This window comes from Corynebacterium sp., from assembly GCF_052107835.1.
In the GTDB taxonomy this organism is placed as follows: domain Bacteria; phylum Actinomycetota; class Actinomycetes; order Mycobacteriales; family Mycobacteriaceae; genus Corynebacterium.
Genome location: NZ_JBQEDF010000026.1, coordinates 1 through 40,843 on the forward strand (window position 1 = coordinate 1; position 40,843 = coordinate 40,843).

Sequence of the window (40,843 nt, forward strand, 5' to 3'; positions counted from 1 at the left end):
CGCCGCCGGGCCGGTATCACCGGCGACACTGGGACACCCCAGCTAACCGGCACCGACCCCGCACCGACCCCGCACCGGCCCGCACCACGCGGCACGGGCCTACAAGCACGCGCTATGCAGCACACGGCACGTTTTTCCTACGCCGGGGACCCAGCCTTCTCGCCGTCTCCCCCGCCAGCGGAGCTGTCGGCACCGCTCTCGTCATCCTCATCATCGTCGTCACTGCCCCAGATGCGCTCGACGTGGTGCGGCGTGGTGGTGCGCAGCGGCTTGAAGCGGTCGATGATCATCACGAGCACGAGCGAGACCACGCCCCAGATCGCGAAGGTCCGCAGACACTGGCCGACAATGTCGGAGTCGAAGTACAGGATCGACCGGGCGGACTCGACCGACGCCGCCATCGGCAGTACCCCATGGAGGTGGGTGAACAGCGCCGGCTCCATGTAGATCGACAACGCACCGCCCGACGCCGGAATACCGAGGAACATCACCACCCCGACAATGGGTATCACCCCCAGCAACCCGAAAAGTCTCTCGAGGACCGCGGCGAACATCGCCACCGAGAAGATCGCGACGATACCGACACCCCACAGCGGCAGGAAGTGGCCGGGGCCGACCGCGCCGACGATCGGGCTGGCAATGAGCCAGACGACGAAGGACATGAACACCGCGTACCCCGCCACGATCGGGATGAGCCTACGCAACGGCCGCGACGCGGGCTGGGCGTTGGAGCCGACCAGGATGACCATGAATCCGGCCATCATCCAGCCAATGGCAAGGTAGAGGCTCACCGTACCCAAGCTGTCGCGGTCGGGCAGCGGGGTGATGTCGTCCGTCTCGACCGGCATGTCCTGCGCCTGGGCGATCTGGGTGAATGCCTGCTCGATGGCCTGGGCGGTACTGCTCCCGCCGGCCTGGTTGGTGACCACCGTCGCCGAGGGATTGTCCGCGGACGGCAGGATGAAGCCGCCCGCCACGTCCCGGTCCTCGACCTGGGTGCGCACCTCGTCCGCCGAGTCCACGACCGTGAACTCGAAGCTTCCCGGCATGGCGTCGGACAGACCGTCGACGGTCTGCTCCGCCTGCTCGGACGTCTCAGCGGCCACGGCCACCGGCATATCGCGAGGGGCCGGGTTGTGCATCGCACCGAGCATCCCCACGACCATCATGAGCACCATCGCCAGCGGGAAGAACGCCAGCGCGGCGTACTGCCAGAACCGGCTCTTCGGCCGCTCACCTCCGTGCAGGGACGGCAGGTTCACGACCATCGTCTTCGGGCGCTTGCCCTTGCGGGACTTGTTGGCGTCGATGAGCGAGGTGAGCAGAATACCTGCGGCCGCCCCGATGATCAGCACCCACAGGTGCGACCACGCACCCTCACCATCGAAGTAGAGCACCGACCGCAGTGCCTCGCCTATCGCGGGGGCGGGCAGGAACGAGTGCAGGACGTGGTAGAGCCCCGGGGTACTGAAGATGGGGATCGACACATTCGAGGCAGGTATGCCGAGCACCATGAGCAGGAACATCCCGACGATGACCGACATCGGACCGAATATCCGGGTGAGGAACATCTGCACCGATCCGACGGCGAAGACCGCCAGCCAGGCGATCCCCAGGACCTGCCAGGCGTCGCTGGAATCGACGACATGCAGGCACGGACCGGCGACGAACCAGACGATCGTGGCGATGACCGCCGCCCACCCTGCGATGAGCGGAATGGCCCGCCGCTTGAGCAGGAGCAGCTGCGGCGAATTCGTCAGGGTGATCGTCAGGGGCAGGAACCCCGCCAGGAGCAGGGCGGTCGTCATGAACATCGCACCCAGGCCGGCAGGGTCACTGTCCGGAAGCGGAACGAGGTCCTCGTTGTCCATCTGGAGGTCCGTCGCCGCGGCGACCGGTCCAACGACCTGCTGGACGGTGCTGGCCTGCTGCGCACCCGCACCACCGGCGGTGTACAGGGTCGCGCCGTCGTCACCGACGACGACCGCGGCGGCGACATCCCGGTCGATGACCTGCTGGCGCGCCTCGTCCGCGCTGCCGGCGGACTGCACGTCCACGGTGTCGTCCCCGGCGGCGTCGAGCCCCTGGGAAAGTGCCTCGGCGGACGCCTCGGCCGTCTGCGAGGTGGTCTCGGTGGCGACCGTGACCGGCATATCGTGGGGTGTCGGCGAGTGCATCGCGTACAGGTAGCCCCAGACCATCATGCCGACCATAATCAGCGGCATGGCGAACATCGCCACGTAGCAGCCGATCTTCTCCGCGCGTTCCCGCTTGGCGGCCTTCGCGGCGGCGTCCGGGTCGTCCTTCCCGACCCGGTCCTCGCCCGAGGGCTTCTGGCTCGTCTCGCTCAAAGCCTGCTCCTACTCCAGTGGTTGGATCGTGTGTGCACTGCAGATTTTCGCCCCGAAAGGACCTTCCACAGCAACCGACGCGGCAACTGTACGCCACATGACTTAATTTCTGCATTTCCCCGCGGTACACTCCCCGTATGGCAACCCACGGCGATCAGGCACGCGAAACACTCCTGGATTCTGCGGAGGAACTTTTCGCACGTCACGGTATCGACGCCGTGTCGAACCGCACCATCGCCGACCACGCCGGCACCGCGAACCATTCGGCTGTCGGCTACCACTTCGGGGGACGTACCGAGTTACTGCGCGCACTGGCCACCCGGAACCATGCGGACATGCTGGACAGGCGGCGCGAACTCCTCGCCGGCCTCAGCGTCGACTGCCCCCTGCGCGACATAGTTGCAGCAAACATCATCCCCTGGGTCGACGTGCTGGATTCCCTGCCCGCCCCGAGTTGGCGTGCCCGATTCATGCGGCAGGTCGTCTCCACCCCGTCGGTGATGGACTCGTTGCGCGCGGAACCGACGCCCCCGGAGGATTCCATGCGACTCGACGCAATGCTGCCCGATTCCCTCCCCGAGTTGCAGGACGTCCCCCGCAACGTCCTGCGCAACCGCTCCCGTCTGGTCGAGGGACTGGCCCTTGACGCCTGCGCCGGCTACGAGGCACGGCTCGCCGACGGCAGCGTCGCCAGCAACTGGCTCAATGTCGGCTACTTCCTGATCGACGCGGCCAGCGGAATGCTGGCCGCGCCGGTCACCCGCCCCTCGGACTTCCTCACACCGGCCTCCCCCTCGGTGCTGTCACTGTAGGGGAACCTAGACGATCTCCCGGTCGGCGGTGCCCTGTGCCTCACCGGCATCCACCGACTCACCGTCGGTGAACCGGTCGTAGGCGGTGCCGTCGTGCAGGGCGGCGTCGATGCCGACGCCCTCCTCCGTCTCCGAGATGCGGATCGGACGGATCTTGTCCATGACCCAGGCGATCGCGTAGGTCATGCAGAAGGAGAAGCCGACGGTCACGACGATCGCCACGATCTCCCGCCAGATCAGGTCCGGGGAGCCACCGAAGAAGACGCCGGCACGCTCCGCCGGGGCGGCGGCGGTCCCGAAGAACACCACGAACATCGCACCGGCCATGCCGCCGACACCGTGCACGGCGAAGACATCCGCCGAGTCATCAATCCCGAAGCGGCGGGCAAGCTTGATGGCACCGAAGGCCGCGGCGGAGGCGAGCAGGCCGACGAAGATCGCACCGACCGGGTGGACGGCGTCCGCCACCGGGGTGATGCCGACGAGACCGGCGATCATGCCGGTACCCAGGCCGAGCAGGGTGTAGTGGCCGTTGAAGATGCGCTGCATGATGATGAAGCCGAGCATGCCGCCGGCCAGGGACAGCAGCGAGGTCAGGATCACGTACTGCGCCAGGAAGTCCGCGGCACCGGCGGTACCGCCGTTGAAGCCCATCCAGCCCATGGCGATCATGCCGGCACCGATGAGCATCAGCGGCAGGTTGTGCGGCTTGTCGTCCTTCTTCGCGCGGCGTCCAAGGAAGATCGCCAGTGCCAGGCCGGCCGCGCCGGCGTTCATGTGGACGGCGGTGCCGCCGGCGTAGTCGTGCAGGTCGAGGACGTTGATCATCCAGCCGCCCGTGGTTCCGGCCTCGTCGTCGTCCCCGGCGAAGACCCAATGGGCCATGGGGGCGTAGACCAGCAGGACCCAGATCGCGGAGAAGATCATCCAGGCGTCGAACTTCATTCGTCCCGCCGCGCCGGAGGCGACCAGCGCCACGCTGATCGCGGCGAAGAGGGTGAAGAAGGCGGCGTCCAGGGTGGTGCCCGCCCCGTCATCGGTCATCAGGCCGTCGAAGAAGGCGAACTCGAAGGGGTCGCCGATCAGCCGCAGTCCGGCGACGGTGTCACCGACGACCAGGCCATGGCCGACCAGGACGTAGACCACGGTGGTGACCGCCAACGACGACATCACCATCATCATCATGTTGAGGACGCTCCGGCCGTTCAGCATGCCGCCGTACAGCATCGCCAGGCCGGGGAACATCAGCAGAACCAGGGAGAACGCGGCGAGGATCCACGCTACATCTGCAGCAGGCATTGTCATTCCTTTACGTCAGTCGGGGTATCTAAATGTCGGACATGAATCTATGTGGAACGCGTTGCGGCGGTGTCCCGCCGACGTTTCCTGTTGATGAACGATGCTCACCTAGGCGAGTTCGGGCTTGTCCCACAGGTTCAGCACGGTGCCGATGTCCTTCTCCTCGGCGGTGGCGAAGAGGTCGGTGGCCCAGGCGACGTCCTCGACGGGCATGCCGCCCACGGAGTACAGGGTGACCTTCTCCGGATCCCACCCCGGGGCCTTCCCCTCGGCGACGTCGGCGACGACCTCGATCTTCTCCTTCTCCAGCTGCCCCTCCCGCACCAGGTCGTACCAGCGGGTGCCGGGAATGCCGAGCATCACGAAGGCCTCGGTGCCGTACTCCTCCTCCCACGCCTCGTAGAGGCCGTACGCGTCGAGCACCAGGCGGGCGTTGCCGGCCAGGAACTCGTCGTCGAAGCGGGCGGCGGCGGGCGCGGCGACCAGGCAGCCGGGCTTGAGCCACTCCTCCTTGAAGTAGGGGAAGGCGGACGGGCCGGCGGCGTCGGTGGTCGTCGCGGCCATCACGATGTCGGCGTCGGCCACCGCGTCCTCGATGGAGTCGCAGGGAATGACCGTGACGTCCGGGTACTTCCCCCTGATGAACTCGGTGAAGCCGTCGATGCCCCGCTGGCTGCGTCCCTTGAGCTTGATGGTCGTGATGCCGGGACGCAGCGCCAGGACCGCGTCGGTGTTGGTGCGCGCCATCACGCCCGGTCCGACCACGGACAGGACGGTGGAGTCCGGGTTGGACAGGTACTTCACGCCGACCCCGGGGACGGCGCCGGTGCGCACCGCCGAGAGGATGTTGGCGCTCATGATGGCCTTCGGCGCCCCGGTGACCGTGTCGTTGAGGACGAAGACGTGGATGGAACGGGGCAGGCCGTCCTTCTTGTTCTCAGCGTTTGAGCCGTACCATTTCACGCCGGTGTTGTTGAAGCGGCCGCCGAGGTAGGCGGGCATGGCCATGAACCGGCGGTCCGGGCCGTCCGCCGGCATCCCGGGGAACCCGGGGTCCTCGGGGAAGGAGATCATTGCGCCGTGGGAATTGTGGTTGAGACCGGCCATCATGTAGTCACCCTGGTTGAGCAGGATGAGTGTCTCCTCCATGACGTCGACGCACCGCGCGATGTCGCTGACGCCCGCCTCGATCATGTCGGGTTCGCTGAGGTAGCGGAAGTTGATGGCGGTACCGGATGCACTGGTCATGTGTTCTGACTCCTAGGAAGATACTTCGTTGAACAATAAGAAACCCTAGGGTCGAGCCTTTGCCCCCGTGTCTCGGCACTGTTTCCGGGTGGTTAAGCTTCCACCGCGTTCTCCGGGACGGAGAGGCCGCGCTGGCAACGGGGGCATTCCACCTCGTCACCGAGGCGTGTGCCCGGCGCGAGGACCTCCCCGTCACAGCCCCTGCAGTGGACCACGGTGGCTCCCCGACCGTCCTCCGGGGCGGTGAACGTCCGGACGTCCCCGGGCCGGACCCCCATGTCGAGCGCGGCACCGACCACCGTGCGCACCTGCCAGTCGACCCCGGCGACACTGATGTGCACCCCCTCCGGCCCGGACGGCGCCGCCAGTGCCCGGCGCAGCTGGATCAGCCCGGTGAGTCCGCGGTCGCGGCCCAGGGCGATGCCGGTCTCCACCGTGCCGACCACACCCCCGTGGAAGCGTCCGCCGGCCCACGGACTGGTCCTGGTCCCCGGTCCGGACTGGGCGTGGCGGACGCGGACCTGCACCGGCTCGACATTCCGGCCCCGCGCACTGTCCAGCCATTCCGCACACACTGTTCCGCCGCCCTGGCAGTACACGATGAGTTCCATTCCCCCACTATGCGTGGACGGTTTTGCCGGGCAGTCACCCGGCGATTTCACTGCCGTTAACGCTCACGGGACATCAGCTGGGCCAGCGACCGGACCAGCGCCCGCAGTCCGGCGACCACGTCCTGTTCGGCGGCGTCCTCCAGCGGCGAATGGGAGATGCCGTGCGGCGAGCGCACGAACAGCATGGAGGTCGGCACGCGCGCCGCCAGGATCCCGGAGTCGTGCCCGGCCTGGGTCGGCAACTCGGGGAGGTACTCCCCGGCGTCGGCGGCGAGCTTGGCGTGCAGGTCGCGCAGGTCCGGGTCGAATCCGACGACGGGCGCATAGGACAGCCGCGTCACGGACAGCTCCACCCCGTGCTGCTGTGCGGCACCGTCGGCAGCGGCGGAAACATGGTTGACCAGGGCGTCCAGGGTGGCGTCGTCGGCGGCGCGGGCGTCGAGCAACGCCACCACCGTCGCAGGCACCACGTTCGGGCCACCGGGTTCGACGTGGAACCGTCCGAAGGTGGCCCGGGCGCCGAGATCCTCGGCGGCCGACCGCGCGGCGAGCACGGTGGTGGCGAACGGCAGTGCGGCGTCCCTGCGGTCCCCCAACCGGGCGGTCCCCGCGTGGTCGGCGACCCCGTCGAAGGTGAACTCCCAGCGCCCGTGCGGCCAGATGTCGGTGGCCACACCCACCGGCGCGTCCAACCCCACCAGGTTCCTCCCCTGCTCGATGTGCACCTCGACCTGCGCGCCGACCCGGGCCAGCTCCGCGGGGTCCTCCCCGATCGCCTGCGGGTCGGCCCCCGCCGCCGTCATCGCCTCCGCGAGGGTCGTTCCCCCGGCGTCGGTGAGTTCCCGAGCGGTGCCGGCGGCAATGGCCCCGCTCATCAGTTTCGAGCCCAGGCAGGCGACCCCGAACCGGGCACCCTCCTCATCCATGTAGTCCACGACGGCGAGGGGGCGCCGGCGGGTGAACCGGCCGTCCTGCTCCGCTGCGGCGAGGACGTCAACGGCGAGGAAACCGAGGACCACGCCCAGGGGGCCGTCCCACAGGCCGCCGTCCGGGACGGAGTCCAGGTGCGAGCCGGTGGCGACGGCGCCGTCCTCCGGCTCACCCCACCAGGCCCGTAGGTTGCCGTTGCGGTCGGTGGCGACGTCCATCCCCCGGGACACCGCCTGTGCGGTGAACCAGTCACGCAGGCGGCGGTCCTCACCGGTCCAGGAGAAGCGCCGGACGCCGGACGCCCCGACGCCGATGGTGGCCAGTTCGTCCCACATGGTGCGGAAACGTGTCATCAGGGCCGGGGCGTCCATGTCGGCGGCGATGGTCACGGGGGAGGTTGGGGTTGTCATGGTCCGTCACATTCAGTAGGTTTCATATCATTACTCGATGATTCACATGGAGAATCTCAGGGACCACGATAGCAGAGAGCGGAAGACCATGGACACCACATACGACTACGTCATCGTCGGCGGAGGCCTCGAGGGCCTCGCCATCGCCTGGGGCCTGACCTCCCGCGGGGAGAACAGTGTGCTCGTCGTCGAGCGGAACCAGCTGTGCGCCGGGATGACCGGCAAATCCTCCGGTGTCGTCCGTGCCCACTACGGCGCCCCCTCGGTGGCGAAGATGGGTTGGACCGGCACGAAGTTCCTGCACAACGCCACCGACATCCTCGACGACGACTGCGGCTTCCGGAACTGCGGGTACATGGTCGGCGTCGGTGAGGACAACGTGGAGGCCCTGGCCGCGAACATCGCCATGCAGCAGGAGCTCGGGGTCGACGTGGAGTTCATCCCCGGCGACCGGGCCCGCGAGCTCTGGCCCGACCTGCACGTCGACGATTTCGCCTCCATCGCCTACGAACCGCTCGGCGGACGTGGCGACGCCCCGATGCTCGGCATGGCCTTCTCCGTCGCCGCCCGGAAGCAAGGTGCGAGAATCCGCACCGGCACCGCGGTCACCGGCTTCACCCGCGGCCACGCGGGCGCCGTCACCGGGGTGGAGCTGCAGGACGGAAGCACCGTCGGCGCCGGCCAGGTCATTCTGGCCACCGGTGCCTGGGCCCGCGAACTGGGCACGGCGGCCGGCCTGGATCTGCCGGTGTACGCCCAACGCGCCCAGCTGATGCTGATCAACCCCGGCGAGGATCTGGGTCGTGTCCCCGTCCTGTCCGACCTGGTCAGCCTGCAGTACCTGTGCGGCGAGCCCAACGGCGACATCCTCTGCGGCAACTCCGACCACGCGGAACCGCACTGGGCGGACCCCGACCACTACCCCAACAGGGCCGACGACGACTTCGTGGAATGGACCATCGGCAAACTCATGCACCGCCTGCCGGACATGCCGAACCCCGCGCTGACCAGCTCCTACGCCGGATGCTACGACACCACCCCGGACTACAACCCGATCATCGGGCCCAGTGGGGTCGACGGCCTGTTCCTGGCCGTGGGTTTCGCCGGGCACGGTTACAAGATCGCACCGGCCGTCGCCGACCTCGTCGCTGACCTGCTGCTCATCGGCGACTCACAGGACCCGGACGTCCGCCCGGAGGACTTCCGGCTGTCACGCTTCGCCGAGAACGACCTGACGCTGAGCCTGCACCCGTATGCGGGGGCGGGAGAGATGCGATGACGCTACGATGTGACCCCATGGCCACCGCAGAGCAACTCCCCGACCACGAGATCACCCCGGACTCCGGCACGGTCGAGGACAGGTCCATCGAGGTGGGGCTGGGGAACCGGGTCCGCTCGCTCCGGACGTCCCGGGGCATGTCGGTCGCCGGACTGGCGGAACGCGCCGGCCTGTCGAAGGCGATGCTGTCGAAGATCGAGAACGCGCAGACGTCCTGCTCCCTGACCTCGGTCGCACGGCTCGCCGAGGCCTTGGACGCCCCGGTGTCCACGCTGTTCACCGATGCCCAGGTGGAGCGTCCCGCGGCCTACACGCCGGCCGGCACGGGAACCCGCATCAACGGCCGGGGCACCCGGCACAACCACATCTACGAACTACTCGGATCCTTCCGGGGCCACGGCGACACGACCTCCGGCCCCCACCTGGAGCCGGTGCTGGTCACCCTGCACGACCGCTCGGAGACCCATCCCCGCTTCCAGCATCCGGGCACGGAGCTGCTGTACATGCTGGAGGGTGACATGCTCTACCGCCACCAGGACACCGATTTCCGGATGCGCCCCGGCGACGCCCTGCTGCTCGACGGTGAGGCGGTCCACGGACCGGTGGAGCTCACCGAACTGCCGATCCGGTTCCTCGCCGTGACCGCCTACCCGGACGAACCCGCATGACCCCCCGCCGGGTCGTAGTCCACCACCCCACCGACGACCGTCCCCAAGACCCGGCCTTCCAGGCGCTGATCACCACCCTCAACGATGCGGTCCGCGGGACCGTCGGAGCACTGGGCTGGTCCGCGGAGTTCATCGCCGGCGACACACAGGCGCCGGACGCCGACCTCGTCGTGGTCGCCGGCGGCGAGGACGTCTCCCCCGAACTCTACGGTGGCCGCCCCGGCTACCCGGGCGCTGCCGGGCACGTCCCCGCCGCCGACCGGGCGCACCTCCGGGTCATCCGCGACGCCGCGGCATCCGGCACCCCCCTGCTGGGGATCTGCCGGGGACTGCAGCTGATCAACGTCGCCTTCGGCGGGACACTCGTCCAGGACATGTGCGGCCACCGGCGCCCCGGACAGAGTGACCCCTTCGTCCCCACGCGGGTCACCGGTGACCCCGGCATCGTCCCGGACCAGCCGGTGCTGTGCACCCACCACCAGGCCATCGACGTCCTCGGGTCCGGACTGCGGGTGGCGGCCCGTGCGGAGGACGGGATCATCGAGGCGGTCGTCCACCGCGGTGCCCCCGTCACCGGGGTGCAGTGGCATCCGGAGCACCCCGCGGTGGCCGCGACACAGCTGAAGGCCCTACTGCTGCGCCTGGACGCGCAGTGCGGGGCCGCACTGGTCAGCTGAACTGCTCGAAGCGGACCTCCGACATCGTGGCGTTCACGTTGACCGTCACGGTGTGCTCGGTGTCGTCGTCCCTGTCGCCGCTGCCGCGCACCTGGGTGCCGTTGAAACTGTCGCAGTCGATGTCGCTCATCGAGCTCTGCGGGCAGTTGACCTCCACCCGGTAGGACGGCCCGCTGGTCGTCTCCGGGAAGGTCATGATGACCGAGCTCATGGTGGCCTGCAGGTCGATGGTGCTGTCCTGGTCGACCTGTGCGTCGGCGAAGTCCAGCTGCTGGGAGCTCATCGTGTACTCGTAGCCGTAGTTGGCGGGCAGGTCCTGGACCTGGACGGGACCGCCGACGAAGGTGCCCTGGGTGCGGTCGTTCTCGATGGTGGAGAAGCCGCCCCAGCTGGAGAAGACGGCGCTGAACAGCCCGGTGATGCCCAGGACCACGGCGAGGACGAGGCCGATGATGAACACCTTCAGTCCGGTGCGCTTCTTCTTCGCGGACGTCGTGGTGCCGGACTCCTCGTCGGCGGGGATGCCGGGGTCCGGGAGGTCCCAGGCGAAGGGGGCGGTGCCCAGCGGGTCCCATGACGGCGGCTGGCGGCGGGGCGGTTCGAAGCCGCTGGCCGTGGAGACCTCACCGAGGTCGATGGTCGGCGCGTCCTGCTCGGACGCCGGTGCCGCAGCCGGGGCCGTCGGGGTGGGCGTGGCGGCCGGGGTGGTGACCCCGGTGACGTCGTCACGGTCGAGCAGGCCGGCCGGCGGCACCGGGGTGCGCTCGTGCAGCAGCCACCAGACGACGCCGGTGACCGCGGCGGAGACGATCAGGCCGGTCAGCGTGATACCGCCACTGAAGATCCCGCCGAGAACCAGGAAGACCAGGCCCGTGATCAGGGTGCCGATGGCGACCGACCGGTCCTCCTCGAACCGGGGGTCGCGTTCGCTCCGGACCAGGACGTCGAACGGGGTCTTCGGCACGGAGTAGCGGCGGAAGACCAGCAGTGCCGCGCCGTAGACCCACAGGCCGACGCCGCCGGTGAACGTCAGCAGGACGAACAGCAGACGGATCAGCAGCGGGGACACCTGGTAGCGCACGGCGATGCCCTCGCAGACGCCGAAGAACCAGGTGCGCTGGGATTGGCTGCGCGGGAAGCGGACCGGGCGGGTCGTCCACATCTCGCGGATGGTGGTTTCGATGTTTGTGCTCATGGCTCTCATTCTTCGGCTCCCACCAGCAAAGCACATCAGGGAAGCCCCTGACTTCCACCCTGACATCCGGAACTCAGGGTCATCCCCCATACCCCGGACACCGGCGGACCTGGCAGTGTTGTCGGTATGCCGCACAACCCTGCCCAGCTCCGACGCCCAGCGCCCCCGTCCCCGGACCTCCACCGGGTCGCCGAGGGCAAGCTGATGGCCGGGGTGTGCACGGGCGTCGCCGCGCACCTGGGCGTGCGCCTGACCGTGGTCCGTCTGGTGTTCGCCCTGATGAATGCCATCGCCGGGCTGGGCATGGTCGCCTACGGTGCACTGTGGGTGTTCACCAGCCGGGTGGCGACCGCCGAGGAGGGCACGAACCCGGCGGCACTGGCCACGATGTCGCGGCGTGGGCTGTCGACGGAGCTGGTCAACCGTCCGAAGAGTGCCCGGGACCGCTGGTTCGTGGTGTTGGCCGTGGTGCTGCTGGCCGCCGGTGGTGCGACCCGTCCGCAGGTCGCGTTGAGCGTTATCCTGCTGGCCGGCGGTGTGCTGCTGGTGTGGCGCACCTTCGGTCCGGACGCGATGACCGGCGGCACCGGGAGGACGAAGCGCTCCCCCGGTGGTCTGCAGTGGGCGAGCCTGCTCGGCGGGCTGGTGCTGCTGGTCGTCGGCATCGGCTACGTGGTCTTCGGCGCCCGCGGCGAATCGGACGGCGGGAGCGTGATCGTGCCCGCGGTGATCGCTGCCTTCGCCATGATCCTGGGGCTCGTCGCCGTCCTGATCCCGCTGTGGCTGCGTCTGTGGTCGATGGCGAACGCGAACGCGCGGGAACGCGCCGCCGAGGAGGAGCGGACGCGGATCGCCTCACGGATCCACGATTCGGTGCTGCAGACCCTCACCCTGATCCAGAAGAAGGCCGGGGACCCGGAGATCGCCCAGCTGGCGCGCAGCCAGGAACGCCAGCTGCGCCAGTGGCTGTTCGCCCCGGATGAATCGGTGCGCACCGAGACCCTGTTCGGCGCCCTGCGGGTCGCCTGCGGCGAGGTGGAGGATACCTTCGGGGTGCAGATCCGTCCGGTGATCGTCGGTGAGGACCGCGACGCCTCGGAGGAGGACCTGGCCCTGCTGCTCGCCGGACGCGAGGCGATGGTCAACGCGGCGAAGCACTCCGGGTGCGCGGAGATCAACGTGTACCTGGAGGTCGCCCATGACACGGAGCTGTTCGTGCGTGACCGTGGCCCCGGGTTCACCGTCGATGCGATCCCGGCCGACCGTCAGGGGGTGAGGTCGTCGATCCTGGACCGGATGGAGCGCGCGGGCGGTACCGTGGAGATCGACACCGGGCATTTCGGCACCGAGGTCATTCTGCGGCTGTGAGTACGACGGGAAGGATGGCAGAGACGTGACAGACACCGTGCAGGTGTACCTCGTCGACGACCACTCGATGTTCCGCTCGGGCGTCCGCGCGGAGCTCACCTCCCACCCGGGCGTGGAGGTTGTCGGCGAGGCCGGTGCGGTCGCCGAGGCGGTCGCCGGTATCCGGGAGGTGGGCCCGCAGGTCGTGCTGCTGGACGTGCACATGCCCGACGGCGGTGGCCTGCGCGTGCTGCAGCAGGTGCTGGACGGGGCGGATCCGGAGGGTGACTGTCCCCGGTTCCTGGGGTTGAGCGTGTCGGATGACCCCACGGACGTCATCTCGCTGATCCGCGGCGGGGCGCGGGGTTACGTGACGAAGTCCATCGACGGCCGTGAACTGGTCGACAGTATCCTGCGCGTGAACACCGGCGACGCGGTCTTCTCGCCCCGGCTCGCCGGCTACGTGTTGGATGCTTTCGCCGCCGGGCCGTCGGAACCGGTGGACACCGCCGACGCGGACGCCGCCCCCCTCCCCCCGGACGCGGACCAGTCGATGCTGTCCTCGTTGACTCCCCGGGAGAAGGAGGTCATGCGGCTGCTGGCCCGTGGCTACACCTACCGGGAGATGGCGGAACGACTGTTCATCTCGGTGAAGACGGTGGAGACGCACGTGTCGAACGTGCTGCGCAAGACCCAGCAGACCAACCGGCACTCACTGTCGCGGTGGGTGTCGGACAACAGATTGGAGTGAGTGATGGCGAACAGTTCCTACGCTGTGACAGTGGTGCGTGACGACGGGACCTGGTGTGCCGCGGTCGCCGGGGTCGAGGGCGCGTACGTGTGGGGCTCGGACTTCGAGGAGCTGGAGGCCGGGGTGCGTGCCAGGCTCGCGGAGATCCTCGGTGTAGCGGACACCGGCGATGTCGAGCTGGACTGGCACGTGGACGCCGACGGGGACGACGGACGGCAGACCCCGGTCAGTCCGATGTAACTCGGCGATCGGTTCGCGGTGACCGGAATCCTGGACCCTATAGACAGCTCGGTCTAGATTGTTTGTTGTGAGGCAGGGCGAACGCCCTGTCACACACGGAAACACCACACCACCACGGAAAGGCACCGCCACCATGACCGCGTCGATGACGAACGCCCCCACGATGACCGCCCGCTTCGCGTCCCCCTCCCAGGTCGCCGACACACTCAGCACCCTGTGGTCGGGACCGAAGCAACCGGACACCGGGGAAACGTAGCAGCACCCCTGTTCTCCTCCATGGACGGGGACGGCACCGGTCATCTCCGGCGCCGTCCCCGTCCTCTCCCGTTGCATGCAATGGCAGGATGGGTGCATGACGACAACAGTCGAACTCCACGTCCAGCTACCGACGAGCCCGGTGAAGGTGTTCCGCGCGCTGACCCGGACCGAGCACCTGCGCAGGTGGTTCGTGGACACCCTCGACTACGACCGGTCCCTGCTGACCTTCGGCGCGGGCCGGCAACTGATGTTCATCGCGGACACGGGACTGGTCGGCCAGGGCGAGGTCACCACCTACAGGCCACCGACCGCGCTGGAGTACACCTGGGACACCGAGGTCCTGCGGTTCGACCTCGTCGCGTCCGGCACGGAGGACGCCGAAACCACGGAGCTGACCTTCACCAACACCATCGGGGGCCCGGACGCCGGGGCCACCGCCGACGCCGCCCGGCCCGGCTGGCAGACCGCCCTCGACCGACTGAACGACCTGCTCACCGAAGGACTGGCATGACCGACACCCCCGACGACCGCCTCACCGCCCGCTACGGCCGTCAGCAGCAGTGGAGTCCCGACGGGAACACCTGGAACGACACCCTCGACACGATTCTGCGCCACCGTTCCGTGCGCCTGTGGCAGGACCGCGGGATCGACGACACCACCCTGAACACCCTCACCGCCGCGGCACAGTCGGCGGCGACGTCATCGAACAAGCAGGTCGTCTCGGTCGTGGCGGTGCGCGACGACGGCATCAAGCAGGAGATCGCGGGCATCGGCAAGCAGATGTCCACGCACGTGGCGACCGCCCCGGCGGTCCTGGTGTGGCTGATCGACTTCTCCCAGCCCCGCTTCCTCGCGCAGCAGGTGCGGGACGCCGCAGGCGCCGACGGGGACGACGAGGAGATCCACGGCGTGGCGAAGCGTCCTCCCCATGACCTCGGCGCCCTGGACTACCTGGACGAACCGATGATGGCGGCCCTCGACATCGGGATCGCAGCACAGAATGCGGTGGTCGCCGCCGAGTCGCTGGGCCTGGGCACGGTGTACCTGGGCTCGCTGCGCAACGACATCGAGCGAATCCAGGAGATCCTGGGACTGCCGGAGACCGTGGTCCCCTTCCTCGGCCTGGCGGTGGGCTGGGGCGACCCGGAGGAGAACGCCGGGGTGAAGCCGCGTCTCCCCCGGGAACTGTTCCTGCACCACGACCGCTACAACAACCGGGCGGACGCCGCCGGCGCCGCGGAGCGCGCCGAACTGCTGGACGGCTACAACGAGGCACTGGCCGGGTACTTCTCCCGCTACGGCCAGCATCCGCAGTGGTCGGCGCAGACCCTGACCAGGATGTCGGGGAGATCCGCGACCAGGACGAAGCGCCAGTTCCTGCGGCGGATCCTGGAGAAGGCCGGGTTCGGGTTGAGATAGCACCGACCACAAAGGTGACACGTCAACCACTTGGGTCTAGAGTGAAGACATGAGCATCGACGACACCACCGACACGAACCTCCCGCTGCGCCGCCTCGGCTTCCTCACCATCGGCACTTTCGACCCGTCCGACCCCGGAACCGGCATCGAGAACACGCTGCAGCTCATCGAGCACGGCGAGAAACTCGGCTTCGACAGCGCCTGGCTGCGCAACCGGCACATGCAGCACGGCATCACCTCCCCGATGACCGTCATCGCCGCCGCGTCCCAGCGCACCAGCCGTATCCACCTCGGCACGGCAGTGACTCCGCTGGGCCCGGAGAACCCGCTGCGCCTGGCCGAGGACATGGCCACGGTGGATGTGCTGACCGGCGGCCGGCTGAACCCCGGGGTCTCCGTCGGCACCCCGATGCGTTTCGACAGCTGGAGGGACGCCCTCTACCCGGACACCGCCGGGGCGGAGGACTTCTCCAAGCGGAGGGTGGAACGGCTCATGGAGGCCGTCCGCGGCGACGAGGTGGCTGCCTTCCCACAGGTGGAGAACACCGAGGAGTTCACTAACCAGGTCCAGCCGCATGCCCCTGGACTGGTCAACCGGCTGTGGTACGGCTCCGGATCACGCTCGTCGACGCAGTGGACCGCCGAGCACGGCCTGAACCTGCTGAGTTCCAGCGTGATCTCCGCGGAGACCAGCGAGGATTTCGACGAGAACCAGCGCGCCCAGATCGACCTGTACCGCGAGCACTACTCCGGTGTCCTCGGCGGGACGCCACGGGTGTCGCAGGGTCTGGTCATCATCCCCACCGACTCGGCGACGGAGGACCAGAAACGCAGGTACGAGGCCTATGTGCAGCACCGCAAGGAGGTCGGGGTCGGCAGGCTCCAGGCATTCGGGCCGAAGAAGATGATCACCGCCCCGGACCTGATCGGCACCTCCGACGAGATCGCCGAGCAGCTGCTGGACCTGTCGGCGTTCCGGGCGGTGGATGAGGTCGCCTTCGCCCTGCCGTTCACCTTCGCGCAGGACGACTACCTGCAGCTCCTCGGTGACATCGCAGGGTCGCTGGCGCCGAAGCTTGGCTGGACGACGCCGACGGTGTAACCCCCGACTGATACGGTGGGCGGCCATGGGCACTGCCGACCAGCTCCACCAGCAACTCACCGGTCTCGACGGCGCCGGGTACGGCGCCTACAAGAAACTCACGGGGCGGCGGTTCAGCATCGGCGACCCCGGTGACCACCTCGGGCTCACCGTCGACAAGGTGCAGGCCGACCCCTTCGCCCCACCGTCGTTGATCCAGGTCAGCGTCCCGCTGGAGGTCACCGGCATCCGCGTCGGCTCCGGGGAGGACGTGCCGGTCCGCGACCACCTGGCCCGGCGCGTCGCCGCGGCTGTCAGCCGGCACTCCCCGGACGGCGGGAAAAGCTCCGGCTTCCTCACCATCGACGCCCCCGGCCAACAGGTCCTCGACCGGGCCAGCGTGGTCATCGACGGCGGCACCATCCATGTACGCCTGGAGGCGGCCCTGCCCGCCGGGGGCCGCCGGATCCGCGGTCGCGCCGCAGCGACCCTGCTGTGCGAGGTCCTTCCCCGCGTGATCCGGGACGCGCTGCTCGATCTGTCCGACACCGACTGGGCCGACCTCGGCACTGCCGTGGAAACGTACGGTGACCAGGAGCACCTCCGCGGGCAACTGCACCGCCTCGGCCTTGTCGCCTTCGTTGCGGAAGGGTCCGTCCTGCCCCGGGAAGCGGGGAACTCGCAGCGTCCTCTCGCCGGTGCCGTGCCGTTCACCGCCCCGGACTCCCTGCGGCACAGCGTGACCCTGCCCTCGGGGCGCACGGTGTCCGGGATGGGCGTGCCGCAGGGGGTCACGCTGATCGTGGGCGGCGGCTACCACGGGAAGTCCACCCTGCTCAAGGCGGTGGAGCTCGGCATCTACAACCACGTTCCCGGCGACGGGCGGGAATTCTCCGTCACCGACCCGACGGCTGCGTCGCTGCGCGCGGAGGACGGCCGGTCGGTCACGGACGTGGACATCTCCGCGTTCCTCCATGACCTGCCGGGCGGTGCCGACACCGCCGGCTTCTCCACCACCAACGCCTCCGGGTCCACGTCACAGGCCGCCGGGCTGGTCGAGGCCCTCGATGCACGGGCAACAACCCTGCTGATCGACGAGGACACCTCGGCGACGAACTTCATGATCCGGGACGACCGGATGCGCACCCTGGTCCCGTCCGCCAAGGAACCGATCACCCCACTGGTCGACCGGGTGCGTTCCCTGTGGACCGACCACGGTGTCTCGACAGTCCTGGTCGCGGGCGGCTCCGGCATGTTCATCGACGTGGCGGACACCGTGATCATGCTGGACGCCTACCGTCCTGTCGATGTCACGGGCCGTGCCCGGGACCTGGCCGAGCCGCACCGGGACGCCGGGGCGTTCCGGATGCCGCGGCCCCGCGTCCCCTCCCCCGTCACGTTCAGGTCCCCGGGCAAGGGACGGAAAGGGTCCCGCCCACCCCAGGGCAAGGGTCTGGACTCGATCCGCGTCGGCGACGACGCCATCGACCTCTCCGCCTGTTCCCAGCTGGTCGACCCCTCGCAGACCTGCGCGATCGCCGCGGCCCTGGCGGCACTGAATCTGGACGGACAGGTCTCCCTGGACGAGGCGACGCGTGCCGTCACCGGCCTGGTGCCCCACCGGGGACGCCACCCGGGCCGTCGTGCCGGGGTACGTCCGCAGGACATCGCCGCAGCGGTGAACCGGTACCGTGGACTGGTATGACGACACCCGCACAGGTCCGCAAGGCCGCCCTCGCCCTGCCCGGGGTCGAGGAGGACAGCGGTGAGTTCTCGGTGCACGGGACCGTCTTCGTCACCGTGACCACCGGGAAAACCCTGATCCTTCACCCGGACACCGACGGCGCCCCGCAGAACACACCGCTGGCGGAGCTCAACGGGATGGAGACCAACCACTGGGTGCGCCGGGCCTGGTTCGCCGCGGCACCGTCCGAGCTCGCCGGGCCCCTCGCCGCCGCGGACGACGCCGTGGCCGGTGAGGTCGGTGACCTGCCGAGAGCCATCGGCAACCCAGCGACGAAAGCCCTGGTCGCGCACGGAGTCACCAGCCTGGCCGATCTGGCCGGTCATGCGCTCGACGACGTCGCCCAGTGGCACGGTGTCGGCCCGAAGGCCATCCGGATCCTCCGCGACGCGGTCACGTAACTATCCCGCCCGCACCACGCGCTTCTCGCCTGCGGCAACCACGGTGTCCAGCGTGTTCTCCTGCGACGGGAGCGGACACAGGAATGCCGCGGAGAACGCGAATGCCGGGAGCTGCACCCGGTTGAAGTCGATGGTGACCTTACCGTCGGCGTCCGGCGCGGGGACCCGGAGGAAGCGGAAGCCGAAGGTCCGGTCGCCGGACTCACGCCCCGCGTCGGCGAAGGAGGCGAAGAAGCCCTCGTCGGTCTCCTTGACCTGCAGCCGGTGCTCGCCACCGTCCGGGACCCGGAAAGTCAGCCACCCGGCGACCTCGCCGTCCGCGGTGAACCCGTCGGCACTGGCAACGGTGACGGTCGCGGGCTCGGCGGTGAATGTTGCCGGCACGACCCAGCGCTCGTCGTGGTCGAAGACGTCGATGTCCGCCACGTCGGCGTAGTTCGCGGAGGTGGTGTCGAAGGTGCGCAGGGCTGCGGTGCCGGCCCGGGAGTGCCCGACGAGAGTCACCTCGCCGTGGGCGGTACGCTCGCCCGGGGCCAGGCGGACGGTGGGGCCACCCCACGCCCCCGGCAAGTCCACGCCGAGCACGGCGTCCCGCTCGGAGTACCAGCGTCCCGGGACACCGGGAATCTCCACGGCCCCGTCCACATCAGTCGCGGTGATCCAGTGCGTGCCGGTCAGTGCAGCGGGTCCGTCGGGTGCGGTCACGGCGGCCCGGCGGTCCCCACGCCACGCTTCCCAGTCGGTGCGGGGTGTGGCCAGTGTGGTGTCGGTCATGGGTGTCTCCTTACGTGGTGGGTCCAGTGCACCTACTCTGCCGCGGAGGTGTCCGCCGCGTCGACAGTTGTGTTCGCCACGAACCCAACCGGATTCCGGTAGAGAGGGGACATGACCCTCATCACCGCCGCAGAACTTGCCGCCCATCTGGATTCCACCGTCGTCCTCGATGTCCGTTGGACGCTGCAGCATCCGGACGGACGCGCCGACTTCGCCGCCGGACACATCCCCGGGGCACGCTACGTTGACCTGGACACCGAGCTCAGCGACCATTCCGTGGCGGGACGCGGTCGGCACCCGTTGCCGTCGGGGCCGGACCTGCAGGCCTCGCTGCGCCGGTGGGGCGTGGACGACGGGACACCTGTTGTCGTGTACGACGACTGGAACCGTGCGGGTTCATCGCGTGCCTGGTGGGTACTTCGTGCCGCGGGGCTCCGGGACGTCCGGATCCTCGACGGTGGCTGGTCCGCGTGGACACGGTACGGCGGAGAGGTGGAGACCGGTGAGTCCGCCGCCGTGGACAGCCGGGGATCGGTGACGGTGCCGTTCGATGACCTGTACTCCGGTGCGTTGCCGGTGCTCAGCGCCGATGAGGCGGGCGACCTCGCCTCCTCCGGGGATGGTCAGCTCCTGGACGCCCGGGCCCCGGAGCGTTTCCGCGGCGAGGTGGAGCCGGTCGACCCGGTGGCCGGGCACATCCCGGGTGCGGAGAACCTGCCGTCGACGGACGTCCTTGACGGGGACGGGACGTTCGTGGGGCAGGACGGGTTGCGTTCGATCCTCCACGGGGCGGGCGGCGGATCAGCGGCGTACTGCGGATCCGGGGTCTCCGCCGCGGTCGTTGTCGCTGCCGCGTCCACCATCGGTGTCGATCTGGCGCTGTTCCCCGGCTCCTGGTCACAGTGGTCGTCCGACCCGGACCGGCCGGTGGGGTGAACTGGGAAGTTATACCACTTTTCAGTCGCAGGATTTTCCGCGACCTGCGGTTATGCGAGTTCAATCTCCCGAACAGTGGTAGAACTTCCGTGGAGGCCTACCGGGTGGGCAGAGGTGTGGCGATGACCCCGTCGTCGGGGCCGTAGCAGATCCCCCCGGCCTCGAGTTCGGCACTGCGTCCGGCGGTGGGCGAGGAACAATCCCAGTCCCCGACCGTCATCGCCAACGTATTGCCACCGCCCTCGGATTCACGGCGGTCCTCGTACTCGTCGATGATCTCCTGGGCTTCCAGGCACGACACCGACCCCTCGCGCACCTCCACCAGTGTGTCTCCGGACGCCGCACCACACATCGTTCCGGGCGCGACGGGCTCATCGTCCTCGGCGTAATCCTCGGAGGTCTGCTCGACGAACGTCGGCTCCGCCAGGTCGTCCTCCGCAGGGGAGCATCCGGCAACCGCCAGTCCGACGACTGCCGCAGCAGCGCCAGCACATCGGAACCCTAGAAATTTTCTCACAGAAATGTGTCTACCAGCTGAGCGTAGGCGCTGACAGTCAAATCCAGATCTTCGAGGTACAGGTGTTCATCATGGGTGTGCAGCTGCGCGCTGACATCGGCCAGCGTCCGCTCCCGGGCGTTCAGGGCGAAACCGTAGCCCACCCCACCCAGCCGACGGCCGAAGCGCAGGTCCGAACCACCCGGTGACAGCACCGGCACCACGGAAGCCCCCGGGAAGAAGGACGCCACCGTCGACTCGATCGCCCGGTACAACGGCGAGTCCGTGGTGGACACCTCGGCCGGTTCCGAGATCAACCGCTCGAACTCCACCTCGTCCGCCAGATCCCCCAGTGCCACACGCAGTTCCGCGTCCACGTCCCCGTCGCTCTGCCCCGGCAGCGGGCGGATGTCCAGCTCCAGGTACGCCGAACTGGGCAGCACGTTGATCGCCTTGCCCGCCCGAAGCACCGTCGGCGAGACCGTCAGGTGCGATACCGCGTCGGCGTACCGGGCGAGGTCACCGAACTGCAGGTACGCGGAGTCATCCGTGCCCTGCAGCAGTGCGTCCTGCACCTCCGGGGAGAACCGGAACGACTCCACGAACCCCCGCCACAGACCACTCTGCGACACCGGGGGACGGTGCGCGGCGATGCGCCGGGCCACCTCGGCGATGCGTGCGACGGTGAAATCACGCCCGAAGGGTTGCGAACCGTGGCCCGCATCCCCGGTGACGTGCAGACGGCGCTGCGCCGCACCCTTCTCCCCGACAGCCACGATCACGGCATCCGAACCATCACCGACCGGCAGGTGTGAACCACCGGTCTCCGAGATGCAGTTACGCCAGCTGAACGCCTCCGGGTGCTCCTTCGACAGCCATCCGGCTCCCAGGCCACCGCGCGCCTCCTCATCGGCGACACCGACGAAGGTCAGCGTGCCGCGGGGTGGTTCACCGGACGCTGCCTTCCGGGCGACGGTCCGGGTGATGACCGCCATCGGCGCGGTGAGCCCAAGCATGTCGACGGTTCCGCGACCGTAGATTCTGCCGTCCTCGATCTTCGCGCCGAAAGGCTCCTTCGTCCAACGTGCCTCGTCGACGGGGACCACATCGGTGTGTCCGAGGAAGGTCAACGGTTCCGCGGACGGGTCGGATCCCGGGACGGTCACGATGATGCTGGTGCGTCCCGGCCGCGGTTCCAGTCGCTGCACGTCCACAGCACCGGACGCGATCTCCGCGGCGAAGAACTCCTCCAGGGTGTCGGCGTTGCGGACCTCCTGGCCCGAGTCGGGTGTCAGATCGTTGACGCAGGCATTGCGGACGAGCTTCTGCAGCAGGTCGAGGGAATCGTCGTACAGTTCGCTCACTGGTCAGCCTCCGGGACCACCCAGTAGTCGTCCTCGTCGCGGCTGGCGAGGTACTCGGCGAACTCATCGGACAGGTAGGCGTCCTTCACGTCCTCCGCCCAGTCGCTGCCGACCTGGTCCTGCTGGGTCACCGCGACGAGCTCCAGATCCGGCAGCAGGTCCTCCTGCAGCAGCTGCAGGTCGGTGTCGATGCCGGAGGAGTAGGACATGGAGCCGGGGATCACGGCCCAGTCCACATCGTCGATGGCGCGGGAGATGAATGCCGAATCCACCAACTGGATGTCGAGGTCGTGGGGATTGTCCTCGATGTCCTCGGCGGTGACCGCCGTCTCGTCCGTCCCATCCTTCAGCGTCAGCCACCCGGCCTTGACCAGCAGGCGGTAGGCACGCGAGGTGTTGGCGGGGTCCTCGGGGATCGACACGGTCTGGCCGTCCTCGATCTCCCCCAGGTCGGTGTGCTGCGAGGAGAACAGCCCGGCCGGGACGGTCGGGATCGGGACGATGGAGCCCAGGTCGCCACCGGACTCGGAGTTGAAGTTGTCCATGTAGGCGGTGTGCTGGTCGACGTTGAGGTCCGCGCTCCCCTCACTCAGCGCGATGTCGGCCTGCTGCAGCTCGGTGAAATCGTCGAAGGTGACCTCGTATCCCTGCTCCTCGAGGATCGGGGTGACGCCCTCCCGGAAGAGTTCACTGTAGGGCCCGGGGGACGTGGCGACGCGGATGGTGTCGTCGTCATCGCCGCCGTCATCCCCACCCATGCAGGCGGCGGTGGTCAGGACGAGTGCTCCGGCGACGCCGATTGCGCCCGCAGAGCGCAGGGTGCGTGCAGCGCGGGTGGTTCTGGACATGCGGTTCTCCTCTGGTGGTGATGTCGTCTCCCCACCACACTAGACTGTTCTGTCTATTTCCGGGACTCCGCCCCGGCCGTTTCGAGTGGTATCGTGCGGGTATGAGTACCACATTCAATGTTGCAATGGGAGACCGAGGACGGATGGTCATCCCCGCCGAGATGCGCCAGCGACAGCAGTGGACCCAGGGAACCCCGCTCCTTCTGATCGAGACCGACAGGGGTGTTGTCGTGGCTACCCGCGAACAGGCCAAAGACATGATCAGGGAGCAGCTCGCAGGAACGAACCTGGTCGATGAACTGATCGAGGAACGACGTGCGGAAGCTCTTCGGGAAGACCTGACCCCGTGAAAGTTCTTGATGCCTCAGCCATCCTCGCGTTCCTCCACGGTGAGCCCGGTGCCGAGCGGGTGGAGCAGGCCCTGCAGCATGCAGTTGTCGGTGCAGCCAACTGGTCGGAGGTCACACAGAAGATCATCCGCGCGGGAGCTGAGTGGGACGTCGCGCGTGCACTCCTTGTGAGCTACGGACTGCAGGTCGAACCCGTGACAGCCGATGACGCGGAACGTGCCGCCCTCCTCTGGCGCCCGGGAGCCAGCCTGTCTCTGGCCGATCGGCTGTGTCTCGCGCTCGGCCAGCGGCTCACCGTCCCGGTACTGACCGCCGACAAGGCCTGGGGCTCGTCGGAGGGGATCCTCCAGATCCGGTGACGCCGCCTACAGACCCTCGCCCGACGGCGACACCAGGATCTTCACCGCGGTCTCGTTGTGGTTGATCAGGGTGTCGAAGCCCTCGTCGACCAGGCCTTCCAGCCCGATCTTCCCGGTGATGAACGGCTTCAGGTCGATCTTCCCGGACTCCACCAGCTTGATCGTCGCCGGATGGGAGTTGACGTACCCGATCGTGCCGCGGATGTCGATCTCCTTCATCACCAGCTTGTGCATGTCGAAGTCCGACTTGTGCCCCCAGATGGACACGACCACGAGCACACCGGTCGGCCGCAGCGCATCCATCAGGGTGTCCAGGACGACCTGGACCGAGGTGCACTCGAAGGCGACGTCCGCGCCGCGGCCGTCGGTGAGGGTCGTGACCTCCTCGGCCACGTCCACCTCCGCCGGGTTCAGCGCGACATCGGCGACCCCGGAATCCAGGGCCTTCTGGCGTCGCAGTTCGGAGAGCTCCGAGACGACAACCCGCACGCCCATCGCCGTCAGCACCGCTGCGGTCAGCAGGCCGATCGGACCGGCACCGCCGATCAGGGCGGTCTTCCCGGCAGCGTTGTCCCCGGTGATCCCGGAACGCTGGACGGCGTGGTACCCCACCGACAGCGGCTCGATCAGTGCCGCCTCATCCAGCGGAACACTGTCGGCGATCCGGTGGACCCAGCGGCGGCGCACCACAATATTCTCCGACATGCCACCGCCGCGGCCCGCCAGGCCGATGAAGTTCATGTTCTCCGACAGGTGGTAGGTGGTGCTGTCCGGGCCGGTGTCCACGTCCTCGCCGATGATGTAGGGTTCCACGACCACGTGGTCGCCCACGGCCAGGTCATCGACACCCTCGCCGACCTCGGCGATCACACCGGAGAACTCGTGGCCCAGGGTGACCGGGGCGTCCTCCCCGGAGATCGGGTGGGGTTGCCCGCAGGCCGGGCAGAAGATCGGCCCGTCCAGGTACTCGTGCAGGTCTGTTCCGCAGATGCCGCACCAGGCGACGTCGATGCGTACGGTGCCGGGCTCCAGCGACTGCGGTTCGATGTTCTCGACCCGGATGTCGTGGTTGTCGTAGTAGCGTGCTGCTCTGATGGTTTCGGTTGCCATACATACCGATGGTAGCGACGCCCACACCGCCCGTCCGCCCGGTGTGACCCAGCCCTCGACAAACGGGGGTGGACCCCTCCGGGTCACTGCGCCCCCTACCCCAGACGCCGGGCACCCGCGGACGGTTCCGCGGTGAAGAACGTCGGGGACGGGAAGCCCCGGTCCGCCGCCGCGGCGGCAACCGCTGCCGCCACCGGGTCGACACCGTCCTTCGCGACCAGCGCGATCACACTCCCGCCGAAGCCACCACCGGTCATCCTCGCTCCCAGTGCACCGGACGCCAGGGCCGCCTCCTGTGCGGTGTCGAGCTCCGGCACGGTGACCTCGAACAGGTCGCGGAGGCTGTCGTGGCTGGCGTTCATCAGTGCCCCGAGCTCGCCCGCGTCCCGCCGCAGGGACGCACCGGTCTCACGCAGCAACGGCACCGCCTGCTCCCGGGTGCGCCGGATCTCCTCGACGACGTGGGTGATGCGGTGCACCGCCGTGACCGACATGTCCTCCTGCGACAGCGGCCCTCCGCCCAGCAGCCGGTGAGCCTCCGGTGTCCGGGACCAGTCGGCGGCAGTCGCATCGAGGTTGGAGGACGGGTCGGACTCCAGGGCGGCACCGACCGTGGGGACACCGAGGTACCCGGCCACCGCATCGACCACCCCCCGGCGCGAGGCGTACTGCCCGTCGACGAGCCGGTGCTTCGCGTTGGTGTTGATGATCAGCAGGGACAACCCGGCCCCGGCCAGGTCACAGGGGACCATGTCCACGGTGTCACGGAGGAAATCGACGGCGAGCACCTGGCCGGGGCGTCCGTGGAAAGAGCTGCGCTGGTCCAGACCGCCAGTGGACGCCCCGACCACCTCGTTCTCCGCCCGCATGCATGCGGCGATCAACCGTTCCGTCGCGCCCGCCTCCGGGGGATGCCCCACGGCGAGTTCGTACGCCGCCAGCGCCACCGAGCACTCCAGCGCCGCGGAACTGGACAGTCCGGCCCCCACGGGCACATCGGAGACCAGGGCGATGTCGAGGCCGCCGCAGTGCGGGACCACCCCGTCCTGCAGTCCAGCCCAGACGGCGCCGGCGGCGTACCCCGCCCAGGTGGCCGGGTTCCCCGGTCCGATGTCGTCGAGCGCGATCGCGAAGGTCTCGGGGTCGGTGCCGCCGGAGCCCGGCTCCACCGACACGAGCTTCAGCAGGCCGTCCGACCTGCGGCCCACTGCGGCGGCCGTGTTCTGCGGCAGCGCGAAGGGCAGCGAAACTCCCCCGGCGTAGTCCACGTGCTCGCCGATGAGGTTGACCCGGCCCGGTGCCGCCCACACGCCCTCGCACCGGGAGTCGAAGTGACCGGCGAACAATGACCGTGCATCCGCGGCGAGCTGTGCGTCGTCCCTGGTGGTCCACCAGTCGACGCCCGGGGTGCCGGCCATCATGCCTCCCGGTCCGCGCTGTCGGGCCAGACCTCGCGCAACCGCTGCGCGACCGACTCCGGCGTGGTGTCGCTGATCCACGCACCGAAGGCCGACTCCGAGCCGGCGAGGAACTTCATCCGGTTCGGCGACCGCATCAGGGAGAACAGTTGCAGGTGCAGCCGTCCCTCGCCACGCAGGGACTCATCGTCGCCGGTGAGCCGGGACTGCACCGGCGCCTGGTTCCAGGCCGCGATGTACGGGGTCCGCTCCACCCCCTCGAAGAACCGGTCGACGGCGGTGTACAGCGGTTTCAGCAGGTCCGGGAGTTCGGCGCGCTCCTCCTCCGTCAGCTCCGTGAAGTCACCGACGGGGCGGTTCGGCACCAGCATGATCTCCAGCGGCCACTTCGCCCCGGCGGGGACGAAGACGGTGAAGTTCTCCGTTCGGGCCAGGATCCGCTCTCCGGCCCTTTGCTCCGCGGAGAGGACGTCGTCGAAGAGGTCGCGTCCCGTGGAGCCGCGGTGGTCCCGGGCGTTCTGCAGGATGCTGCGTGTACGCGGCGGCAGGTACGGGTAGCTGTAGATCTGTCCGTGCGGGTGCTGGAGCGTCACCCCGATCTCTTCGCCGCGGTTCTCGAACGGGGCGACCTGGATGACCCCGTCGATCCCGGACAGCGCGGCCGTCCGGTGCGTCCACGCCTCGATGACGGTGCGGATCCTCGACAGTGGGAGGTCCCGGAAGGACGCCGAGGAATCCGGCGTGAAACAGATGACCTCGCAACGCGCCGCGGCGGGCCGCCGCGGGAGGATGTCCTCGCCGTCGACATGCCACGGGTAGTCGGCGGGGTCGTCGGGCATCGCGATCCGGGTGGAGAACGACGGGAACCTGTTCTCGAAGACGACGACGTCGTAGTCGCTGGCGGGGACCTCCGAGGGGAGGTTGCCGGGTGTGGTCGGGGCCAGCGGGTTCTCGTTCGCCGGCGGCATGAACGTGCGGTTGTTCCGGTGTGCGGCGTAGGTGATCCACTCCCCGGTCAGCGGGTCGCGTCGCATCTCGGACTCGGTCACCGGTTCCGGCAGGTCCCGGTGGTCGGTGAGCTCCCGGGACACGTCACCGGACAGGACGGCGGGATCATCGTCGAAGTAGATCAGTTCCCGGCCGTCGGCCAGCCGGGTGCCGGTGACCTTGACGGGGTGTGCGCCCATCAGTCGTTCCCGCCGGGGAGCTTGTCGTCGTCGATGAGGGACTCGTCGACGACGACGGGGTTCAGCCTGGCCCAGAGGACCAGGGCCGCGGCGAAGACGAGCAGCGCGATGCCGGTCCAGACGTTGTCGGCCATGGACTTCGCCTCCCCGGTGTCCGGGTTGACCCCCGGGTCGAGGAATGCGGCGACCAGCAGCAGCACCACACCGTAGATGCCCAGCAGTGCGGCGGAGACGGTGCGGATGTCGAAGGCACCCGCCCTGTGCTTCTCGGTGGTGTCGGTGTTCTCGTTCATTGTTGTTCTCCTTTCAGGGGAGGTCGGCCGGTGTCAGGCGAAGATCACGTTGAGGGCGACGGCGATGACGAGGGCGAGCACACCGAGCGGCACCGTGCGGCGGTACCACGGCAGCTCCTTCTCCTCGGCGTCCTCGAGCATGGACTTCGGGGTCACGGACTTCACGAAGCCGACCAGTTCCTTGTCCGGTTTCGGTGCGGTGAAGGAGGTGACGACCACGGACACCACGATATCCACGACGAAGGCGAGGCCGGCGGCGACGAACGCCGTTCCCTGGCCGGGCAGGTCCACCACCGGGTCCCCGCCCAGCGACAGCGCCCAGAAGATGATGGCGGCCGCGGTGCCCGCGACCAGCCCGGACCAGCCGGCGTGAGGGGTCATCCGCTTCCAGAACATACCGAGCAGGAACGTGGCGAACAGCGGGGCGTTGAAGAAGCCGAACAGCGTCTGCAGGTAGTCCATGACGTTGCCGAAGTTGTTCGCGATCAGGGCCGTGCCGACCGCGGTGACGGTGGCTCCGACGGTGGCCCACCGTCCGACCTTGAGGTAGTAGCCGTCCTCCCGGTCCTTGACCACGTAGGCCTGCCAGATGTCGTAGCTGAACACGGTGTTGAACGCGGAGACGTTCGCGGCCATGCCCGCCATGAAGGAGGCCAGCAGGCCGGCGATCGCGACGCCCAGCAGCCCGGTCGGCAGCAGGTCGCGCATGAGGTAGAGGATGGCGTCGTTCGGTTCGGCGTCCCCACCGTCGTTGTAGGCCGTCACGATGGTCCCGGCGATCATGCCGGGAACGATCACGATGAACGGGATGAACAGCTTGACGAAGGAACCGATGATCGGGGTCTTGCGCGCGGCGCCGATCGAATCGGACGCCATGGCACGCTGCACCTCAACGAAGTTGGTGGTCCAGTAGCCGAAGGACAGCACGAAGCCGAGGCCCAGGACGACGCCGATCACGGAGAGCACCGGGCTGTCGAACCCGGAGAGCTCCTGGGCGGGCCAGGCGTGGTTCTGGAAGTCGTTGACCTTCTCCTTCAGTCCGCCCCAGCCACCGACCTTGTTGAGTCCGATGATGGTCAGCGGTGCCAGGGCGGCGACGATGACGAAGAACTGCAGCACCTCGGTGTAGATCGACGCCGACAGTCCACCGAGGGTGATGTACGACAGCACGATCGCCGCCGCGACGACCAGCGTGACCCACAGCGGCCAGCCCAGCAGCGCGTTGACCACCTTGGCCAGCAGCACCAGGTTGACGCCGGCGATGAGCAGCTGGGCGATGGCGAAGGACAGCGCGTTGACCAGGTGGGCACCGTTGCCGAACCGGCGGCGCATGAACTCAGGCACCGACCGGACCTTCGAGCCGTAGTAGAACGGCATCATCACGATGCCGAGGAAGACCATGGCCGGCACGGCGCCGATCCAGAAGTAGTGCATGGTCTGCAGGCCGTACTCGACGCCATTGGCGGACATGCCGATGATCTCGACGGCACCGAGGTTCGCCGCGACGAAGGCCAGGCCGGTCACCCAGGATGGGAGTCCCCGGCCGGAGAGGAAGAAATCGATGGAACTGGATACCCTGCGCTTCGCCGCCCAGCCGATGCCGAGGACGAAGATGAAGAACAGTGCGACCAGCGAATAGTCCACCCAGCTCGCGTCGAGCCGGAGGACGTTCTGTGCGGACTCCATGAGTGATGGGCTTTCTTTTGGGGGATCAGGGGTGTGGGGTGACGGGGCCGACGTGCCAGGAGCACGCCAGGTGCCCTCCCGGCGGCAGCCGTGCCAGGTCGGTGCCGGAGTTCAGGGCGTCGGGCGGGGCCGTCATCGGCTCCACGGCGACGGCCCTGCCGCCGGGTCTGCCGGGGTACGGCATCCCGGAGCGCTCGTCGGGGGTGAAGACCTGGAACCAGCGCAGTTCCGGGGACGTGGTCACGGCCACGCCCGCTCCGTCCGGACGCCGCAGGACGAACCTCGGCGTCGCGTCATCCCGGACGTGCAGGCAGTGGTCGAGGACGGCGTCCCCGAGCCGGTTGTCGGTGGCGGGCAGGACGCTGCCGTCGTCGCGGACGGGGCCGGCGGGCAGCCCCCGGTCATCCAGCGGCAGCAGCCCGTGGTCCGGGACCGTCAGCGTGCAGGTGTCGGTCGCGGCGCCGAGCGCGGACGGGTAGAGGTGGAACCCGCAGGCTGCGGGGATGTCGGTGGTGGCATCGTTGCGCAGCACGAACTCCGCCCGCAGACCGTCGCTGTCCACCCGGTAGGTGACGGAGAGGTGGACCGGCCACGGCCAGCCCGGCTGCGGTCCGGGGTCCAGCTCGATGCTGACGGTGCCGGGGCAGGCAGCGGTCTGCGTCCACTCCCGGTCGGCGCCGAAGCCGTGCAGCGCGTTGGATGCCTCAGGCTCGGTGATCCGGAGCTGGTGGTCCTCGCCCCCGAACGTGAATCTCCCGTCCGCTGTCCGGTTCGGCCACGGGGCCAGGACCACATTGGCCGACAGGGGCGCCGTGGACGGTTGTCCGGGTCCCCCGTACCCCTCGAGCAGGTCCTGCCCACGCCACGTGAGCCGGGACGGCCCCCCACCGCGGAGCGCAATGACCGCGTGGCAGTCGCCGGAGGCGATCGTCACACTGGGCGGGTGCATTGTCATCCAGATCACACTAGCGCTCCGTAGTCCCCGGCGAAAGTCCGGATTTCACCAGGTCAGGGTGAATTATGTTCACCTCTTCAATAGCGGGAGTAGTTGCGTCCCCTGCCGTTCGATCTCCCGCTCGTAGGGGGTGTCCGACAGGATGAAGTGGGTGATGCCCAGGTCCCGGTACTTGTTCAGGGAGTCGGCGACGTCCTGCGGTGATCCCACCAGCCAGGTCGTCGCCGCTCCCCCGGCACCGACGGTGCCCGGCGCGGTGTACAGGTTGTCGTCGAGGACGTCGCCGCGGTCGGCGAGTTCCAGCAGCCGCTGCTGGCCGACGGCGGTGCGCCGGTGCGGGTTCTGGGAGTAGGCCCCGACCCCGCCGTGCTGCCCGGCGAGCGCGGCGACCTTGGCCTCGGCGTCGCGCCAGGCCTCCTCGCGGGTGTCACGCACGAAGGTGGTGATGCGCAGGCCGAACTCCAGCGGCGGGTGCTCGCGTCCGACCTCGTCGCTGAGCGTCCTCAACCGCCCGATGCGTTCGGCGATCTGCGCACGGGGTTCACCCCAGAAAAGTTGGACGTCCGCCTCCCGGGCGGCGACCCGCTCCGCCGCGGCCGAGGCACCGCCGAAGTAGATCGTCGGGTGTGTGCGTCCCTCGCGCGGGACGATCCGCGGCACCACGGTGGAGTCCTCCACCTGGTAGTGCTCGCCGTTGTACGTCACGTCCTCCTCGGTCCACAGCCGGCGCAGCAGCTGGATGAACTCCCGGGTACGGGCGTAGCGGTCGGGCTGCTCCCAGTCGGTGTCGCCGTAGGCCGCGAGGTCGTCCTTGCCGGAGACGATGTTGATCCGGACGCGGCCGCCGGTGAGGTGGTCCAGCGTCGCCGTCGCCGAGGCGAAGTTCGCCGGGTGCCAGTAGCCGGGGCGCGCGGCGATCAGGGGGGTGAAGCTGGTGGTGCGTGCGGCCAGGGCGGTGGCGACGGTGAAGGTGTCGGGGCGTCCCCAGCCGGTGCCCAGCAGTGCACCCTCCCACCCGTGCTCCTCCAGCGACCAGGCCTGACGGGTCAGGCGGTCGAGGCTGTTGTGGTCGGCGACGGTGTCGTCGCCGCGGTGGCCGGGCTCGTTCTGGTTCGGGATGTACCACAGGTAGGTGTCGGTCATCGGTTCTGCTCCGATCGGTGGAGGTGGGGATGGGTGAAATGGGTGAGCTGCGCCCGCCGGACGGCGGCGTTCTGCCCCTGGACCCGGATGAACAGGGCGGTGCGGGCGTAGAGCTGGGCGGTGTCGTCCAGGCCGAGTCCGTGGCCGGCGCGGGCGGTCAGCAGCGCCCCGGTCAGGGTCGTGAGCGCCTCGGTCGCCGCGACCTTCAGACCGAGACGTTCGGAAACCCGGTCAGCGGCATCGCTGGCATCGGTCAGCGCGTAGGCTTCCTCGCGCAGCGATGCAATGACCGGGCGCCACTGCCCGGCGATGTCCCCGGCCAGAGGATCGTCCTCCCGTTCCAGCTCGTCGAGCACCGCGGCGGCCACGCCGAAGTGGTGGGGTTTGGCGTCGGTGGCCACACCGGTGTCCCGGCGGCGCCACTGCTCCATCGGCTCCCGGGACAGGACGTTGTCGTCGGCCACCACAACACCCTCCAGTCCGACCCGGTACGTCCGGCTACCGTTCAACGCGGCCAACTGCAGTTGGGCAGGGCGGAACCCCTCCCCGACCGGCACCAGTGCGGTCACCACCGTCCCGGTGCCCGGATCCACCGCGGCGACGGTGAGCACGGTGCTGATGCCCCAGCCGCTGACCCAGGACACCGTGCCGTCCAGCCTCCAGCCGCCGCGGACCCGCGTGGCACGGATGTAGCGGTCGGGGTACCGGCGCACGTCACTGAGGGCCGCGCCAGCGATACGTTCCCCGCGCAGGATCTCGTACGCGGTGTCAGGCAGGTCAACCCCGTCGCGGTACAACGCGGCGAGCCGTCCGACCTGGGGTGCGTGCTGGGTCCACACCAGCCAGGTGTTGGGGCAGGCGCCCGCGAGGGTCTCGGCGATCTGCCGGTCGGTGGCCGTGTCGGTCTCCGCCCCACCGAACTCGGCCGGGGCGAGGTGGTTCAGCAACCCGGCGTTGGCCAGACCGGCGATCCGGTCGGCGCCCACCCCGGTCCGGTCGACCTCCACCGCGGTAGGACGCAGGGTTGTCCCGGCATAGGTGCGGATGTCCTGGATACGTAAGCTCACCCCGCAGAACGTAGTCCAGTGCAGGTGGCGCGGTCGTCCCATTCACTCTGCACAAAAATAACCGGTGACGCGCCGGGTGCCCCGCAGTACGGTTCTGGTCCTCACCAGAAAGGACCACACCATGACCGACACTTTCGAGGACGCCCTCCCGCGGATCCGGGAGGTGCTGTCCCGCATCGCCGTCCACGAGGCGGACCGTGACCTGCGTGGCGAGCACCCCGACGCCGGGGTCCGCGACCTGGCCGACGCCGGATTCGGACGCCTGCGCGTCCCCCGCGAATTCGGCGGCTTCGACGTGGACCTCCCCACCCTGTTCAGCCTCCTCGCCGAGGCCGGGGAGGCGGACTCCAATATCCCGCAGATATGGCGGGGCCACTTCACCGCCACCGAGATCCTCCGCCGGGAAACCGACGAGACCGCCCGCAACCACTGGCTGAGCCGCATCGGGGAGGGTGCCGTGTTCGGCAATGCCCAGTCCGAGAGCGCCGACCGGGTGAAACAGACCAGGATCCACACGAACCCGGCGGGCACGGTGGTGGTGAACGGGACGAAGTTCTACTCCACCGGCGCACGCTTCGCCGACTACATCCGGGTCGCCGCCGTCGACGGGACGCGCACCACCACCTTCGTGGTCGTCGACGCGCACCATTCCGGGGTGAAGCACCTCAACGACTGGGACGGGATCGGCCAGCGGCTCACCGGCAGCGGCTCCACGGTGTTCACCGGGGTTCCGGTGCTGCCCCACGGCACCCTCGCCCGTGAACGTGCCGCTGTCCGTGGCCTCGACTCCTTCGTCCAGGTCGTCCACCTGGCCAATCTGGCGGGGATCGCGCGCGCCATCGTCCGGGACACCGTGGAGATCGTCCGTGGACGCACGCGCACTTCCCGGCACTCCTTCACCGACGGGAGCGCCACCGCCGACCCGGACGTGCTGGCGGTCATCGGAACACTCGAGGCGCGCTCGCTGACGGCATCCGCCCTGCTGGAGACCGTGGCCGCTGCGCTCCAGGACGCCCACGCAGCCGACACCGAGCAGGCGTTCGCCGGGGCCTACGTGACCACGTCCGCCGCGCAGGTCGCGGTGATCGAAGCCGTCCTCGACGCCGCGACCACCGCCTTCAACGCCGGGGGCTCCTCCGCCACCCGGGCCCGCGCCCACCTCGACCGGCACTGGCGCAACGCCCGCACCCTGGCGTCCCACAACCCGGTGGTCTACAAGCCCCGCGTCGTCGGTGACCACCTGGTCAACCACCGGAACCCCGAGAACCTCCACTACGAAGGACGGGCCGCATCGTGAACCAGCTGCACATCAACGTCAACATCCTGAACTCCGGGATCTTCGCCGGGGCGTGGCGCTTCCCCGGCACCGACCCGCTCGCCAGTTTCACCGTCGAGCACTACGTGGACATCGCGAAGAAGGCCGAGGAAGCGAAGCTCGACGCCGTCTTCCTCGCCGACGGACCCGTGCTGGAGGCGAACATCCGCCACCGGCCGGGCAACAACCTGGAACCCACCACCGTGCTCGCCAGGATCGCCGCGGAGACCAGCCGTATCGGCCTGATCGGCACGCTGTCCTCGTCCTACAACGACACCGGTGAACTCGCCCGACGCCTCGGCGACCTGGACGTGATCAGCGGCGGGCGCTTCGGCTGGAACGTGGTCACCACCGCGGGCCCCGTCGCCGCCGCCAACTTCGGGCGCGAGGGCGAGCCGGACCATGCCCGGCGCTACGAGCGGGCCGCCCGGGTCGTGGGCCAGGTCACCGGACAGTGGGACGCGCGGCGCACCCACCGGTCCCCGCAGGGCCGGCCCGTCATCGTCCAGGCCGGCGGCTCCACCGACGGAAAGAAGCTGGCCTCACGCGTGGCGGAGGTGGTCTTCTCCGCCGACCAGCACATCGACAGCGCACGGGCGTTCCGCAGGGAGCTGCGGGCCGGGGCGGCGTCGCATGGCCGCTCCCCCGACAGCATCGTGATCCTCCCCGGCCTGTCCACCGTGATCGGCAGCACCGAGGCCGAGGCACGGGAACGCCGCGAGATCCTCGACGACATCCTGCCGGACGCCTACGCCCGGGCCAGGTTGTCCGGACAGCTCGGAGTCGACGTCAATGACCTGCACGACGACGAGCCGATCCCTCGGGAGATCCTCACCCCGCCGGACGCCGCCGGTGGTTCGCAGACCTTCTACCGCATGGTCCACGACATCATCGTGCGCGAGGACCCCACCCTGCGCCAGCTGCTGCGCACACTGGCGGGGAGCAACGGCCACCGCATCATCACCGGCACCCCGGAGCAGATCGCCGACGACATCGAGCACTGGTTCCGCACCGGGGCGGCCGACGGCTTCAACATCATGCCGGACGTCCTTCCCTCCGGTTTCACCGACCTGGCCGACCAGCTGATCCCGGAGCTGCAGCGCCGTGGGCTGTTCCGCACCGACTACGCGGACACCACCCTGCGCTCCCACCTGGGGCTGCCCGTGCCCGAACTCCTCAAGGAGGCGTCATGACAGACATCGACATCGCCGTCGGCGGGGCGGACGGGCAGGTCCCCCTCGCCCGGGCCGTGGACCTCGTCGCCGCTGCCGGGCCGGAACCGGCCGTGCGTCTGCGCGACCGCACCGGTGACGACCCCGCCCTCGACCCGTCGCTGGTCGCCGCCTACCTGGCCGGTGCCCTTCCCGACACGGTGCGTCCCCGTTTCCTGGTGGATGCGCCGACGACCCGCAATGCGCCGTTCAACCTGGCCCGCCGCATCCAGTCCGTCCACCGGGCCACCGGCGGACACACTGGCCTGGTACTGCACACCGGTGACGGCGACGAGGTCAGCGACACCGTCGCCGGGGAAGAGCCGGCCTCCTCCGACGACCAGTGGAGCGAGTACGCACAGGTCCTCACCGGCCTGTGGGGCACCTTCCCCGCCGAGGCCCTGGTCGGCGACCAGGAGTCCGGTGTCGCCGTCGACGAATCGCTGATCACCCCGTTGAACCACCGTGGCCGCCACTACCGGGTCGCCGGCCCGCTAGACGGTCCCGCCGATCCCTCGGGGCCACCGCCGCTGTTCGCGGTCGACGGCGACGGCGCACTGACGGAGGTCACCCCGTGACCGTCACCACGCCCCTCACCGTCGCCGGCATACGCACGGCCATCGCACCGGTGCTCGAGCGGCTCGGCGCCTCCGCCCGGGAACGCGAGACCACCCGCGACTTCGCGTTCGCCGAGGTCCGCGAACTGGCCCGGGCCGGTATCGGCCTCGCCGGCGTCCCGGCCGCCGACGGCGGTGCCGGCGGGAACCACCGCGACATCGCCGACCTGGTCATCGACATCGCCCGGGCGGACTCGAACGTCGCCCAGGCCCTGCGTCCGACCTTCCTCCAGTCACGCCGGAACCCCGACGGCCCCACACTGCAGCGGCTGCGCAACGGTGACCTGTTCGCCGGGACCGTCAACGAGCGCAGCGGCGGTGCCAACGGCAGCGTCCACACCACCGCCCGGCGCGTCGAGGGAGGCTGGATCATCGACGGCCGCAAGTACTACTCCACCGGTGGCCTCTACGCGGACTGGTTCTCCACCGCCGCCGTCACCGAGGACGGTGACCCCGTGCGCTTCACCGTCCCCACCGACCGTGCCGGGCTGGGGCGTCCCGACGACTTCGACGCGGTCGGGCAACGCCTGACCCAGTCCGGGTCCACCGTCTTCGACGGCGTCTTCATCGCGGACTCCGAGGTCAACGAGGCTCCGGCGCCGGAGAATCCGTGGACCGGGGCCTTCCCGCAGCTCTACCTCGCCGCCGTCCAGGCCGGCATCGCCGCCCGTGCCCTCGACGACGCCGTCTGGTTCGTCAACGAGCGGGCCCGTCCGATCAAGCACAGCACCGCCGCCACCAGCGTGGAGGACCCCTACGTCCGGGAGACGGTCGGCGAGATCGGCATCCGGGCGCAGACCGCGAGGGCCGTCGTCCTGCTCGCCGCCGAATCGATCGACCACGCCCCGGGTGACGAGGCCGCGGTCACGGTCGCCCAAGCGGGCGCGACGGCGATCGAGTCGGCGTTGAAGGCCGCCGAGCTGCTGTTCGACGTCGGCGGGGCGTCCATCACCGACCGTTCCCTCGGCTTCGACCGGCACTGGCGCAACGCCCGCACCGCCGCCAACCACAACCCCCGCCAATGGAAGACCGCCGTCTCGGGTGCGTGGCACCTGACCGGCGAGGAACCGCCCACCAGTGGCCTGTTCTGACCCGCACCCCGAAAGGAACCCATGACCGAAATCCGCACACTGGGACGCACCGGCGTCCCGGTCTCCCCGTTCACCCTCGGCACCATGAACTTCGGTGGCCCCCAGGAACCCGGGGAATCGATCCGCATCATCCGCCGCGCCATCGACGCAGGCATCACCGTGGTCGACACCGCCGACGTGTACTCCCAGGGCGCGTCCGAGGAGGTGGTGGGACGCGCCCTCGAAGGACGCCGCGACGAAGTGTTCCTGGCCACCAAGTTCCACGGTCGGATCGGCGACGACCCACGCCACGCCGGCAACTCCCGGTGGTGGATCTCGCAGGCCGTGGAGGACAGCCTGCGACGGCTGGGCACCGACCACATCGACCTGTACCAGGCGCACCGGCCCGACCCGTCCACCGATCTACTGGAGACGATCCAGACCCTCAACGACCTGATCCACCAGGGGAAGATCCGCTACTACGGGACGTCCGTCTTCCCCGCCCACCAGCAGGTCGAGGCACACTGGCTCGCGGCGGAGCACGGGCTGATCGCCCCGCACACCCAGCAGGTGCCGTACTCCCTGCTGGTCCGCGGCGTGGAACGCGAGGTCCTGCCCGTCGCCCGGCGCTACGGCGAGGGCGTGCTGACCTACGGACCGTTGGCCGCCGGCTGGCTGTCCGGGAAGTACCGGGTCGGCGCCGGACAGCCGGAGTCCGCCCGTGCCGGCCTGATCCCGGGACGCTTCGACGTGACCGCGGAACAGAACGGACCGAAGCTCGCGGCGGCGGATGCCCTGGCCGTGCTCGCCGCGGAGAACGGACTCGCCCTGACCGACCTGGCCACCGCCTTCGCCCTGAACCACCCGGCGGTGAGCAGCGTGATCATCGGACCGCGCACCGCAGACCATCTGGACGCCTACCTGGCCGCCGCCGACGTCCGGCTGGACGCGGACGTCCTGGACCGGATCGACGGGATCGTTTCCCCCGGCACCCAGTTCCACGACCGGGACACCGGCGTGGACACCCCCTCCCTGCAACCCGCCGCGCTGCGGCGCTGAAAGGACCCCCAATGACCATCCCCTACCGCCGTACCGGAGCCTCCGGGCTGAAACTCCCCGCCTTCTCCTTCGGCCTGTGGCAGAAGTTCGGCACCGACCACGCCTTCGGGACCCAGCGCGACATCATCCTCCACGCCTTCGACCTGGGGATCACCCACTTCGACAACGCCGACCGCTACGGCCCGCCCCACCGGGCGGCCCAGCACACCTTCGGCAGTGTCCTCGCCCGCGATCTCGCCCCCCACCGCGACGAGCTGATCCTGTCGACCAAGGCCGGCAACCCGATCGGCCCGGGACCGTACCAGCGCGGCGGATCGCGGAAGTCCCTGCTGGGATCGCTGGATCACAGCCTCCGCGATCTCGGCACCGACTACGTGGACATCTTCTACCACCACAGTCCCGACGACGAGACCCCGCTGGAGGAGACCGTCGGCGCCCTGGCCAGCGCCGTCCAACAGGGAAAGGCCCTGTATGTGGGCATCTCCAACTACCCGGCGTCGAAGGCGCACGAGGCCGCGACCCTGCTGCGTGAGGCCGGCGTCCCGCTGCTGATCCACCAGCCGCGCTACAACATCCTCGACCGTTCCATCGAGGACAACGGGCTGCTGCAGACCGCCGCGGACGACGGCTTCGGCCTGATCCTGTACTCCCCGTTGGCCCAGGGGCTGCTGACCGACAAGTACCTCACGGACATCCCGGCGGACGCCCGCGCGCTGAACAGCACCTTCCTGTCCACCGACGCCATCACCGACTCCTACCGGGAACGTGCGGCCGCCCTGAACGAGCTCGCCGGGTCCCGCGGGCAGTCACTCGCGCAGTTGGCGTTGCAGTGGGCACTGCGGCGTCCCGAGGTGACCTCCGCGCTCATCGGTGCCAGCTCCACCGCGCAGCTCGACCACAATGTGCGGGCCCTGGACTTCCCCGACCTCACCGACGACGAACTGGCCGTCATCGACGAACAGCGGGAGGAGCAGTGAGCGCCCCCATCGGCGCCGGGGTGGAGGACGGCCGCCCGTTCCGCCTGAACTTCCTGCTGCACCTGGACCGCGACCTGGAACCGGCGGAGGCCTACCGCGCGGCCATCGACATCTTCGTCCGGGCCGAGAAACTCGGCTACGACTCCGGCTGGGTGATCCACCGCCACTTCCGGGAGGGTAAGGAGCACGTCTCCGCCCCGCTGGTGCTGCTGGCGGCGATCGCCGAACACACCGACCGGATCGGGCTGGGCACCGGAGTGTACGTCCTGCCCCTCGAGGACCCCCCTGCAGGTCGCCGAACAAGCCGCGACCCTCGACGCGCTCAGCGGCGGACGCCTGCAGCTGGGCGTGGGTGCCGGTCCGTTCCCCGCGTCCTGGGAGGCGTTCGGACGCGACATCGACGACCGCCACCGGCTCTGGGACGAGTCGGTCGGGCGCCTGCACGAGGTCCTGGACGGTACCGCGCTGAACAGTGCCGGTGAGGTGCTTCATCCCCCGGCCGACGGTGTCCGCGGCCAACTGTGGCAGGCCACCACCAGCAAGCCGGAGCACTCCCACCGCACCGCCGCGGCGGCAGGCCGCGCCGGCGACGGACTGCAGCTGTCACGGGCGAACGCCTGGCGCGGCGGTACACCGGAGGAGGCGCAGGAGGCGCAGGCGTCCTGGATCCGCAGCTACCGGGAGGCGTTCACGCAGACGCACCCGGATGCGCAGCCGCGCGTGCAGGTCTCCCGCGCGGTCTACCCGCACCCGGACCGCGAAGCGGCGGTGGAACTGGTGACGCCGGGAGTGCGGCGCTGGCAGAGCTGGAGCACCCACCCCGATGTCGTCCACGAGGAGACCGTGCCGGAGTACCTGGAGCGCGACCGCGCGTTGCTGGGGCCGAGCGGGGACATCGCCGCAGAGCTCGCCGCGGACCCCGCCCTGGAGAACATCACCGACCTCCTGGTCAGCTTCGTGCCGGGCGTCCCGGACCATGGGGAGCACCTGCGCCTGCTGGAGACCACCGCCACGGAACTGGCACCATTGCTGGGCTGGCGTCCGGCATGAGCGGACTGCACCTGAACCTGTCCCTGATGACACCGGGCCAGCTGCGGCACGCGTGGCGGCTGCCGGGCCGTGACCCGCTGGCCTACCTGGACATCGACCACTTCACCCGGCTGGCGCGGATCGCCGAGGAGGCGTCGGTGGACGCGGTGTTCCTGGGCGATTCCCCGGCCCTGCGTGGCGAGATCGCGGAGGCGCCGGGCACGGGGCTGGACCCGCTGGTACTGCTCGGGCACCTGGCTGCCGTGACGGAGCATCTCGGGGTGATCGCCACAAGCTCCACCACCTACAACTCGCCGTACAATCTCGCCCGCAGATTCCAGTCCCTCGACCATGTGACGAAGGGGCGGGCGGCGGTGAACATCGTGACCACGCACAACGACGCCGCCGCGGCGAACTTCGGATTGTCCGAGCCTCCGGACAAGGCCACCCGCTACGCCCGCGCGACGGAGTTCCTGGAGGTCGTCACCGGTCTCTGGGACAGCTGGGAACCCGGGTGGCTGGTCGGTGACCGGGAGTCCGGACGCTTCGCCGACCCGGCGAAGGTACGGCGCCTGGACCACCACGGCGAGTTCTTCTCCGTGGCGGGCCCCCTCCCCGTCGCACCCGGCCCGCAGGGGCGGCCGGTGATCGTCCAGGCCGGCGGCTCTGAGGGTGGTCTGCAGCTCGCTGGACGGTTCGCGGACGTGGTCTTCACCGTCGCGCAGACCAGGGACAAGGCGGCGGCGTTCCGCTCGGACATCCGCGCGCGGGCCACCGCCGCAGGACGCTCCCCCGACGCCGTGGGGCCCGAACCCCGGATGGTGGACACGGGGATGTAATCAAGATGCGAGTCGAAGC

General features: G+C 69.3%; 41 protein-coding genes and 1 pseudogene. 24 read left to right on the top strand and 18 right to left on the bottom strand.

Features of this window, described 5'->3' with window-relative positions; all coding sequences use genetic code 11:
- Positions 1-137 precede the first annotated feature (137 nt).
- A complete protein-coding gene (locus tag ACTIL2_RS07990) occupies positions 138-2,351 on the bottom strand; it encodes an ABC transporter permease (protein ID WP_442336928.1) in 2,214 nt (737 codons plus the stop codon).
- 137 nt (positions 2,352-2,488) lie between these two features.
- On the opposite strand from ACTIL2_RS07990, the gene ACTIL2_RS07995 reads away from it, so the two are divergent.
- On the top strand, positions 2,489-3,163 hold the full coding sequence (locus tag ACTIL2_RS07995; protein ID WP_442336929.1) for a TetR/AcrR family transcriptional regulator: 675 nt from the start codon (positions 2,489-2,491) through the stop codon (positions 3,161-3,163).
- 6 nt (positions 3,164-3,169) lie between these two features.
- On the opposite strand, the gene ACTIL2_RS08000 is transcribed toward ACTIL2_RS07995, so the two are convergent.
- The 4 genes from ACTIL2_RS08000 to ACTIL2_RS08015 form a co-directional block, all read right to left on the bottom strand.
- Positions 3,170-4,462, bottom strand: coding sequence for an ammonium transporter (locus ACTIL2_RS08000; RefSeq protein WP_442336930.1), 1,293 nt, complete (start codon positions 4,460-4,462; stop codon positions 3,170-3,172).
- A 108-nt stretch (positions 4,463-4,570) separates the two neighbouring features.
- Entirely contained in the window at positions 4,571-5,710 is a 1,140-nt protein-coding gene (locus ACTIL2_RS08005; RefSeq protein WP_442336931.1) for a tyramine oxidase subunit B, read from the bottom strand.
- Between the two features lie 92 nt (positions 5,711-5,802).
- Positions 5,803-6,321 carry a hypothetical protein gene (locus ACTIL2_RS08010; protein ID WP_442336932.1) on the bottom strand — a complete coding sequence of 173 codons (519 nt, stop codon included), beginning with the start codon at positions 6,319-6,321 and terminating at the stop codon, positions 5,803-5,805.
- A 56-nt stretch (positions 6,322-6,377) separates the two neighbouring features.
- A complete protein-coding gene (locus ACTIL2_RS08015) occupies positions 6,378-7,661 on the bottom strand; it encodes an allantoate amidohydrolase (RefSeq protein WP_442336933.1) in 1,284 nt (427 codons plus the stop codon).
- A gap of 88 nt (positions 7,662-7,749) precedes the next feature.
- Between ACTIL2_RS08015 and ACTIL2_RS08020 the strand changes: the two genes are divergently transcribed.
- From ACTIL2_RS08020 to ACTIL2_RS08030, 3 genes are read left to right on the top strand one after another with little or no spacing between them, the layout of a single operon-like run.
- Entirely contained in the window at positions 7,750-8,940 is a 1,191-nt protein-coding gene (locus ACTIL2_RS08020; RefSeq protein WP_442336934.1) for an NAD(P)/FAD-dependent oxidoreductase, read from the top strand.
- Positions 8,941-8,957: 17 nt separating this feature from the next.
- Positions 8,958-9,608, top strand: coding sequence for a helix-turn-helix domain-containing protein (locus tag ACTIL2_RS08025; RefSeq protein ID WP_442336935.1), 651 nt, complete (start codon positions 8,958-8,960; stop codon positions 9,606-9,608).
- On the top strand, positions 9,605-10,285 hold the full coding sequence (locus ACTIL2_RS08030) for a gamma-glutamyl-gamma-aminobutyrate hydrolase family protein (protein WP_442336936.1): 681 nt from the start codon (positions 9,605-9,607) through the stop codon (positions 10,283-10,285). The genes ACTIL2_RS08025 and ACTIL2_RS08030 overlap by 4 nt, the downstream gene beginning before the upstream one ends.
- On the opposite strand, the gene ACTIL2_RS08035 is transcribed toward ACTIL2_RS08030, so the two are convergent.
- Entirely contained in the window at positions 10,278-11,480 is a 1,203-nt protein-coding gene (locus ACTIL2_RS08035; protein WP_442336937.1) for a PspC domain-containing protein, read from the bottom strand. The genes ACTIL2_RS08030 and ACTIL2_RS08035 overlap by 8 nt on opposite strands.
- Positions 11,481-11,606: 126 nt before the next feature.
- On the opposite strand from ACTIL2_RS08035, the gene ACTIL2_RS08040 reads away from it, so the two are divergent.
- From ACTIL2_RS08040 to ACTIL2_RS08075, 8 genes are all read left to right on the top strand, one after another.
- Positions 11,607-12,848, top strand: coding sequence for an ATP-binding protein (locus ACTIL2_RS08040; RefSeq protein WP_442336938.1), 1,242 nt, complete (start codon positions 11,607-11,609; stop codon positions 12,846-12,848).
- Between the two features lie 25 nt (positions 12,849-12,873).
- Positions 12,874-13,578 carry a LuxR C-terminal-related transcriptional regulator gene (locus ACTIL2_RS08045; RefSeq protein WP_442336939.1) on the top strand — a complete coding sequence of 235 codons (705 nt, stop codon included), beginning with the start codon at positions 12,874-12,876 and terminating at the stop codon, positions 13,576-13,578.
- A gap of 3 nt (positions 13,579-13,581) precedes the next feature.
- Positions 13,582-13,818, top strand: coding sequence for a hypothetical protein (locus tag ACTIL2_RS08050; RefSeq protein ID WP_442336940.1), 237 nt, complete (start codon positions 13,582-13,584; stop codon positions 13,816-13,818).
- Positions 13,819-14,170: 352 nt separating this feature from the next.
- Positions 14,171-14,587: an SRPBCC domain-containing protein gene (locus tag ACTIL2_RS08055; protein WP_442336941.1), complete on the top strand. Its 417-nt coding sequence runs from the start codon at positions 14,171-14,173 to the stop codon at positions 14,585-14,587.
- Positions 14,584-15,495 (top strand): nitroreductase family protein, encoded by a 912-nt coding sequence (locus tag ACTIL2_RS08060; RefSeq protein WP_442336942.1) that lies wholly within the window; start codon positions 14,584-14,586, stop codon positions 15,493-15,495. Before ACTIL2_RS08055 ends, ACTIL2_RS08060 begins: the two co-directional genes overlap by 4 nt.
- Positions 15,496-15,544: 49 nt before the next feature.
- On the top strand, positions 15,545-16,597 hold the full coding sequence (locus ACTIL2_RS08065) for an LLM class flavin-dependent oxidoreductase (protein ID WP_442336943.1): 1,053 nt from the start codon (positions 15,545-15,547) through the stop codon (positions 16,595-16,597).
- A 25-nt stretch (positions 16,598-16,622) separates the two neighbouring features.
- Positions 16,623-18,281 carry a P-loop domain-containing protein gene (locus tag ACTIL2_RS08070; protein WP_442336944.1) on the top strand — a complete coding sequence of 553 codons (1,659 nt, stop codon included), beginning with the start codon at positions 16,623-16,625 and terminating at the stop codon, positions 18,279-18,281.
- Positions 18,278-18,721, top strand: a complete 444-nt coding sequence (locus ACTIL2_RS08075; protein WP_442336945.1) for a hypothetical protein — start codon at positions 18,278-18,280, stop codon at positions 18,719-18,721. Before ACTIL2_RS08070 ends, ACTIL2_RS08075 begins: the two co-directional genes overlap by 4 nt.
- On the opposite strand, the gene ACTIL2_RS08080 is transcribed toward ACTIL2_RS08075, so the two are convergent.
- Positions 18,722-19,495, bottom strand: coding sequence for a DUF1684 domain-containing protein (locus ACTIL2_RS08080; protein ID WP_442336946.1), 774 nt, complete (start codon positions 19,493-19,495; stop codon positions 18,722-18,724). It abuts the gene before it with no gap.
- Between the two features lie 111 nt (positions 19,496-19,606).
- On the opposite strand from ACTIL2_RS08080, the gene ACTIL2_RS08085 reads away from it, so the two are divergent.
- Positions 19,607-20,431, top strand: a complete 825-nt coding sequence (locus tag ACTIL2_RS08085) for a sulfurtransferase (RefSeq protein WP_442336947.1) — start codon at positions 19,607-19,609, stop codon at positions 20,429-20,431.
- Between the two features lie 97 nt (positions 20,432-20,528).
- On the opposite strand, the gene ACTIL2_RS08090 is transcribed toward ACTIL2_RS08085, so the two are convergent.
- Genes ACTIL2_RS08090 through ACTIL2_RS08100 form a run of 3 tightly spaced genes read right to left on the bottom strand, consistent with a single transcriptional unit; the run spans position 20,529 to position 23,139 of the window.
- Entirely contained in the window at positions 20,529-20,948 is a 420-nt protein-coding gene (locus tag ACTIL2_RS08090; protein WP_442336948.1) for a hypothetical protein, read from the bottom strand.
- Complete coding sequence (locus ACTIL2_RS08095; protein WP_442336949.1) at positions 20,945-22,291, bottom strand: M20/M25/M40 family metallo-hydrolase; 1,347 nt, start codon at positions 22,289-22,291, stop codon at positions 20,945-20,947. Before ACTIL2_RS08095 ends, ACTIL2_RS08090 begins: the two co-directional genes overlap by 4 nt.
- A complete protein-coding gene (locus ACTIL2_RS08100; protein ID WP_442336950.1) occupies positions 22,288-23,139 on the bottom strand; it encodes a MetQ/NlpA family ABC transporter substrate-binding protein in 852 nt (283 codons plus the stop codon). Before ACTIL2_RS08100 ends, ACTIL2_RS08095 begins: the two co-directional genes overlap by 4 nt.
- 101 nt (positions 23,140-23,240) lie before the next feature.
- Between ACTIL2_RS08100 and ACTIL2_RS08105 the strand changes: the two genes are divergently transcribed.
- Together ACTIL2_RS08105 and ACTIL2_RS08110 are read left to right on the top strand one after the other, a co-directional pair.
- Positions 23,241-23,489 carry an AbrB/MazE/SpoVT family DNA-binding domain-containing protein gene (locus ACTIL2_RS08105; RefSeq protein WP_442336951.1) on the top strand — a complete coding sequence of 83 codons (249 nt, stop codon included), beginning with the start codon at positions 23,241-23,243 and terminating at the stop codon, positions 23,487-23,489.
- Entirely contained in the window at positions 23,486-23,848 is a 363-nt protein-coding gene (locus tag ACTIL2_RS08110; protein WP_442336952.1) for a type II toxin-antitoxin system VapC family toxin, read from the top strand. The genes ACTIL2_RS08105 and ACTIL2_RS08110 overlap by 4 nt, the downstream gene beginning before the upstream one ends.
- Positions 23,849-23,854: 6 nt before the next feature.
- Here the strand turns inward: ACTIL2_RS08110 and ACTIL2_RS08115 are convergent, their stop codons facing one another.
- The 8 genes from ACTIL2_RS08115 to ACTIL2_RS08150 all read right to left on the bottom strand — a co-directional run bounded on the left by ACTIL2_RS08115 (position 23,855) and on the right by ACTIL2_RS08150 (position 32,707).
- Positions 23,855-24,943, bottom strand: a complete 1,089-nt coding sequence (locus ACTIL2_RS08115; RefSeq protein WP_442336966.1) for a 2,3-butanediol dehydrogenase — start codon at positions 24,941-24,943, stop codon at positions 23,855-23,857.
- Between the two features lie 110 nt (positions 24,944-25,053).
- The gene (gene galK / locus ACTIL2_RS08120) at positions 25,054-26,376 is read right to left on the bottom strand and encodes a galactokinase (protein ID WP_442336967.1); all 1,323 of its coding nucleotides are present in this window, start codon (positions 26,374-26,376) and stop codon (positions 25,054-25,056) included.
- Positions 26,376-27,563, bottom strand: coding sequence for a galactose-1-phosphate uridylyltransferase (gene galT, locus ACTIL2_RS08125; protein WP_442336953.1), 1,188 nt, complete (start codon positions 27,561-27,563; stop codon positions 26,376-26,378). Before galT ends, galK begins: the two co-directional genes overlap by 1 nt.
- Positions 27,563-27,856: a hypothetical protein gene (locus ACTIL2_RS08130; protein ID WP_442336954.1), complete on the bottom strand. Its 294-nt coding sequence runs from the start codon at positions 27,854-27,856 to the stop codon at positions 27,563-27,565. Before ACTIL2_RS08130 ends, galT begins: the two co-directional genes overlap by 1 nt.
- Before the next feature lie 33 nt (positions 27,857-27,889).
- Positions 27,890-29,542 carry a sodium:solute symporter family protein gene (locus ACTIL2_RS08135; protein ID WP_442336955.1) on the bottom strand — a complete coding sequence of 551 codons (1,653 nt, stop codon included), beginning with the start codon at positions 29,540-29,542 and terminating at the stop codon, positions 27,890-27,892.
- Between the two features lie 25 nt (positions 29,543-29,567).
- Positions 29,568-30,497 (bottom strand): aldose epimerase family protein, encoded by a 930-nt coding sequence (locus ACTIL2_RS08140; protein ID WP_442336956.1) that lies wholly within the window; start codon positions 30,495-30,497, stop codon positions 29,568-29,570.
- 69 nt (positions 30,498-30,566) lie between these two features.
- Positions 30,567-31,640 carry an LLM class flavin-dependent oxidoreductase gene (locus ACTIL2_RS08145; protein ID WP_442336957.1) on the bottom strand — a complete coding sequence of 358 codons (1,074 nt, stop codon included), beginning with the start codon at positions 31,638-31,640 and terminating at the stop codon, positions 30,567-30,569.
- Complete coding sequence (locus ACTIL2_RS08150) at positions 31,637-32,707, bottom strand: acyl-CoA dehydrogenase family protein (RefSeq protein WP_442336958.1); 1,071 nt, start codon at positions 32,705-32,707, stop codon at positions 31,637-31,639. The genes ACTIL2_RS08145 and ACTIL2_RS08150 overlap by 4 nt, the downstream gene beginning before the upstream one ends.
- A gap of 121 nt (positions 32,708-32,828) precedes the next feature.
- Here ACTIL2_RS08150 and ACTIL2_RS08155 point away from each other — a divergent pair, with 121 nt between their 5' ends.
- From ACTIL2_RS08155 to ACTIL2_RS08195, 9 genes and pseudogenes are all read left to right on the top strand, one after another.
- Positions 32,829-34,004 carry an acyl-CoA dehydrogenase family protein gene (locus tag ACTIL2_RS08155; protein WP_442336959.1) on the top strand — a complete coding sequence of 392 codons (1,176 nt, stop codon included), beginning with the start codon at positions 32,829-32,831 and terminating at the stop codon, positions 34,002-34,004.
- A complete protein-coding gene (locus ACTIL2_RS08160) occupies positions 34,001-35,215 on the top strand; it encodes an LLM class flavin-dependent oxidoreductase (protein WP_442336960.1) in 1,215 nt (404 codons plus the stop codon). The genes ACTIL2_RS08155 and ACTIL2_RS08160 overlap by 4 nt, the downstream gene beginning before the upstream one ends.
- Positions 35,212-35,811, top strand: coding sequence for a hypothetical protein (locus ACTIL2_RS08165; RefSeq protein WP_442336961.1), 600 nt, complete (start codon positions 35,212-35,214; stop codon positions 35,809-35,811). Before ACTIL2_RS08160 ends, ACTIL2_RS08165 begins: the two co-directional genes overlap by 4 nt.
- Positions 35,808-36,941: an acyl-CoA dehydrogenase family protein gene (locus tag ACTIL2_RS08170; RefSeq protein WP_442336962.1), complete on the top strand. Its 1,134-nt coding sequence runs from the start codon at positions 35,808-35,810 to the stop codon at positions 36,939-36,941. The genes ACTIL2_RS08165 and ACTIL2_RS08170 overlap by 4 nt, the downstream gene beginning before the upstream one ends.
- 21 nt (positions 36,942-36,962) lie before the next feature.
- Entirely contained in the window at positions 36,963-37,979 is a 1,017-nt protein-coding gene (locus ACTIL2_RS08175; protein ID WP_442336963.1) for an aldo/keto reductase, read from the top strand.
- Positions 37,980-37,990: 11 nt separating this feature from the next.
- Positions 37,991-38,956 (top strand): aldo/keto reductase, encoded by a 966-nt coding sequence (locus ACTIL2_RS08180; RefSeq protein ID WP_442336964.1) that lies wholly within the window; start codon positions 37,991-37,993, stop codon positions 38,954-38,956.
- Between the two features lie 20 nt (positions 38,957-38,976).
- Positions 38,977-39,165: pseudogene (locus tag ACTIL2_RS08185) on the top strand (LLM class flavin-dependent oxidoreductase); the annotation flags it as partial.
- A gap of 76 nt (positions 39,166-39,241) precedes the next feature.
- Positions 39,242-40,006, top strand: a complete 765-nt coding sequence (locus ACTIL2_RS08190) for an LLM class flavin-dependent oxidoreductase (protein ID WP_442336968.1) — start codon at positions 39,242-39,244, stop codon at positions 40,004-40,006.
- Positions 40,003-40,824, top strand: coding sequence for an NtaA/DmoA family FMN-dependent monooxygenase (locus ACTIL2_RS08195; RefSeq protein WP_442336965.1), 822 nt, complete (start codon positions 40,003-40,005; stop codon positions 40,822-40,824). The genes ACTIL2_RS08190 and ACTIL2_RS08195 overlap by 4 nt, the downstream gene beginning before the upstream one ends.
- The last annotated feature ends 19 nt before the right edge of the window (positions 40,825-40,843 follow it).

Coding starts and splice junctions, on each gene's coding strand:
- ACTIL2_RS07995 (WP_442336929.1), top strand. CDS start 2,489: ATGGCAACCCACGGCGATCAGGCACGCGAAACACTCCTGGATTCTGCG.
- ACTIL2_RS08000 (WP_442336930.1), bottom strand. CDS start 4,462: ATGCCTGCTGCAGATGTAGCGTGGATCCTCGCCGCGTTCTCCCTGGTT.
- ACTIL2_RS08005 (WP_442336931.1), bottom strand. CDS start 5,710: ATGACCAGTGCATCCGGTACCGCCATCAACTTCCGCTACCTCAGCGAA.
- ACTIL2_RS08010 (WP_442336932.1), bottom strand. CDS start 6,321: ATGGAACTCATCGTGTACTGCCAGGGCGGCGGAACAGTGTGTGCGGAA.
- ACTIL2_RS08015 (WP_442336933.1), bottom strand. CDS start 7,661: ATGACAACCCCAACCTCCCCCGTGACCATCGCCGCCGACATGGACGCC.
- ACTIL2_RS08020 (WP_442336934.1), top strand. CDS start 7,750: ATGGACACCACATACGACTACGTCATCGTCGGCGGAGGCCTCGAGGGC.
- ACTIL2_RS08025 (WP_442336935.1), top strand. CDS start 8,958: ATGGCCACCGCAGAGCAACTCCCCGACCACGAGATCACCCCGGACTCC.
- ACTIL2_RS08030 (WP_442336936.1), top strand. CDS start 9,605: ATGACCCCCCGCCGGGTCGTAGTCCACCACCCCACCGACGACCGTCCC.
- ACTIL2_RS08035 (WP_442336937.1), bottom strand. CDS start 11,480: ATGAGCACAAACATCGAAACCACCATCCGCGAGATGTGGACGACCCGC.
- ACTIL2_RS08040 (WP_442336938.1), top strand. CDS start 11,607: ATGCCGCACAACCCTGCCCAGCTCCGACGCCCAGCGCCCCCGTCCCCG.
- ACTIL2_RS08050 (WP_442336940.1), top strand. CDS start 13,582: ATGGCGAACAGTTCCTACGCTGTGACAGTGGTGCGTGACGACGGGACC.
- ACTIL2_RS08055 (WP_442336941.1), top strand. CDS start 14,171: ATGACGACAACAGTCGAACTCCACGTCCAGCTACCGACGAGCCCGGTG.
- ACTIL2_RS08060 (WP_442336942.1), top strand. CDS start 14,584: ATGACCGACACCCCCGACGACCGCCTCACCGCCCGCTACGGCCGTCAG.
- ACTIL2_RS08065 (WP_442336943.1), top strand. CDS start 15,545: ATGAGCATCGACGACACCACCGACACGAACCTCCCGCTGCGCCGCCTC.
- ACTIL2_RS08070 (WP_442336944.1), top strand. CDS start 16,623: ATGGGCACTGCCGACCAGCTCCACCAGCAACTCACCGGTCTCGACGGC.
- ACTIL2_RS08075 (WP_442336945.1), top strand. CDS start 18,278: ATGACGACACCCGCACAGGTCCGCAAGGCCGCCCTCGCCCTGCCCGGG.
- ACTIL2_RS08080 (WP_442336946.1), bottom strand. CDS start 19,495: ATGACCGACACCACACTGGCCACACCCCGCACCGACTGGGAAGCGTGG.
- ACTIL2_RS08085 (WP_442336947.1), top strand. CDS start 19,607: ATGACCCTCATCACCGCCGCAGAACTTGCCGCCCATCTGGATTCCACC.
- ACTIL2_RS08100 (WP_442336950.1), bottom strand. CDS start 23,139: ATGTCCAGAACCACCCGCGCTGCACGCACCCTGCGCTCTGCGGGCGCA.
- ACTIL2_RS08105 (WP_442336951.1), top strand. CDS start 23,241: ATGAGTACCACATTCAATGTTGCAATGGGAGACCGAGGACGGATGGTC.
- galK (WP_442336967.1), bottom strand. CDS start 26,376: ATGGCCGGCACCCCGGGCGTCGACTGGTGGACCACCAGGGACGACGCA.
- galT (WP_442336953.1), bottom strand. CDS start 27,563: ATGGGCGCACACCCCGTCAAGGTCACCGGCACCCGGCTGGCCGACGGC.
- ACTIL2_RS08130 (WP_442336954.1), bottom strand. CDS start 27,856: ATGAACGAGAACACCGACACCACCGAGAAGCACAGGGCGGGTGCCTTC.
- ACTIL2_RS08135 (WP_442336955.1), bottom strand. CDS start 29,542: ATGGAGTCCGCACAGAACGTCCTCCGGCTCGACGCGAGCTGGGTGGAC.
- ACTIL2_RS08140 (WP_442336956.1), bottom strand. CDS start 30,497: ATGACAATGCACCCGCCCAGTGTGACGATCGCCTCCGGCGACTGCCAC.
- ACTIL2_RS08145 (WP_442336957.1), bottom strand. CDS start 31,640: ATGACCGACACCTACCTGTGGTACATCCCGAACCAGAACGAGCCCGGC.
- ACTIL2_RS08155 (WP_442336959.1), top strand. CDS start 32,829: ATGACCGACACTTTCGAGGACGCCCTCCCGCGGATCCGGGAGGTGCTG.
- ACTIL2_RS08165 (WP_442336961.1), top strand. CDS start 35,212: ATGACAGACATCGACATCGCCGTCGGCGGGGCGGACGGGCAGGTCCCC.
- ACTIL2_RS08175 (WP_442336963.1), top strand. CDS start 36,963: ATGACCGAAATCCGCACACTGGGACGCACCGGCGTCCCGGTCTCCCCG.
- ACTIL2_RS08180 (WP_442336964.1), top strand. CDS start 37,991: ATGACCATCCCCTACCGCCGTACCGGAGCCTCCGGGCTGAAACTCCCC.
- ACTIL2_RS08195 (WP_442336965.1), top strand. CDS start 40,003: ATGAGCGGACTGCACCTGAACCTGTCCCTGATGACACCGGGCCAGCTG.